The sequence below is a fragment of the Mesorhizobium sp. M0491 genome, assembly GCF_040321265.1.
GTDB lineage: Bacteria > Pseudomonadota > Alphaproteobacteria > Rhizobiales > Rhizobiaceae > Mesorhizobium.
Map to the genome: position 1 here is coordinate 1 of NZ_JAMYRE010000002.1, position 55,542 is coordinate 55,542.

Below are 55,542 nucleotides of genomic sequence, written 5' to 3' on the forward strand. Positions count from 1 at the left end.
AAACCACACCCCACCCCCTCCCCCCGCGCCTGCGGGTCTGGGTGTGTGGTTTTTGTTTTTCACCCCCCGCCGGCCCCCCCCCCCCCCCCCCCCCCCCCCCCCCCGGGTGCGGTTACTTCTTGGGGAGGTATTGATCGGGCATCGGCGAGCCTGGGAACCACTTCTCATAAAGCGTCTTCCAGGTGCCGTCCTGCATGGCCGCATGCAGGGCGGTGTTCAGCGCATCGCGAAGCTTGTCGTTGCCCTTGCGCAAGACGAAGCCTGCCGGCGCGTCGAAGGACGGGATGTTAACCGCGATCTTCAAGTCCGGATAACGAACGCCATAGTCCTTGGCTGCCTCGTAATCGAGGAAATGAGCGTCGACCGTGCCATTGTTGAGCGCCGAGACGGCCGAATTGTTGTCAGGAAATTTGACGAGATCAGTCCCGACAAAATTCTTCGCCGCATAGATTTCCTGCAGCGTACCCTGCACGACGCCAAGACGCTTGCCCTTGAGCCCGTCGGCCGACGTGATCGCCTTGTCTGACGTAAGCACGGAGAGATAGCCTGCAAGATACCCGTCGGAAAAGTCGACGGTCTTCTTACGCGCTTCCGTCGTGCCGATTGCCGCGACCGCGACATCGAAGCGCTCGTTGGCAACCGAAGGCATCAGCGCCGAGAATTCCTGACCGGTGAAGATCACCTGGTCCGGCTTGAAGCCAAGGCGGCTCGCGACGTTGCGGAACAATTCGATGTCGAACCCGGTGAATGTGCCGTCCGCCTGGGTGAAAGCGTAGGGCTTGGCATCACCCATGGTACCAACGCTGATGACTTTCGCATCAATAAGACCATAGGGATTGTCATCCGCGGCGGCTGCTCCGGAAACAAAACCCGCGCCGATGCACACAGCCATAAGAGCCATTGCGCCGGCCCGGACCGGTGACATCAACGACTTGAGAATTCCTATCCTGCTCATGTCTTCTCTCCACTCTGAAGGTCTGTTCTTCTTGGTATTGACGTCGAGCCGGCAATCCCACGCTTGACATCGCCCGCCGCCGCGACCGCGGCATGCGCCTCTCGGCCCGCAATCTTCTAAAAGAGACCGGTCTCTTATTGATTGAGACCGGTCTCTTTGATAATCGTTATCGCCAGATTGACCTTCCGTCAACAACTCTTGTAGTCGTTCATCCAATGAAAAGAACCGCACCCAAGACCCAGTCGATAACGGTCAGCGATGTCGCCCGAGTGGCCAATGTGTCCAAAGCGACGGCCGCGCGCGTGCTCGGCGGATACGGTGTCGTCAGCGACACGATCCGCGCCAATGTCATGGCCGCCGCCAAGGCCCTTGACTACCGTCCGAACGAACTGGCCCGAAGCATGACGACCGGCAGGTCCGGCATCATCGGCGTGGTGGTCGGAGACATCGAAAACCCGTTCTTCAGCCTGGCGGTGCGTGGAATCAGCGACGCGGCAAGGGCGGCTGGCTTCAACGTCATCTTGGCCAACTCCGGCGAGCGGATCGACGCGGAAAGGGCAGCTGTGCGGCTGTTGATCGGCAAGCGCGTCGACGGACTGATCGTCACGCCGTCGGAATCGCGTGACATCTCACACCTGCGCGACATCCACCGTTCAGGCCGGCCGCTTGCCCTGCTTGACCGGGCGCTGCCTGATCTCGATGTCGACACGGTTACGGTTGACGATCGAGACATCGCCATGCGGGCGACCCGTATCCTTGTCGACGCCGGCCACAGCAAAATCGCCTATGTGACCGCGGTTGACGCCGAAGGCAATGAGTATCGCGACCTAGGACAAATCTACACCTCATCGGTCCGTGAGCGCATCGACGGCTTTCTCAAGGTGTGCCGGGACGCCGGAATTGATCGACCGGAACGTCATATTCGCCTTGGCGCGACAAGCCCCGACGAGACGCGAAAGCTCGCCGACAAACTGCTGTCGGGGCCAGATCGACCGACCGCAATCCTTGCCTCCGACAGTCTCATAGCCCTGGAGATCTTCAAGGTCATGCGCCAGCGCGGGCTGCGCATTCCACAAGACATCTCGCTCATCACTTTCCATGACGCGGACTGGACGAGCGTCACGACCCCGCCCATCACCGTCGTCGACCAGCCCGTCTATGCGCTGGGCAAAAGCGTCGCGGAACTGCTCATCCGCCGCTTGAAGGGCGAAGCACGGCCAGCTGAAAGGCTCATTCTGCCGACCACAATCATCGAACGCGGATCCGTTGGTCCGCCTGCTGCCTACAAGCTGTAGATTCTCAAAGCCGAGCGGTCCAAAGCATAGCATGGAAGCCTATGCCCGAGCGTCGGATGGTTTGTATTCTGCGCCCGCATCCTTCGGACCAAAGGAGCAAATCTCGACTCGAGCCAAGCCAGCTTCCTTGGTGCCAACCCGCCAATTTTTACCTTTGTGGAACCTCGAGCAGCGCCAAACCAGGCTGTCGTTACGGTGAAGTTGCCCACCAGAATCGTGTGATTTTACGCCACCGTCGGACGCTGCCCGCGGACGTGCATGTCCGTGCAATAGATGTGCAGCAGTCGTTTTGGCTTCTCAACCGAGTAGCGCTATTTCTAAGTGCCTGATTTCCCTTTGGAAATGGCACGGGCAGCAGGGCTCGAACCTACGACCTGCGGTTTTGGAGACCGCCGCTCTACCAACTGAGCTATGCCCGTACGTGCGCATGTCGGCGCAGCAGGCGCTTCCTAAAAGCTTCCGCACGCTCTGTAAAGGGTGGTTTGCAAGCAAACGTACCTTCACCCCCCCTGCGCCAGAAATCGGGACAGCTGACGACCAGCTCGTTCGGCGAGAGGTTACTTTGTTTTCAGCGGCCGATAGGGTCCGCCCGGCACGCCCCAGCCCCAGGCCGGCATCGGTTCCGTCTCGGGATCGCACGTCTCGCCGAGATTGGAGTTCATCTTGGCCAGACGCGATCCCCATTCGACATAGCCCATGAAGGCCGAACGGAATTCCGGATCGTCAGGCAGGCCGACCGCGTCGGCTGCATCGGCCAGGAGGCTAATCCAGCGGCGGCGCTGCTCCTCGCTCAGATGCTTGCCCAGATGGTGCATGACCATCTCGCGGTGGCCACCGAACTGCTCGCTGTAGGTTTTTGACCCGCCGAAAACCTCGCCGATGAAGGCCGCGACATGGGCGGGATGATCCGGCGACATGGTCTTGAACACCGGCCCGACGATCGGGTCCTGCGCCACCTTGTCGTAGAAAGTCTGGGTCAGCCGGTTCAGGGCCTCGCCGCCGCCGGCCCATTCGTAGAGGGTCGGGATATCCTGGCTCATTCTCGATCCTCCGCCTGCCTGGCGCCGCCAGCAGCGACGATAGCGGAACAATCGGAAGTGTCTCAACCTGCCTCGATGGCCAGTTCCGGCTTCGCCGCGGTCTACAATTTGGCCGGCGCGTCAGCCTCGGCATTGGCGGAGGGCCGGATCCGGCAATTCTCGGGTCTTGGCACCGCCTCGCAAATGGTGGCGCCGGTCAGCGCGTCGACCGATTGCAGGCTCGTCGTCAGTCCGACCTTCAGCATCATGCCGGGTTCCAGCCGGCGCTCGACCGAGCGACGCTCGATCGCCGCGAACAGGGCGGGAGCGATCGCCATCTCGTCGAGATAGGCCTTGACCATCTGCTTTTGCCCCATCAGGTAGAGGCTAAGTCGCGCCTGGGGACCGACAAGCCGCTTGATGCCGCCGGCAAGCATCAGCGCGCAGGCCGAATCGCACTCCACGCCCGCATCGATGCTCAGCCCGGCATAGGCGCCCTCTTTGGCCAGGCAATTCCACGCTCCCGGGTCACAGCCGACGAAATCGGTGCGGCCAACCGCGACGTCGAGCTTCCTTTCATGGATAAGCCGTCCCGCCGCCAGGGCGCTGAACAGGTCGCCTCCCCTCGAACTGACCACGACAGGCAGTTGCCGTTTGCCGAGCGTGGCGAGCAATTGGCGCAGCTTCTGCGGGGTCTGGGGAGTGATCGCGCCTTCCGCCGAGATCCATTCCGGGCAGTCTGGATTGCAGAGCGGATTGGTGCCGCGAACGACGACGAAGCGCATGTCTTCATCGCGCCGCTCTTCATCGTGTCGCGCCGGCTCGGGTTCGATCGCCGGCGGAGCAGGCTTGGCCGCGGTCGCCGTCAGGCCATCAGGCTTGTCCCCCGGCATTTCCCGGCAATTCGTGGCCAGGCGGCCGGGCTCGCACAGGCTTGCCGCGGTCAACAGGCCTACAGCGTCCGTGCTGGTGACCAGCTTCATCGCCAGCATGTCGTCGAGGGCGATCTGGTGAATTTCGCTGGCCGGCGTGCCCTTCATCGTTTCGAGCATGCCTTGTTCGATGCCCATCTGGTTGAGATAGGCCGCCAGCTTTTTCTCCACCGACTTGCTCATCTCGTAGGTCTTGTAGCTGCCGGCGTTCTTGCGGCTGACGATCTTTGTGTTGAGGATCTTCTTCTTGCCCCCCACGATGCGGTAGGTGGTGCGGTATTGCAATTTCGTGCGGATGTAGGTCGTGGTGATCTGATGGACGCCGAGATAGGCCCATTCGCCGGCCACCCGCCTGATACCGCCGGCAAACATCAGAGGACAGGCGGAATTGCACATGGCGCCATAGTCGATGACATCGCCGAAGTAGCGGGCGTCACGGTCCTGGCATCCCTTCGCACCGGGCTGGCAGCTGGAAAACACCGTCTTGCCGATGGCGATATCGAGCTTGTTCTTGCGGATCAGCCGGCCAAGCGTCAGCGCCGCCTCGACATTGCCGCCGGGAGAATCCACGACAACAGGCAGTTTCCGCCCGCCAAGCGTCTTCAGCATGCGTTTGAAGAGTGCCGGCGTGCCGGCTTCTATGGAGCCCTCGGCCGATATCCATTCCGGGCAGATCGGCTCGCACCCCGGTGCGTTGCTGCGGACAATGCCGAACCGCATCGTCGGCCCAAGATCCGGCGCCGCATCCGCCGCAAAGGCTACCGGGCCCGCGGCAAGCAATGCCAGCAGGCAGATCAAGGCCAGCGACCACAATGCCCGACAACGGTGAAGGCGCCCTGAAACCATTCTGCAAAAAGCCCCTTGATGCAACCTATACTAGACGAGGTCCAAGGGCTTGCAACAGGGTCGAGCGACAGGGCGGTAGCCGATAGCCCGGCAAACAAAAAAGGGCGGCCCGAAGACCGCCCTTTTCTTGTCGATCCGGCAAATGCCGGGCTCGATTATTCCTTGATGGTGACGACGATGCCGGCACCGACGGTGCGGCCGCCTTCACGGATAGCGAAGCGCAGCTTCTCTTCCATGGCGATCGGCACGATCAGCTCGACATCGACCGTGATGTTGTCGCCCGGCATCACCATCTCGGTGCCTTCCGGCAGCGACACGATGCCGGTCACGTCCGTCGTGCGGAAGTAGAACTGCGGACGGTAGTTGGTGAAGAACGGCGTGTGACGGCCACCTTCGTCCTTGGTCAGGATGTAGGCTTCGGCCACGAACTTCTTGTGCGGCTTCACCGTGCCCGGCTTGGCCAGAACCTGACCGCGCTCGACACCTTCACGATCAACGCCGCGCAGCAGCGCGCCGATGTTGTCGCCAGCCTGGCCCTGATCGAGCAGCTTGCGGAACATTTCCACGCCCGTGCAGGTCGTCTTGGTCGTCGGACGGATGCCGATGATCTCCAGCTCCTCGCCGACCTTGACCACGCCGCGCTCGACGCGGCCGGTCACGACCGTGCCGCGGCCCGAGATCGAGAACACGTCTTCGATCGGCATCAGGAACGGCTTGTCGAGCGGACGAACCGGCGTCGGGATGTAGGCATCGACCGCAGCCATCAGCTCGCGGATCGCGTCTTCACCGATCTTCTTGTCGCTGTCTTCCAGAGCAGCCAGAGCCGAACCCTTGACGATCGGAATGTCGTCGCCGGGGAATTCGTTCTTGGTCAGAAGCTCGCGAACCTCGAGCTCGACCAGTTCGAGCAGCTCGGCGTCGTCGACCTGGTCGACCTTGTTCAAGAACACCACGATCGACGGCACGCCGACCTGACGGGCCAGCAGGATGTGCTCGCGGGTCTGCGGCATCGGACCGTCGGCAGCCGACACGACCAGGATCGCGCCGTCCATCTGCGCGGCACCGGTGATCATGTTCTTCACATAGTCGGCGTGGCCGGGGCAGTCGACGTGGGCGTAGTGGCGGGCAGCCGTCTCGTATTCGACGTGAGCCGTCGAGATCGTGATGCCGCGCGCCTTTTCTTCAGGGGCAGCGTCGATCTGGTCGTAGCGCTTGTATTCGCCAAAATACTTGGTGATCGCCGCCGTCAGCGACGTCTTGCCATGGTCGACGTGGCCAATCGTGCCGATGTTCACGTGAGGCTTGTTACGCTCGAATTTACCTTTTGCCATTGTCTCTTTCCTTGGACGGCCCGGATCTTCAGTTCGGTCGAAGACCTTCAGTTCAGTCGAATGCGGGGCGATTAGCGACAAAGGCCAAAAAACACAAGCGTCTTTTGGCCGGGTGCCGTCTCACTCAGTCCGAACCATCGATCCGATTGCGGGGATATGACGAAGATATAGGAAGGCTCTGGGCAAAATGAAGGGGTAGCGGGCCGACCGATCGAGGCCGCGAAAGCGCTGGCTTGCTTGCCCGGCCCTGTCTGATTCATGGCCAGGCCATGGACCATTGCCGCCACCACCCGCCTCTGATCTTGTGGCCAGATGCATTTCATCCCTGCCTCTATCCGCGGCCCGCTGTTCATGATCGTCTCGACGGGATCGTATCTCGTCAACGACACGATGATGAAACTCGCGACGGCAGGCCTGCCGTCCTACGAAGTGCTGTTTCTGCGGGGTGCCGCGGCTGCGCTCTGGGGCTTCCCGCTGTTGTTCGCGCTGGGCTACGGCAAGCAGATCCCGCTGATCTTCGACAAGCGCGTACTGAGCCGGAACGTGCTCGAGCTGGCGGCGATCCTTTGCTATGTGGTCGCGCTCGCCAATATGCAGATTGCCGATTCCACCGCGCTCGGACAGATCACGCCGCTCTTGATGCTGGTCGGCTCCTCGATCCTGTTTGGCGAACGGATCGGCAGCCGTCGCATGGCGCTCATCGGGCTCGGTTTCGTCGGCGCGCTGATGGTGGCGCAGCCGACCATGCAAGGCATTTCGATCTACGCCCTGCTGGCGCTCGGCAACGCAGCCCTTGCGGCGGCGCGCGACCTTGCCGGCCGGCGGGTCGCGGCCGTGGTGCGGGGGATGATCGTGGCGATTTCCGCCGTCGTCGTGGTGCTGATCGGCGCCGGCGCCGCGCATCTGGTTTTCGAGCGCTGGGTCATGCCCGGGGCACATCACCTGCTGCTGATGGCCGGCGCCGGATTTTTCCTGATCTTCGGCCATTTCTTCATCTTCATGGCCTACCGTGTCGGACCGACAAGCGCCGTGGCGCCGTTCTACTATTGCTTCACCGTCTGGGCGGTCATTTCTGGCCTGCTGGTGTTCGGGCAGTTCCCCAACACACTGGCGATCTGTGGCATCCTGCTGGTCGTCGGCAGCGGGCTGACCATCGTGTCGCTGGATCAGCGCCGGCTGGCCGTCGTCGCCTGACGCATGTCGCCCAAAAGGGGCCCCGGTTTTGGGAGAACGACGTGCATAAACAAAACCTGGAGCCTCCGCATCCAAGCACCCGCGCATGAGCAGTTGCCGGGCCGAAAAAGATCGTCTACTCGGCGAAGCATCGTTCGTTCGACGACGACATGATCAATCAGCCAACGGAGTTCCCCGTGACCGATTTTGACCAGAACAAGAGTTCCGACGCCGAGCACAAGGCCGCCATCCGCAAGTCGCTTGTCGGCTGGGCGGTGTTCATCGCCGGAACGCTGATCTTTTTCGTCGCCGCCGATGCAGTGCTGATGCCATAGACGAGCCGCTGCACGTACCGGCCCGAAGCCGGTCTTGCCTTCGGAAACTCGAAACCTCAGACGATCCGCAGGCGCCTAAAGCGTCCGCCTTGCGCTGAACTGATGGTAGGCCCACAGAACGACTACCGCTCCAATGACGGCAACGATCAGGCTGTAGATGTTGAGGCCCGTGACGCCTGACGCGCCGAAGGCACTGAAGATCAGACCGCCGACAATGGCGCCAACGATGCCCAGCACGATATCCATGATGACACCCTGGCCGGTCTTGTTGACGATCTTGCTGCCTATGAAACCGGCGATCACGCCGAGAATGATCCAGCTGATGATACCCATTTTTTCCTCTCCATCCCCTCGCCAGCCGAACATTTTCATAGGATTGTCCAAACCTCAAGCCAGCTTGAAATTCCGCCCGAATGCTTCATTGTTGAGGAGGGGTCGGGCCTTGGTCGCTATGGAGGATCCACGATGGGACTTTTTGACAATGCCGTTCCCGGCGGCAACATCACCAAACCCCTGATGATCGCGCTCGGCGCATTGCTGGTCGGCAAAATGCTGAGCGGCAGAAATGCCGAAGAGCCAGAGCAGTCTCCCGCGCCCGCTCCGACCGCCCCCGTGCCGACGGAAACCACATCGGCCGACGGCGGCCTGCTCGGCGGCCTTGGCGGACTGCTCGAAAAGCTCCGGGATGCCGGACATGGCAACACCGCGGACTCCTGGGTCGGCACCGGCCAGAACCAGTCGATCAACGCCAACGATCTTGGCGCCGCGATCGGACCGCAGATCATTCGCGAGATCGCGCAACGGACTGGGCTGGACGAGCAGGAACTGCTCAAGCAACTGTCCACCGCCCTGCCCGGTATCGTCGACAGACTGACGCCGAACGGCCAGGTGCCGCAGCAGCACCAGGTCGCCACCGCGTTCAACAGCTGACGCGGCACAGCCACGACAATTGGAGCACTGCGCGCCTCGTGCGCAGTGTTTCGGCTTGCCGGTGATGGGATAAGTGTCTGGAGCGGGTAGCGGGAATCGAACCCGCATATTCAGCTTGGAAAGCCATAATGCGCACTCAAAAGGTTCAACCAGCATAGTACCCAACAGACTCAGGGTGCTTGAACATTATGTAGCGTTCAAGCCCGATCTGGCTTAGCCTCCCAGAAATCGCTCTCTTCTAAGCAGGATGATGTCCAAAAAGGGCCACGCAGGTGGCCAATAAGCTACGATCATGACTTGACCGAGCCAGGCCCGTTCATTACCGATGGCACCGCCGCGGGCATGGTGAAATGGTATCACACGAGCCTTCCAAGCTCTTAGCGCGGGTTCGATTCCCGCTGCCCGCTCCAGCCGGCTCAGACGTTCGCAAATCTGGATGATAGACATTTCGGCGATGCCGGGATCGGTGCCGGAGGAAAACTATCGTCGAGACGGAGACTGTCTTTGACGCCTGTCACGAGCGGCGCCTGGGAGATTCGCCTGACCAACCGCCGCTGGAAAAGACTCCTTTTCAAGTCTCATGAGGCGAAAGTTCAGTGCGGCAATTGTCTGAGCCAAAGCATCGACGCGCGGGACCCCGTGTTCTGCCGTTTCATTTTCGCTGCTGATGCGACGCGGCGCCTTTCCGGTCTTTAACTTCAAGTCTCTAATCAGGTCATCAATCCTGCCGCGCAAGCCTTCATGATGGTCGGCATGCAATGTGCTGCGCGACCGCACCCCAGCGAGCTCAAGGATCGCCTTGATCGTGACCCGTTCGCCATAGACATAGAGGCCGGTCCTCTCGTCGAACCTCAGCGGATCGAGAACTTGAGCTTCGTATTTTGCCATGGCCGCTTCAATCGCTTGCACCGTGTCGTGCGACGTCGGATGTTGCCTCATGCGATCAACTCCCGGAACAGGTTGTCATCTTCGAACTGGGCTACGATGTCTGGAAATTTCTCAAGCCAGCCAAGGATTACACTTCGATAATGCTCTCTGGACAATGAACTGCGCCCGTCCCTGCGAATGTGCCTCAACGCGTTTTCCACGTTCTCGACGGCTTGTTGGCGGAACGTCCCGAGCATGGCGTGCCATATGCAGTCGGCATCACAGTTGGCGACGTTCGGAAGGCCGGCGGCAGAACAGCAGGCGCCTGGTTCTCCCAGCGGGCGGAAGCAGGAGACGAGACCCGGCACGAGCTGCTGGACAACGAGCCCGTCTGGACGGTCCGCAAGGTAGTCGATGACCTTCGCTGTGGTGACTTCGGCCTGACTCCGCCTGCCCTCTGGCACGAACAGGCTCAGGTTCTCCTTCGCAGCAGCAACGGCCTTGCGGAGAGTTTCCCCGCCCTTTCCCATCACCTCCGAGCTTCGCTCGATGAATTCCGCGGCGCGCCGGCGCCGATCTTCATCGGACAGCTCCCTCAACTCCTGAATGATCGTCGGATCGGAAAGGATGTAAATTAGCGTCATGGCGAGGTCCCGGTGCCCCAGCAGGCGCCTCACAACCATTGGTCCGCCATTCAGCGCGAGGACAACTAGCCGGACCGTCGATTTGCGGAAACGGTGGTGATGGATTGTGGGCGCATCGAGCAATGCCTTTAGCCCGCGGCGATTTACGAGATTGTTCAGTTGGTTCCAGATGCCTCGAGCGGGCATTCCTGCCCGCAGCAGCGTCCTGTGGCTCCTCCAGAGGTAAGGAAACTCCAGTCCCTCTATGATCTCCACGTATTCCCGCTGGCTGGCAATGGCTCTCCCGAGGAGAGTATGAAGCGGCCAGTCGCGATCTCCGCCCGGGAACAGCGGGGTAAGTTTGTACGTATGACCGACCAGGATTCCACCTGTGTCGTCAGGCCCGTCAAGTCTCACGCAACTCCCGGGCAGAGAGAGCAGTTCCTCGGCACGAGGTCCCAGCAGCAGGCTCACGAGCGCTTGAGTGGCGGTTTGGCAGTCGTTGCACAGGGCCCGAAATCCCCGGACGCTTGTTACGGCGAAGGCCTTTGGCCACCTAAAACTTCGTATGATCTCCACAGATACTTTTGAAAACGATGCCGGGGACAACGTGTCGCTTGCTGAAACCAGATCAGCTGAGGCTGCGTTTATTACTGGTCTGACCTCGTCAATGAGGCATACCGCGAGTTCTCCTAGTGCGCCAATGAACCTGTCGGGCAACGGTTTAGGACGGCTCGTGCTCGCTGGTGATTCATCGTCATCCCGGATTCTGTTGGGGTCGAACCCTGTGCCTCTTGCCCCTGGCGCCCGGATGGATTCGACTGACGGCGGAGGCGTGAAGAACCCGTAAGACTTGCCTGGCTGCTCCTGCCACCATCTGAGTTCATCATAAACAAGCCTGACGCTTCCAGCGCATTTCCCTTTCAATCCGTTCACGACCTCTGCCAGATCAGGAAAATCCAGGTCCGCCAGCCGCTTTTCCGACGCAATGGCATGCCTGATAAACGCGGCCAAGATTTCCAGCCGCAGCCTATAAGTCCTTATGGACAGCGGTCTCCGGGACCGGAAGATGCATAGGTAGACCGCCCGCCGCAAAGCAATGTCTAAAGCTTTTCCCGCAGGGGCATAATGCAATCTCTTTCCATTGAACTGAACATCGAAATTGAGCCTAAGACTACTTGGCACTCTAGTCTCAAGCTGCCGCCTCCACGGCCTCGGAAATTCCCAGTGTTTATCCTTAACGCAAACAACAATTCCCTCCGGCGTCAAAAATATTGGCAGATTTAGGAATGTTTCGTCATCGTCGAAATCCTGATCTCCCGGCATTGGATACAGCGTTCTGAATGCTTCAGGCTGATTTTCCCAGCCGACGTTCGAGACCTCCGCCCAAGCCGCCGCAAGAGATTCGGGGCGCGCAATCGAGAGCCCGCTGGCAGACGCGAGCGCGGTCATCGGCGCCCCCTGTTCAGGTTCAGGAATCGGGCCAGCGTAACGATGGGCGGCAATTCCGCCGCAGCGGTCCGCGCCGCCTTCACGTGTGAAACATGGAACTTACTGACGATGTGTTCGTAGACCGCCAACATGATCGGGTAGTCGCTCGTCTCCCACAAAGTCCAGCCCACTTCCGTTCGAATAGCCTCCAAATCTGCGATCATTCGCAACAGGTACGGAAGGCTTTCGACGGTCGCATACCAGTCGAAACACGCCCAACAACGTTGAGCCCGGCAAGGCCTGCCGCCGGGATTCCCTGGATCGGCCTCCTGCGACGGATGCTCGAAGTTGGTACACTCGACCCCCTTCGAAGATCGGACTGCTGAGGCGCCTTCGCGGTAGCTCTTTGGGTCATATCGGCCATGCCGGAGGTCCGCGAGGACCATGCCCTGGAGGTCAATCAGGCGCTTGCGATCGCTGATCTGCATCTCGCGTTTCTCCAGATAGTGGAGAAGGGACTTCAGGTTGGAGTGACCGAGGGCCTGTGCCGTTATCAGGTGGCTGAACCCACTGCGCCGATATACGAAAGCCGCCCATAGATCCCGTCCCATGGTAAACAGGAATTCGAATGCCGCGCCGTTTTCTTTCCTGGCTCCCCTGTCAGCCAGCAGCTGATTGAGAAACGCCTGCATCTTCTGCCGCATCCCGCTGCTGCCAGGAAGCAGCGTGCCAAGGCCGTTTTTCGGAGAAGGGTAGATCCAGATCAGCTCGGCAGCCTTCGCCAGTTTCCTGTCTCCCGTCGACTTGGCTATCTCAGATGCCCGCGCGCGCAGCGGCTCCGTTTCCTTTATAACCCGGAGTATGATCTGATACGCGTGCGTCAGCCGATGAGTGGAAGACGACGCTTTCAGGAGCTTTCCCGGGTTTCCCGGCGTCCTCTTAGGCCCATACAGGACGACTCGCGTATTGGGATGCATCGGGTCAGGTCCATACCAGTCCTCGACGGTCATTCGAGCGATCGCATCGGGGCTAATTCCCGTCTTGATGCACACCATTGCGAAGGCCACCGCGATCTCCCTCCAGCTCAGCAAGACAGACGGGACGTGGCTCCACATGCCCGGCCTGAGCACGGCAAGCGGCGTCGCCACCTCCGCGTCCGGCAACCGATCTCCAAAGCAGTCTGCCAACCGTCTCCCCGGGCGTCTGCTGAGCGGGCCAAAAGGCAGGTCGTTCAAGATTGTCCAAAGACGGTTTTCGCAGCGCCGCCACAGGCCTCCGCCCCAACGGCAAAGTCCGGAACGGCCTCCGCATGGGTCCCGCCCGTTTCTCGCCATCGATTGTCCAGCGCTGATTGCCTTGAGCGCGTCGCGCCAGGCAGCCGCCAAAGCCTTGAAGAGCCTGATCCCCTCTTCGAAGCCGGGGACATCGCCGCCATAGGATGACCGGACGCTGTCCCGGAAGTAAATATAGATGTCGAGCGTGCCCTTCGAGGTCTCGCCACGCCGGTACGCAAGTTCGTGAGCCGCCTTGAAGACGGAGTGCACCACCCAGTTCACCTTGTAGTGGGACTTGCCAGGCCGCGACTTCAGCCAGTTTATGAATTGGCGCCAGATGGCCTCCAGCTCGGACCAATCAAGGTCATCGATCAGGACTGGCTCGACGCCGAGAAGCACGTTCGAAAGCGCCTCCTGCTCGTCCAGGAAAAGGAAAAACGAGCTGAAATACGACCTGCTGATGCTTGCAGTGGACTTGGAAGCTTTCCTGTACAGTAGCTGGAAAGCATCGGCGACGCGGCTTGCAAGGGCCGGCCTGCCCCGAAACCGTTTTCCCTGCCTGTTCTCTCCGGTCGCCAGGACCGACAGGTCCAGCTCCCATTTCTCGGTCCTTCGCGTAATCCGGTCTACGTAGCGCCCTCGAATGATATAGCTCATCGGACGGACTCCAATTTCGCGGCGTATTCCTCTTGCAAGTCTGCGCCAACGAGAGCCGTTACTGCCTTCAGGTATCCCTGTGTTGTCTCGATCCACGCGTGACCGAGCGAGTCCTTCAGGATCAGGAGGTCCGCCGAGAGCAACGAAACGGGTTCAACGTCAATGAGATCGGCCCTGGAATGCCTGGCCCGGGACCTTTCTGTCCACGCCCTCAGGAGGTAATGGGCTGCATAGTGGTGGCGGAGGATGTGCGGGCTGATCCCCGACTTTCCGGACGCGACGCGGGCGATCGCGAATTGTTCCTGGAGATAGCGGGCGGTCATCGGCCCGTATTCGCCGCCCTTCTTGGGCCCGAGGATAAGGCTCTCGGTCAGCTCCGCAGCGCCCCCGGCGTACAGGCGCCGCCCCGACATGATGTGCCTCGCAACCCTTTCGCAGATCGCATAGGTCAGAGGCACGTTCCGCCTCTTCCCGCCCTTCCCGTCCACCTTGAGAAAGCGTCTGGCCCGATCCGAGAGCCACGCGGCTGGACTGGGAAACGAATGGATCGTCAGGGCGAGCATCTCCGAGATGCGCAAGCCAAGTTCGTACAGGATTTCGGCCGCCAACATCGCTGACCCGAGTTCGAAATGGGAGATGAAGTCGCGAATGTCCTTTTCGGGATACCAAGTCGCGATCTCACGGACGTCCTCCACTCTAAGCAGGAGGGGAGCGCCAGCGCCTGATGCCGTAGGCTTTCTGTCCAGACGGACTACGTCGCGCCAACCACGCCAGGAGCAGAAAAACAGGAAGTCCAGGATCGATGTAAGGTATTGATTGACAGCCTGCGGTCTTACTCCAGCCACTTCCTCCACTTCATCGGCGTATTCCTCCAAGAGGGGCTCAGTGGCCGACACGTGGGAGACCCCGCTGCGCCGGCACCATCTCCGGAATGCATCCAGTTGGTATGCTCGGTTGCGAAGGAAATTCAGAGAAGCTCTTTTCTTTTTGATGCCGCTCGCCTCGGCCACGATGCCTCCAGGCATCCCCGATCCAAGCCAGTCGGCATTCCTGCGAGCCCAGAGATACTCGCTGATCTCGAGTTCGAATCCAGATTCTTCGTTGACGATGAAGGGAACCCCGATCAGTTTTTTGGGAAACCCCTCTGCGACAGCGCGTGCATCGATAAAGAAGACGGTCCGGTTGTTTGACCCGCGGTGCGCTCCGGGGTGACTGTCTCCAGCCTTGCTTTTGAACTCACTCTGGGTGGTCATCATGATATTCAGGAGAATGTCGGTTTCCGCTGGACCTGCTCGCCGGGACCTGCACTAGGGCCCCGCGGATCCGCCAGACCCAGGCCACAATTCCAGAAGCTCCGGATGGCGCCTTTTAGACAGCTGACCGGCCAGTTCAACTGCGCGGCACCACACGATGAAGTCCGCCCAAGCAAGCATGATTTTTCGTAGATCATCGAGCGCGGGATCGCGACCCATGGAAGCCAGCTCTCCTCGACTTGCAGGCGACACACAAAAAAAGTGGCGATCCCTCTGGCATTGCCATCCTTGAGGTCGCGCCGCTAAATTCCCGGCGATTTCGCTATCCGGCCGTTCCCGTTTTCCGCTGCTTGCCGTCATCTTGAGACCTCCGAGACCGCCTAATTCGGTTGATTAAATGAGGCAATTCTGTGTCACTGCAAATCATTTACATTTCATTTGAAAAACCCGCGCTCGTATTGACAATTAAAATCTCAAGGACTGCTTCGATACAAACTTCTAATTAGGTTTTCACGAGCACAATAACTCTCAACTCTGCCTTCCAAAGAATTGTATCCTTCTCTATGGCTCATGAATCCCTTTCACGAAGGATTCATGGCCTAGTTTAATTTGATGCACGCCGTCGCTTAGAGGCCGGCAAGAGGGTACGCTTCTAGGATTGGACGACCGTCGTGATGGGCAATTCTTCCTACCTAAATGCCCAAAAAAAGTGCGGTTTTGACTGTGGAGCCACGAGAATCTACACCTCGTCTCCGGATTATCGATCGCGGTTTTTCCGCAGATCGCAATCTTCGCGCCAGCAAACCCGGAGTGATGTCGCTCGATGCTGCTGCGCCTGGCCGCCTGCCATTAGCACGAGATAGATCAACTCGCCGGACTCTTTTGGGTAGAGAGGCTTTCGCGCCTAATGCGGGACCGCCTGATCAAACGGCACGAGAAGCGGACCGCGTACGTAGTCGCGGCATGTACGGTGTCTGCCTGATCCTGCCCCATCCGTAGACATCCAGAATATGACCCATAGGAACGGGAGTGCCGCTTGAGCGTAGATTGCTGAAGACGCGCTCAAGCTGGCATCAGTAGGCCAAAAGCTGATTGTGCGTGCGCTTAGTGGCGGGAACGCGGCCGTCCGATGGAAACCGGGACGTGGCCTTCAGAATTTCTGTAAAATCATTTTACCGATTGCACGCCGACATCAGGCTTCGGGCCTAGTTGAATCCGGTTTGCCGTTGTCGATCGACCAGGCAAGAAGCGGAAGTACGCTTCCGGAGAGCCAAGGGGCTAGTTCCACGCGCGGCCAGCTGTCGCGACCGCCCAGTACCCACAGCACCTCAACCACTTCCCGCCATTTGCTGCGTTCCGGGAAACGAACCACCTGGGAGGCTGCCGCATTGTTCGGGTTCAACTCGACGAACAGCGCCACGTTCTCGAGTTGGAGGCGAGCAATCCTCGCCAGGCGTTCGATCCTGTCAGCTAACCGCCCCTTCAACACGCGCTTGCCGTCTATTGCGGGGGCGAGCGCGGTTTCGATATGGCCAATGATCTCGGCTATATTTCGGGCGATTTCCGAGATGCCAAGCTTTAGCTTCGCCTGCGCATTCGCCCTAAGACCAGCGATGCCGCCAACGTTCGGCAGGTCGATAGGCTCTTCATTCTCACCTCCGCCGATCATTGCCTCGACCTGTTTGACTGTTAGTTGCCGTCCGGCTTCGAATTCGGCAAGCACCCGATGCACATGGTTGGGAGAATTGGCCAGCTTGCCCATGACGCTGGCAGGTACCCTTGCTTGAACCAACCGCGCTCTATGAGCCTTAAGGACGGCCGATATCTTGATGAAACTGTAGGCATGCTGGCGAGTGTAGCCGGACACCGAGGCGACCCATTTGCCGAACGTTCTCTTTGGGATCAGTTTCGCCGCTATGGCTAATTGCTCGCCAGCGTCGAATGTCTGTTCGGCCGTCCGCCGACCCAGTTTTGCAAGTTCAGACTCGCACCTTTTTACGATCTCAAGCTCGGCGGGCTGTAAGCCGAGTTCGGAATGGTCGAATGCCTGCACCCTCGTTCGTGACGCTTTGGTCATCCGTCATCCTCAATGGCCAGCAGGACAAGGCCTGGGCGAGCCGCCAATTGTGGGTATCATTCGACTAATATGGCTGTGCGCCGACAATGGACTATGGCGCCGCAACGGCGGCGTCAACCGGGGGGAATCGCGAGATCACACTGCCCCTGCCCTGATGAATATTCGCAAGCTTTCGGTCTTCGCCGGTGCGTCTTCGTCCGAAGAGCCGAGAAAATCCATCTCACGTCACCTCCTGGCGCATCGCGCGAAACTTTGCTCTCGATCAATGAATGCCAAATCTCGCTTGAGTAGGCTGTCTGGACGTCAACTGAGAGGTTCGCTTCGGCAGAGATGTTGGAACATTCCCCCTGAGGACGACCATCGGTTCGGCCAGACAAAGCGATCAACGTTTGCCTCTCTAGTTCTTCCGACGAATTGACAGTGTGAGGATTGAAAGCGGAAAAGCAGACGCGATGACAGCGTTCCCCTGTCTTGAGACAGACTGGGTGCAGAAACCGAAAGGAAGAGCTGGGGTTCTGGGAGGATAAGCATGGGTGAGGATCTATCCGGTCATCATGCCGACCGTGTTCAGGCCGCGATCGCTTCGGACGCGGCGGCGAAGTCCGCGCTGGTCGCCTCCTGGCGGCGGTCTTCCAGTTTGCATCGGCTCGATCCGACCGATTGCAGCCCTCCACGCTATCTGACAGAGGCGGAATTGGGAGAGGCTCGGCAACGCATCGAGCCGCTTGTCCGGGCCGCTCAATCAAGCCTGGACCGGCTTTATCTTGCGGTAGGCGGCGTCGGGTGCTGCGTCCTTCTTGCCGATCGTGACGGCGTGCCGGTCGAACGGCGCGGCGCGCCTGTGGATGATGAGACGTTTCATTCCTGGGGTTTGTGGACCGGCTCCGTCTGGAACGAACAGAGCGAGGGCACCAATGGTATCGGCACCTGTCTGGTCGAACAGCGGGCGTTGACGATCCACCGCGATCAGCATTTTCATACGCGCAACACCGGGCTGAGCTGCACCACCGCGCCGATCTACGATCACAAGGGAGATCTTATCGCTGCGCTTGACGTTTCTTCCTGCCGGGCTGATCTGACCGAGGTCTTCTCCAATCTTATTTCGATGGCCGTGGTCGACGCGGCGCGCCGGATCGAGGCGGAGAACTTCAAGATGGCGTTCGCGAGGGCGCGAATTCTGCTGGCGCCAGTAGCGGACAAAGGTTCCGGCGCGCTGATCGCGGTTGATGCAGACGACCTTGTGGTCGGCGCGACCCGTTCGGCTCGCCTGGCCCTAGGACTTACACAGCAGTGTCTCGACAAGCCTATGCCTGCGGCCGATCTGCTCGGCTGGGCCAAGAGCGGCCTCGAAGTCCTCGCCGAGGCGGAACGCGGCGTTCTGCAGCGGGCGCTGGCGCGGGCAGACGGAAATGTCTCGGCCGCGGCTCACGCGCTTGGCATCAGTCGCGCCACCCTCCACCGCAAACTCAACCGTCTGGACGTCCACAGATCCCACTGACCTTCAAACCGTCGCATGACTGTCGCAATTCTGCGACACACCTCGCCCGCCCACTGTCCCCGGCGCATTGGCAACAGCAGTGGGAGGTCGCAAGTTTCTTTCCGAAGCGTCGCATCCCGCGACGTCAGTTTTGGGAGGAAGACGTATGAACAAGGTAGAATTCTCGCGCCCGGTCAAGGCGCCCTTCGACAAGCGCTACGGCAATTTCATCGGCGGCAAATGGGCCGAACCCCGCTCCGGCCGCTACTTCGAGAACTTCTCGCCGGTAAACGGTCAGCTGCTGTGCGAAGTCGCGCGCTCGGATGCCCAGGACATCGAAGCAGCCCTGGACGCAGCCCATGCCGCCAAGGACGCCTGGGGGCGCACCAGCGTTGCCGAGCGGTCGCTCATCCTCAACCGCATCGCCGACCGCATGGAGGAAAACCTCGATCTCCTTGCATGCGCCGAAACCTGGGACAACGGCAAGCCGATCCGCGAAACGACCGCCGCCGACCTGCCGCTCGCCATTGACCATTTCCGCTATTTCGCCGGCGCCGTGCGTGGTCAGGAAGGCAGCCTTTCGCAGATCGACGACGATACGGTCGCCTATCATTTCCATGAGCCGCTCGGCGTGGTTGGCCAGATTATCCCATGGAACTTCCCGCTGCTGATGGCCTGCTGGAAGCTTGCTCCAGCACTTGCAGCCGGAAACTGCGTGGTTCTGAAGCCTGCCGAGCAGACCCCGGCCGCCATCTTGCTGTGGGCCGATCTTATCGGTGATTTGCTGCCGCCAGGCGTTCTCAACATCGTCAACGGCTTCGGTCTTGAGGCCGGCAAGCCGCTGGCGTCGTCGCCGCGCATCGCCAAGATCGCCTTTACCGGCGAAACCACGACTGGCCGGCTGATCATGCAATATGCCAGCCAGAACCTGATCCCCGTCACCCTGGAACTGGGCGGCAAGTCACCCAATATCTTCTTCAAGGATGTTGTCGCCGAGGACGACGATTTCTTCGACAAAGCAATCGAAGGCTTCGTCATGTTCGCATTGAACCAGGGCGAGGTCTGCACCTGCCCTAGCCGTGCGCTCATCCATGAATCGATCTACGACAGGTTCATGGAACGTGCGCTGAAGCGCGTCGAGGCGATCGTGCAGGGCGATCCGCTAGACCCAGCGACGATGATCGGTGCCCAGGCCTCGTCCGAGCAGCTGGAAAAGATCCTGTCCTACATCGACATCGGCCGCCAGGAAGGCGCCGAGTTGCTGACCGGCGGCGCCCGCAATATCCTGCCCGGCGATCTCGCCGGTGGCTTTTACGTCAAACCGACTGTGTTCAGGGGCCACAACAAGATGCGCATCTTCCAGGAGGAGATCTTCGGGCCAGTGGTTTCGGTCACGACCTTCAAAGATGACGACGAAGCACTCAGTATAGCCAACGACACGCTCTACGGCCTCGGCGCTGGTGTCTGGACACGCGACAGCAACCGCGCCTACCGTTTCGGCCGCGCGATCCAGGCGGGCCGCGTCTGGACCAACTGCTACCACGCCTATCCCGCGCATGCGGCCTTCGGCGGCTACAAGCAGTCCGGCATCGGCCGCGAGACCCATAAGATGATGCTCGACCACTACCAGCAGACCAAGAACATGCTGGTCAGCTACAGCCCGAAGAAGCTCGGCTTCTTCTGATCGCATCTTCGACTCACAGGCGCGGCTCCACAAGGGGCCGCGTCCCCACATTGGAAATCGGAAGAGACCATGCAAGCGAAGGTGACAGCGACACCGGCGGCTCTTGAACTGATCGCCGAGATTGTCGCCGAGCACGGTCCGGTGCTGTTTCATCAATCCGGCGGCTGCTGCGACGGTTCTTCGCCCATGTGCTATCCGCGTGCCGACTTCATCGTCGGCGACCAGGATGTGCTGCTCGGCCACATCGGTGACGCGCCCTTCTACATCGGCGCGTCGCAATTCGAGGCCTGGAAGCATACCGATCTCATCATCGACGTGGTGCCGGGTCGCGGCGGCATGTTCTCGCTCGACAATGGACGGGAGAAGCGGTTCCTGACACGGTCGACAATCTGTGCCCTATAGGCGAAGCCTGCCGGTTTGATTTCGAGCAAGGAAGGCGCCGCGGCAACCTCTACCTTCCGACGATGATCCTCAATCTGCTCATCGGCACCGTCGTCATAAGCCTGACAGTCTTGATTCATACCTTTGGTCTGATCGCCGTCACACACGCGATGGGACACCTGGTCGCCCGGTTTCGCATGCACGGGCGCCGCAGCCGCATCGTCGCGATGATCAGCGTGGTGATGGGGCTCTTTGCCGTTATGACCGCGGAGGTCTGGCTCTGGGCCGGGCTATACCGGTTGCTCGATATCTTCGCCGATTTCGAAACGGCGCTCTATTTTTCGACCATTACCTTTTCGACCGTCGGCTACGGGGACATCGTGCCCGCTCATGCGTGGCGCATCCTGGCGGCGTTAGAGGGCGTGAACGGGTTTCTGCTCATCGGCTGGTCGACCGCCTACCTGATCGCAGCCGGCACCCGTATCGGGCCGTTCAAGGCCGGCGAGCATTTCTGACCGTGCCGGCGCTCATACCGCTACTGAATGCCTTGCTTTTCCGGTTTCGAGATATTTGTCGAACTTCGCGGCGACGCTTCTGACAAAGGGGCGGCTTTCCGTAGGCACGACGAAGTGGTCGCCATCCAGTTCAAGCATGCGCGCAGGATCAAGAAGGGCAGTGGAACTTGCTTTGCTGAGGAGCCTTTGGCCAGCTTCGCCAAAGCGCTCAACCAGATCTATTGCCGAGAAGGCGAAGTCACACATCAGCCTCTCGATGATCCAGCCTCGAACGCGGTCGTCGTCGGAAAACGCGATACCCCGCACAGCGGCCAGCCCGCCGTCAGCAACCATGCGTCCATATTCAGCGGTCGAAGGCATGTTCTGTACATAGCCTTGCCGAAATTGGCTGATGGACGATGGGCCAAGGCCGACCAAGGTTTCGCAGCGATCCTCCGTGTAGCCCTGAAAGTTGCGGTGCAGCGTCCCGGCGCGAGCGGCAAGCGCGAGCGTATCACCCGGCTTGGCGAAATGGTCGATGCCGATTGCTTCGTAGCCCTGGTCCACGATCGCCCGCGCCGCCAGTTGCGATTGAGCAAATCGCTCCGCGGGACCGGGCAGCCATGCCTCGTCGATCATCGTCTGATGTTTCTTGAGCCACGGCACATGGGCGTAACCAAAAAGCGCAATCCGGTCTGGTTCCAGGGTCAGCGCCTGCGCAACGGTGGAGGAGACGCTCTCCCTCGTCTGGTGCGGCAAGCCGTAGAGCAGGTCCAAATTGACGGATTCGGCACCTCGTGAACGAACGCCGTCGACAACCGCTTTGGTCTGCGAAAAACTCTGCTCGCGGTTGATCGCCTTCTGAACCTTCGGATCGAAATCCTGGACGCCGAGGCTGGCCCTTGTCATGCCGATTTCGGCGAGTGCATCGAGGCGGGCTTCGTCCATATCGTTGGGTTCGATTTCGACGCTGATCCTGGCGTCGGGAAGAAATGCGAAGCTGTTGCGCAGGACGGCTCCCAGCGCCACCAGGTCCTTGGGCTTGAGCATGGTGGGAGAACCACCGCCAAAGTGCACCGCACGCACGCGGCCCTTGCACCCGACAAGACTGGCGACCGTTGCGATCTCGGCATGCAATGAGCGGAGATAGGCGGTCACCGGTTCGTAATGCCGGGTCTGCTTGGTGTGGCAAGCACAAAACCAGCAGAGTTTGTCGCAGTAAGGGATGTGCAGATAGAGCGAAATCTCGTCGCCATCATCGAGTGCTTGCAGCCAGCCGCGACAAACGGCGGCATCAACGCCTGGATGGAAATGCGGGGCCGTTGGGTAGCTCGTGTAGCGCGGGACGTTTTCACCAAGCCTAGCAACGAACTCCGGCCGCAGGTCGCTGTCTGTTTCATTTTGCATGATGCGACATTGCCCACATCAAAGAATCGAGCCTTGATCTCTGTCAATGCCGCATGTGGTCAAACTGCCGCAAGAGTGCCTTAGATGCCGATGCCAGCTTGCCGGGACGTAGTATCTTTTGGACGATCATGATGACAGTGCGCCAGGATGTTCACAGCGACGACATTCCCGTGCTTTGCCAATCTTGCGAGGCAAGGCACCGCGGCGTCTGCGGGGCACTCGATCCGGACCAGCTTGTCGCACTTGCCAAGACCTCCTCGAAGCACGGAGTCGAGCCAGGGGTGGAACTGATCGGTGATGCCGAGACCATCGACAGCTACTCGAACGTGCTATCCGGCGTCGTGAAGCTGACCAAAAGCCTTTCGGACGGACGTCAGCAGATCGTCGGCCTGCAGTTCGCACCGGACTTCCTGGGGCGACCGTTCAAGACAGAAAGCGTCATCAGCGCGGAAGCGGCAACCGCAGTTTCGCTGTGCTCTTTTCCCAAGGCGACGATCGAACGGATGATGAAAGAGTCGTCAGGGTTCGAGCGCCGTCTGTTCAGCCAGGCGCTAAGCGAACTCGACGAAGCACGCGGATGGATGGTGACGTTGGGGCGCAAGACCGCTTCGGAGAAAGTGGCAAGCTTTCTTCTGATGATCGCCAGGAATATCGATCCCACGCTGGACCCGATTGTTAATTCCGCAGCCTTTGACCTGCCGCTGACACGCGCCGACATCGCCGATTTCCTCGGCCTGACGATCGAAACGGTAAGCCGCCAGCTGACCCGGCTGCGAACAGACGGTGTTATCCGGATTGAGAACAACCGGCATGTGACGGTGGAAAACCTAAGCCGATTGGAGCGGCGCTCCGGAACCTAATCAACATCGACGATTCCGATGACGGGCAACACATGCTCGCGTTCAAATGCGATATGCCTGCGCAGGCTTTCGAAGAAACCGCGCAGCATGAAGCCGATGGCCTCGGCATTCTCAATTTTCTTGCCGTGGCCGATCGCCAGCAGGATTTCAGTCACCTCGCCGGCAAAGCATTCGTCTTCGACGTGCTCGGCCCGCAAGCGCCGGGTTGAAGCTGGACTGGCGTTGCCTGTCGAGGCCGCCTCATAGGTGGGAAAGATCACCGTCTCTTCATACTGATGCGTGTTGCGCAGCAGCGGAACAATCACGTTTGCCGTGTTGAGGCATGTCAAACAGTCGACGTTGGGCAAGGTGTCAGCGATGTTTTCTAGAACATCGCAAAGCAGCAGTTTCTCAAGATGCGCGCTCTTCATGGCGGCTCCTGGGTCCTTCCCGCTGGCGGATTGGCCAGCCAGGACCAAATGTTCGCGAGCGACGTCGAAGACCGACAGTTCAAGCTCCCTCCTCCGATTCAATACCAGTCTCCTGATCCTGTGCGGATCGCACGCTGCCCAATTCAAAAGCAATTGGCTTTGACATGGATCAAGGCGGCGGATGGGCGACTGATGGATTGCTTCCGGCGCGGCATATCGGAATCCGCAATCGGGGACATGTCATGAAGTTTGGCACAGAGATTGTAGCTTTGGGGCTTTTCGCATTTGCGGCCTTTGTAGCCGCTGGCTTTGGCGTGGATGAGCCTTTCCGGCAGCATATGTGGGTGCTTTTCCTCGTGTTGCTGGGTTTTATCGCGGTCCTCATGCGCAACACGAGCTTCGAAGCAGCCGCTCCGATCGACCCGTCCGCCTATATGGATGGCCCAATCCGCTACGGCGCCATTGCCACCATGTTCTGGGGCGTCGTCGGCATGACCGTCGGCGTGGTCATCGCGCTGCAGCTTGCCTACCCCCAGCTCAACATCCAGCCCTGGTTCAACTTCGGCCGCCTGCGCCCGCTGCACACGTCGGGCGTCGTCTTCGCCTTCGGCGGCAATGCGCTGCTTTGCACCTCACTGTATGTCGTGCAACGAACCTGCCGCGCCCGGCTCTTTGGCGGCGATCTCGCCTGGTTCGTGTTCTGGGGCTACCAGCTCTTCATCGTCATGGCCGCGACCGGATATCTGCTCGGCATCACCGAGAGCCGCGAATACGCCGAGCCGGAATGGTATGTGGACATCTGGCTGACCATCGTCTGGGTCGCCTATCTCATCCTGTTCCTCGGCACGATCCTGAAGCGCAAGGAACCGCATATCTACGTCGCCAACTGGTTCTACCTGTCCTTCATCGTCACCATCGCGATGCTGCATGTGGTCAACAACCTGTCGATGCCGGCCTCATTCCTCGGTTCGAAGAGCTATTCGGCCTTCTCCGGCGTCCAGGATGCCCTGACACAATGGTGGTACGGCCACAACGCCGTCGGCTTCTTCCTCACCGCCGGCTTCCTCGGCATGATGTATTATTTCGTGCCCAAGCAAGCGAACCGGCCGGTCTATTCCTACCGCCTGTCGATCATCCATTTCTGGGCGATCATCTTTCTCTACATCTGGGCCGGGCCGCATCACCTGCACTACACCGCTTTGCCCGACTGGGCGCAGACGCTCGGCATGGTGTTTTCGATCATGCTGTGGATGCCGTCATGGGGCGGCATGATAAACGGCCTGATGACGCTGTCCGGCGCCTGGGACAAGCTCCGCACCGATCCCATCATCCGGATGATGGTGATGGCCATCGCCTTCTACGGCATGTCGACTTTCGAGGGCCCGATGATGTCGATCAAGACGGTCAACTCGCTGTCGCACTATACCGACTGGACCATCGGGCACGTCCATTCGGGCGCACTCGGCTGGGTTGGCATGATCTCGTTCGGCGCGCTCTACTACATGGTGCCGAAGCTCTGGAACCGCCAGCGGCTCTATTCGCTGCGGCTCGTCACCTGGCACTTCTGGCTGGCGACCCTCGGAATCGTCGTCTACGCCGCGGTGATGTGGGTATCGGGCATCATGCAGGGCCTGATGTGGCGCGAATACGACGAGCAGGGCTTCCTGGTCTACTCCTTCGCCGAAACCGTGGCCGCCATGCACCCCTACTACATCATGCGCGCCATCGGCGGAGCCATGTACCTGTCCGGCGCCCTGATCATGGCCTGGAACATCGCCATGACCATCCTCGGCTATCAGCGCGAGGAACAACCCATGCCGGGCTCCCTGCCCGTCCTGCAGCCTGCCGAATAAGGAGCCAGACAATGGGCTTGATGGACAAACACGCGCTGATCGAGAAGAACGCAACGCTTCTGCTCGTTGGATCGCTTCTCGTGGTCACGGTGGGTGGCATCGTCGAGATCGCGCCGCTCTTCTACCTCGACAACACGATCGAGAAGGTGGAAGGCATGCGCCCCTACTCGCCGCTCGAACTGGTCGGGCGCAACATCTATGTGCGCGAGGGATGCTATCTCTGCCACAGCCAGATGATCCGCCCGTTCCGTGACGAGGTCGAGCGCTATGGGCATTACAGCCTGGCGGCCGAGTCGATGTATGACCACCCCTTCCAGTGGGGATCTAAGCGCACCGGACCGGACCTCGCCCGGGTTGGCGACCGCTATTCCAATCTATGGCATGTCGAGCACCTCACGGATCCGCGTTCGGTGGTGCCGGAATCGATCATGCCGAGCTATGCGTTCCTGAAGGACACGCCGATCGAGGTGAAGGACTTCTCGACGCATCTGGTCGCCAACAGGCGTGTCGGCGTCCCCTACTCCGATGACATGATCGCACACGCCAATGCCGATCTGATGGCGCAGGCCGACCCCAACGCTGACACGTCCGGCCTCGAGGCCCGCTACCCGAAAGCCAAGATCGACGACTTCGACGGCAACCCGCAACAGGTGACCGAAATGGATGCGCTGGTCGCCTACCTGCAAATGCTCGGCACACTGGTCGATTTCAAGAATTACGACGAAGCCGCCGGCTACCGCTGAGGAGTTTTATCGATGGATTACAATTTGATGCGGGAGTTCGCCGACAGCTGGGGTCTGGTCGCCATGGCGCTTTTCTTCGTCGGCGCGATCGCGTTTTCACTTCGCCCCGGCAGCCGCAAGCTGGCCGACGAAGCTGCCCGGATTCCCCTTGAGGACGAGTGATCATGAGCGACGAGCACATCGATGAAGTCTCTGGCGTTTCGACCACTGGCCATGAATGGGATGGTATCCGCGAGTTGAACAACCCGCTCCCGCGCTGGTGGGTCATCACGTTCTACATCACCATTGTCTGGGCGATCGGATACACCATCGCCTATCCGGCATGGCCCTTGCTGCATTCCGCAACAAAGGGTCTGCTCGGCTATTCGAGCCGCAACGAGGTCGGGAACGAGTTGATTGCCGCCGAGGTTGCCAAGGGCAAATACGTCACGGCAATAGAATCGAAAACCGTCTCGGAGATTGCCGCCGACGATACGTTGCGCGAATTCGCCGTCGCCGCCGGCGGCGCCGCGTTCAAGCTCAATTGCGTGCAGTGCCATGGTTCCGGCGCCCAGGGCTCCAAGGGCTTCCCGAACCTCAATGACGACGACTGGCTGTGGGGCGGCAAGGCGGACCAGATCCAGCAGACGATCACGCATGGCATCCGCTTCGCCTCCGATCCGGATACGCGACTGTCGGAAATGCCGGCCTTTGGCGACATCATCACCGCCGACCAGATCAAACAGGTCAGCGCCTATGTTGCCAGCCTGTCCGGAACCGTCGGCGATCAATCGTTGGTCGGGCCCGGGGCCAAGGTCTTTGCGGAAAACTGCGTGGCCTGTCACGGCGACAATGCAAAGGGCAACAAGGAGCTCGGCGCTCCTGATCTGACCGATGCCATCTGGCTCTACGGATCGAGCGAAGCGGCCATCGCCGCTCAGGTCACCGCGCCGAAACAGGGCGTGATGCCGGCCTGGGGCGCTCGCCTTGGCGAAACCAGGGTCAAGGAGCTGGCGGTCTACGTGCATTCGCTAGGCGGTGGAGAATAAGAACGGGGGTCTGTTCTCCGGCCCTCACCGCCCAAGCGACGAGGCCCGGCTCTGCCGGGCCTCGATCTGTTTGCGTGCAGCCGGCGATTGACCTGCATCAACGCGGCACAATCCAGTCGGCGTCACAATCCGCTCGACGCTGTATTTCGCTGACCTGCCTGTACCCAGTCAGGACATTTGCCCGGCGAAATCACAAGCTCCGCGACGGGAGAAACCAGTGCTGGACAATACGCAGGTAGAACGGCTCGAGGCCGAGGCGGTCAACTCCGCCAAAGTGCGACAGCCAATGTATGCCGCGCGCAAGAAGATTTTCCCAAAGCGGGCAACGGGAAGCTTTCGCCAGTTCAAATGGCTGGTGATGGCGATCACGCTCGGTATCTACTACCTGACGCCGTGGCTGCGCTGGGACCGTGGACCGTTTGCCCCGGACCAGGCGGTGCTGCTCGATGTCGCTAATCGGCGTTTCTACTTTTTCTTCATCGAGATATGGCCGCAGGAATTCTACTATGTGGCCGGCCTTCTGGTCATGGCCGGTGTCGGCCTTTTCCTGATCACGTCGACGGTTGGCCGTGCCTGGTGCGGCTATACATGCCCGCAGACCGTATGGGTCGATTTGTTCCTGGTCGTCGAGCGGGCCATCGAGGGCGATCGGAATGCGCGCATCAAGCTCGATGCCGGGCCCTGGACAGCCCACAAGCTCGCGCTGAGAATATCGAAACATACCATCTGGCTGGTCATAGGTGCGCTGACGGGCGGCGCCTGGATCTTCTATTTCGCCGACGCGCCGACGCTGGTTGGTGAACTCTTCACCGGCACCGCAGCGCCCGTCGCCTACATCACCGTTGCCGTTCTGACAGCGACGACCTATACGTTCGGCGGGCTGATGCGCGAACAGGTCTGCACCTATATGTGCCCTTGGCCGCGCATCCAGGCAGCCATGCTCGACGAAAGTTCGCTGACCGTCACCTACAATGACTGGCGCGGCGAACCGCGCACTCGTCATGCCAAGAAGGTCCAGGCCGCAGGGCAGCCCGTCGGCGATTGCGTCGACTGCAATGCCTGCGTCGCCGTCTGCCCGATGGGGATCGACATTCGCGACGGCCAGCAGCTCGAATGCATCACCTGCGCGCTTTGCATCGACGCCTGCGACGGCGTCATGGACAAGCTCGGCAAGGAGCGCGGGCTGATTTCCTACGCGACGCTCTCCGACTACAACGCCAACATGATGCTGGCGACCGCGGGCGGCGCCTGTTCGGTCAATCCGTCGCTGGTCAGGACGGCTGATGGCCAGTTCTCCGAAAAGGTGGCGCATTTCCATGTCCGCAAGATCTTTCGGCCGCGCACCTACGTCTACATGGCTATGTGGTCACTGATCGGCCTGGGCCTGCTCTATTCGTTGCTGACGCGCGACCGGCTCGAGATCAATGTCCTGCACGACCGCAATCCGCAATTCGTCAAGCTGTCCGACGGCTCCATCCGCAATGGCTACACCGTCAAGCTGCTGAACATGATCCCCGAACCAAGAACGATCGTCGTTACCATTGGGGGGTTGCCTGGCGCAGAGATGAGCATCGTTGGCGTCGACCTCCCCGCCGATCGCTCTTTTGCGATCCAGGTCGAACCCGACCGGTTGAAGATGTTGAAGGTTTTCGTGCGCCTGCCTGCTGACCAGATCCATGGCGAAGCGCAGACCTTCACACTCCGGGTCGAGGACAAGGCGAGTTTCGAGTCGAACGAATACACCGCCACCTTCAACGCGCCGGAGATCGCCAGATGAGCACCACCACGCGAAAACCCCGCGAATTCACGGGCAGGCACATGTTGGCCATCATCCTCGCCTTTTTCGGCGTGGTCATCGCGGTCAATCTGACGATGGCGACGCTTGCCAACACAAGCTGGACCGGTCTTGTCGTCGAAAACACCTATGTGGCGAGCCAGCAATTCAACAGAAAGGCCGAGGAAGGGCGCGCGCAGGCAGCCCTCGGCTGGACCGGCAAGCTGACCGTCGCATGGGGTGAAGTCCGGTATGGCCTCACCGACGCCGCCGGCAAGCCGGTTCCCCTGCATGGCGTGAAGGCGCTGTTTCGCCATCCCGCTTACGAGAAAGAGGATGAGGCCGTCACGCTCGCCCCCGCCTCGGGCCAGGAATTTGCAGCGCAGCACATGCCAAGGGACGGTGTGTGGATTGTCGAAATCGACGCCGATGCCGGCCTGGCCAGACCTTATCGCGATGTACGCAGGATCATGATCTCCCATGGAGCGCTGCAATGAGCTGTTGTGCACCCGGTGCTGAAATGGCGTTGGATCTGGCCAGTCCCACTTCAGTCCTGCCGTCAAGCCAGGAAGTCAGGCTGGCGAGCCGATCGCTTGGCGATGATCTTCATCAGACCGACCTTTCGGTCCCGACGGTTCACTGCGGTGCCTGCATCCAGAGCATCGAGGCTGCGTTGGGGAAACTCGCTCACGTCGAGGCCGCTCGCGTCAACCTGTCGACAAAGCGGGTCTCGGTCCGGTGGCGCGGCGACATTGTCCCACCGTTCGTAGCCGTGCTGGGGCGGCTCGGCTACCAGGCGCATCTGTTCGAAGCCGAGATCGACGCAAAGGACAAGACGCTTTCGGAGCTTATCCGCGCCGTCGCTGTTGCCGGGTTTGCGGCAGGCAACATCATGCTGCTCTCCGTTTCGGTCTGGTCCGGCGCTGAGGGCGCGACCCGCGACCTGTTCCACTGGGTCTCGGCGCTGATCGCCATCCCCGCCCTCGCCTTCGCCGGCGGCATCTTCTTCAAGTCAGCCTGGAATGCGCTGCGTCACGGCCGCATGAACATGGATGTGCCGATCGCCGTCGGCGTGTCGCTGGCCTACGCCATGAGCCTCTATGAGACGATCACCCATGGCGACCACGCCTATTTCGACGCGTCGGTGTCGCTGTTGTTCTTCCTCCTGATCGGCCGCACGCTCGATCACGTGATGCGCGAACGCGCCCGCACCGCCGTCAAAGGCCTGTCACAGCTCGCGGCGCGTGGCGCCATGGTGCTGCGCGGCGATGGCGCACGCGACTATCTGCCGGTAGGCGAGATCGAACCAGGCATGCTTTTGCTGATCGCGGCCGGCGAAAGAATCCCCGTCGACGGCAAGATCACGCGTGGGACATCGGACGTCGACTGCTCGCTGGTCTCGGGCGAGAGCACGCCCAGAAGCGTGGCGCCAGATGATGCCGTCCAGGCCGGCGTGCTCAACCTCACCGGCCCGCTGACCATCAAGGCGACAGCCGCCGCTAAGGATTCGTTCCTGGCGGAAATGGTTCGGCTGATGGAAGCCGCCGAGGGTGGCCGCGCGCATTACCGCCGGATCGCCGACCGCGTTTCGGCGCTCTATGCGCCAGTGGTGCATCTCACCGCCTTCGCGACATTCCTCGGCTGGATGGCGGCGACCGGCGACTGGCACCGGGCCATAACCATCGCCATCGCCGTTCTCATCATCACATGCCCATGCGCACTAGGCCTCGCCGTGCCGATCGTCCAGGTGGTCGCCGCTCGGCGTCTGTTCGAGCACGGCATCATGGTCAAGGATGGTTCGGCCATGGAGCGCCTGGCAACAATTGATACAGCGGTGTTCGACAAGACCGGAACGCTCACGCTCGGCCAACCCCGGCTGGTCAATGCGAGCTCGATCGATCCCGCCATGCTGACGATTGCGGCCGACATGGCCGCGCATTCGCGTCATCCCTTTTCAAAGGCCATAGCCGATTTTGCCACGGCTGGCGGGCAACACGAATTCGATGCCGTCAGCGAGCATCCCGGGTTCGGAATCGAAGCCGTTGAAACCGGAACCACCTGGCGACTGGGTCGGCGCGGATGGGCTGGATGGAAGGCCCGGACCGGTGGCGAAGGCAAGCATGGCTATGGCGGAACGGTTCTGACAAGGAATGGATTGATTGTTGCAACCTTCGCTTTCGATGATGCACTGCGTGCCGATGCGAGGGCGGCTGTCCAGCAATTGAACGACGCTGGGATTTCGGTGGAAATGCTATCAGGCGACACCGCCCACGCCTGCCAAGAGGTCGCGAAAACGCTGGGTGTTGGCGACTTCATTCCGTGCCTGCTGCCGCCCGGCAAGGTCGAACGCATCGAGACCATGGCGAAAGACGGACATAGAGTTCTGATGGTTGGCGACGGTCTTAACGACACGCCAGCACTCAGCGCGGCGCATGTCTCGATCGCTCCGGCCACCGCAGCCGACATTGGCCGCAACGCAGCCGATTTCGTGTTCCTGCGCGAAAGCCTTCTGGCTGTGCCTCTGGCGATAGACGTTTCGCGCAAGGCGGGAAGCCTGATCCGGCAGAACATCGCGATCGCCATCGTCTACAATGCTGTCGCGGTTCCGATCGCGATCCTCGGGCACGTCACGCCCTTGATCGCGGCGGTCGCCATGTCGGCCTCATCGCTGCTTGTCATTGGCAATGCACTGCGTCTGCAGGGTTCCATGCCAAGTTCGCTGGCGAAAGAAGTGCGGCCCGCCAGACGGTCCAACACCAACGAGTTGGCCCGATCCTCATGACAACCCTTGCCTACCTCATCCCTGTCGCCCTCTTCCTTGGCGCGCTTGGCCTGGGCGGCTTCCTGTGGGCGTTGAGGAGTGGCCAGTACGAAGATCTTGATGGAGCCGCCGAGCGGATCCTCATCGATCGGGAAGACCGACGGGAGCGCTGATCCAGTCCCCTGGCTGACCCCAGGTCTGGCGAGTCGTACCAACACCTCTTCCCTCCTGCTGGACCCGCAACTGCGCTTTTCGCGCCCGCTTTCCTCGACACTGAACTCCAGCAATTTGCGCCAGCGCAAAGAGACGCTGCGTCAGGTCAGATACCTTCTGCTCATCCGCAACGGTTGAGAGATAGGAGACTGACATGTTTACGCGACGCGAAGCCCTGTTTGGAGCAGCGATTGGCGCTGCCGCCGTGGCGGCACTGCCGGCATTTTCGGCAACGGTAACAAAGGCCGAGATTGGCGGGCTCGCCCGCGAAAAGATCAAGCTCGTGGCACCGCCTTTTGTGCATCCGCACGACCAGGTCGCCAAGGGCGGACCGAAGATCGTCGAATTCACCATGACGATCGAGGAGAAGCCGATGGTCATCGACGCGGACGGGACGCAGCTCAACGCAATGACCTACAACGGTTCGATCCCGGGCCCGCTGATGGTCGTCCACCAGGACGACTATGTCGAACTGACGCTCATCAATCCTGATACCAACACGCTCGCCCACAACATCGATTTTCACGCAGCCACGGGTGCGCTGGGCGGCGGCGGCCTCACCTTGATCAATCCAGGCGAACAGGTGACGCTGCGCTTCAAGGCGACGCGAACCGGAACATTTGTCTATCACTGCGCGCCTGGCGGTCCGATGATCCCGTGGCATGTCGTCTCCGGCATGAACGGCGCCATCATGGTGCTGCCGCGCGACGGCCTCAGGAACGACAAGGGCAAGCCGGTCAAATACGACAAGATCTTCTACATCGGCGAAAGCGACTTCTACATTCCGCGCGACGAGAAGGGCAATTACAAGAGCTACGAGTCGGCGGGCGATGGTTACGACGACATCGTCAAGGTCATGCGCGGGCTGATTCCGACGCATGTGGTGTTCAACGGCAAGGTCGGTTCGCTGACCGGCGACAACGCCATGAAGGCGAAGGTCGGCGAGACCGTGCTGATCGTCCATTCGCAGGCCAACCGCGATACGCGGCCGCATCTGATCGGCGGACATGGCGACTATGTCTGGGAACAGGGCAAATTCGCCAATCCGCCGGCCAAGGATCTTGAAACCTGGTTCATCCGTGGCGGCTCTGCGGGCTCGGCCCTCTACACGTTCCTGCAGCCCGGCGTCTACGCCTATGTCAACCACAATCTGATCGAGGCCGTGGAACTCGGGGCGACCGCTCACTTCATGGTCGAGGGCGAGTGGAATGATGATTTGATGACCCAGGTCGAGGCGCCTAAACCCATCGCCACCAACTGACGGCACTCCAAATTGCCCGGACAGCGTCGCTGTCCGGGCACGGACAACAGCCATGTCTCGTTACATCCTGAAGATTCTCGCGGTCGCCATGGCGGCCACTTCTGTGCCGGTGGGTCTGTCGATAAAGGCGGCCAGCTGGGACCGGCAGCCTCACTCCCCAGCTGCCACGACGACCTTGCAGTCCGGCTCCATAATCTATCCGACGCCTGGCGAGTTCCTGAAGGACGGCCATCCGCAAGGGAATCCCCGCCTCAAGCGCCAGCTCGACAAACCGCTCGAAATCATGACCTATCAGGTCAGCGCTGATGACTATGCTGACTGTGTAACAGCTGGCAGTTGCCAGCCGGCGCAGGAGACGCGCACGATCCCAAGCAGCGCTCCCGTGACCGGCGTCAGCTACCTCGATGCCAACGCCTACGCCCAATGGTATTCGGGGGTTACAGGCGACCAATGGCGGCTGCCATCCGACGAGGAATGGGCGTTTGCCGCGGCGGAGCGGTTCGCAGGCGAATTCGAGGGTGTCGAAAACGACGCCAGCAACCCCGCCAGACGTTGGCTCACCAGCTACAAGGCCGAGGTGGACCTCAATCGCAAACCGGACCCGCTGCCCAAGACCCGTGGCTCTTTTGGTTTCAATTCCCTGGGCCTCGCCGACTTTTCCGGCAACGTCTGGGAGTGGACTTCGACCTGCTATGTCCGCACCACCTTGGCTGAGGATGGAAGCGGTGTTGCGAGTTCGGTCGACAATTGCGGCGTCCACGTCCTTGAAGGCCTTCACCGGGCATACATGTCGAACTTCGTCAGCGATGGAAAAAGCGGCGGCTGTGCCGTTGGCACGCCTCCCGACAATCTGGGATTCAGGCTGGTCCGGGACCATCGGGGGTGGGCGAACCGTTTCCTCGGCTACCTCGGCATTGCCTGACAAATCAGAAGCGGCTTTTCCATCCGCGTTTGGACGGTCGCCTGCTCTCCTGCCGCCTCACCGCGCCTTTGGCCTCATCAACGCAGTTCCATAGATCAGACTGAAGCCGGCAAATGCCGCCACCCATGCGGTGCCGGCCATGTCGATCGCCACGTCAAAGGGGACGAAGGCAGCCAGGATCCTCAATGATCCCGCGAGGAGGACGCTCACGAAGATGAACGAGGCGCCTTTCCCGGCCTTCAGCGACCGCCCGGTGTGCCCGAGCGTCGCGCGGGTCATCACGGCAAGCGTCATCGCGCCGACCGCACCAGTTCCGAGCGCGTGGAGCCCTGCAGCAGCCGGCACGATGGCAGGATAGAAGATCGACGCCGAAACCAAGGCAAGACCGACAGGCACAAAGGCATATGCAAGATGGAGGATGAGCACCAGCGGATCCCGCAGCGTACGTTCGCCAGCCCAGCGCGACAGACGCCATGCCTGGCAGATTGCGGCGACAGCCATGAGCATTCCTGAGGCGCTGTCGCCGGGGGCGAACGTCCATGCTCCCAGCGCAATGGCTGAGATCGCTACCGATGCGATGTCAAAACGGTCGAACGGCGCAGGCAGCCTGCCAGGATTTTCGCGGGCGAGCCAGTTGCGGGTGAAGCTCGGAATGATGCGCCCCCCGATCAGCGAGATGAGCATGATCGCCGCAGCCATGCCGAGCCTGCGGCTGATATCGGACGTTCCTTCAAGGTGCGCCTCGATGTGGAACGCGCCGTTGGCGCAAGCCAGGACGGCGAGCGGCAGCAGCACCTTGAGATTGCGCCAGTTCCGTCCCGCGACGATTTCGCGTGCCGCCGCGGCACTGACCGCAAGCAGAAAAGAACCATCGATCAACGCGGCTGCTTGCCAGCCAATATCGGCCGAGAAGAAGACAGCGGCACGACCGGCGAGCCACAGGACAACCAGCGCCAGCAGCGGCAGGCCTTGCACCGGCAGCCGGCCGGTCCAGTTCGGGATGGCGGTCAGCAAGAACCCGGTAACGATCGCCGGCAGATAGCCGAACAACATTTCATGGATGTGCCAGTCGACCGGGACAAACGCACTGTGGGCATCGAGTTCGCCGGCGTAGATCGGCAGCCAAAGCAGAACGGAGAGCGCGGCATACAGCGACCCGAGCAAGAAGAAGGGCCTGAACCCATAGGAAAGAAGTGCAGGCCCGGCGTAGGCCCGCAGGCGTGGAATTCCCATGATTTGTGTCTCCAAATGAACAGGGCCGGATGAACCGCCGCCCTCGGTCCGTCCGGCCCGTGCCCGCCCTTTGTGCGGCAGGCATGCCTGTATCGATTGCTGTCAGTTGGCAGGAACCTGGGTGAACAGGTCGGCGAACACCGTTTTTGCCTTCCCGGGATGCTTGACCGCCTTGGCGGTATCGAGATTGACCGGCTTGCCGACAACGATCAGCGCGACCATCCCCATGCCGTAGTGGGGCGCGCATTTGACACCGTAGACACCCTCCTTTGTCAGCGTGACGATGATTTCCTCGCTGGGCTTTCCCTTGAAAGGCTCAGCGCCATCCGGAAGCATGCCCTTGATCGACTCGGCGTCATGGGTCTTGTCGGTCGGCACGAACTTGACTGTGTCGCCAGGCGCCGCCTTGACGAAGGCCGGCTGGAAAACCATAGCGCCTTTTTCGCCCTTGTTGAGCATTTGCACCACGTGCTCTTCCGCGCTTGCACCGCCGGCGAGCGCGAGGATGGAAATTGCGGCGGCGAGGATGGAGAGTTTCATCGGTTTGTCCTTTGTTTCGTCTTCGCGGCGTTGCGCCGTTCCATGCCATTTAGCTTGATGCGGCCCGAGACAATTTGCGCTGGCGCAAACTCGGGATAAGAAAGGTTTGCCGCGCGATTGGCGCGGAACCGTAGGGCCGTGGGGAAATCCGCTTGGTTGCGCTGGACCGATCACTGATATCGCAGCTGCCGCTCTTCCAGGGGATGGCGCCCCAGGAGCAAAGCGAGATTCTCAAAGGCGCTCGATCGTCACGCTACGCCAAGGACTCCGCGATCTTCGAGCAGGAAACCGAGGCCCACTCGTTTTTCGTGCTGATCTCTGGCCACATACGGGTCGTCCGCACCACACCGGATGGGCAGCAGATCATCGCCAGATACATCAGCGAAGGCGAAATTTTTGGGGTTGCCGCGGCACTTGGCCGGACGACCTATCCCGCTAGCGCTGTCGCAGCGGTCGACTGCGTGGTGCTGGCCTGGCCCAACGCTCTTTGGCCGGAGCTGGCGCGACGCTTCCCCGTTTTTGGGGCAGCCACCTACAGGACGGTTGGAAGCAGGCTGCAGGAAACGCAGACGCGGGTGGTGGAGATGTCGACGGAACAGGTGGAGCAGCGGGTTGCGCATGCGTTGTTGCGATTGGCAAACCAGACTGGCCGAAAGACCGACAGTGGCATTGAAATCGACTTCCCGATTTCGAGGCAGGACATTGCCGAGATGACGGGAACGACGCTGCACACCGTCAGCCGGCTGCTCAGCAAATGGGAAGAGAACGGAATAATTGTCAGCGGGCGCCAGAGGGTCACGGTCAAAGATGCGCATCGCCTTGTGGTTCTCGCCGAGAACCGGGAAAAGGACTGACCGTCATCGTTCTCCTCGAATGGCCAATTCGAGTTCGACAAGAAAGTCGCCCTCATCGACTTGATGTTCCCGGCATGCCTCAGTCACCGTATGGAAAGTGCCTATCGGACAGCCGACGCAGAGCATCTTGTGTCTCAACACCACAGCGACCGTTGCAGGCCATTTCCTCATGATTTCGTCGACGACCATATCGGGGTTGATCGAACTGCGCTGTTTCATGATGACGTCTCCGCGATTTGCGAAGCCCTCTTCATAAATCCGGCTCGGACTGCCTTCGTTGCGCTTACGCAACTTCACAGCAAATGCGCTGAACCGCTCTCTGAGTAGGATTATTTTGCGCGAGGAAGGGTGTTGCTCATCGACAGAGATCAACGCCGGACAACCGGATCAGATGGCGGTACCAACCGCAGCGCCAATGCCGGCGGTCAGCGCCATAGCCAATGCCCCCCAGAAAGTGACGCGAACAGTCGCCCTCAGCACATGGGCGCCGCCAGCTTTGGCGCCAATGGCGCCCAGCACGCCTAGGAACAGGAGCGAGGCAACAGATACGGTTGTGGCAAGCCACGCGGCTGGTGAAACGAGCACCATTGCCAACGGCATGGCCGCGCCAACAGAAAATGCCGCCGCCGAAGCTAGCGCCGCCTGGATTGGTCGCGCAGTCGTCACTTCCGAAATGCCGAGTTCGTCGCGCGCGTGGGCGCCAAGCGCATCCTTCGCCATCAATTGGTCGGCGACCTGCAAGGCCAGCGTCGGCTCCACACCACGCTTGACATAGATGTCCGCAAGTTCCTGTCGCTCGAAGTCTGGCTGTGTTGCCAACTCGCCTCGCTCACGGTCGAGGTCGGCTCGCTCAGTATCGGACTGTGAACTAACCGAGACATATTCGCCGGCCGCCATCGACATCGCACCGGCGACCAACCCGGCGACGCCGGCCACCAGAATGTTGGGCGCCGCTGCATTGGCCGCCGCCACGCCAACGATCAGGCTGGCCGTCGACACGATGCCGTCATTGGCGCCAAGCACGGCGGCGCGCAGCCAGCCGATGCGCGATACAAGATGGTTTTCACTGTGCAGGCGGCTCATCGCATCACGGCACGCGCCGTCCAGCGGGTCGCAGCATTCTGACGAGCACGTCCGATTTCACATAGAAATGCTGCCACAGCGCCGCCGCGGCATGAAGGCCGACAATGATGATGATCACCGGCTTGGCGAGTTCGTGTATCTCACCCATCGCTCGAAAGCTGAAGTACCATGCCAGCGCTCCGGTAATCGGCATCCCGAAAATGAACAGGTAGAGCAGGAAATGAGCGGCAGCGGCGATCCGCTTTAACAGCGCGCTTTCTTCGGACGGTGCGGCCGGCACACCAACCTTGAGACGGACCGCAAACCGCCAGATCGCCAGAACCAGAACCGCCAAACCGACATAGACATGAATATTCGCGTTAAAGACGTCGGCAGCTGCTGGCTTGGTGCCGCGTGAGAACGCCCGGTAAGCCGGCTTGATGTCCTCACCGATTACGAGCTGCACGACAATCAGCGCGGCGATCACCCAATGCAGCAGAATTTGCGTCGCGGTGTATCCGGCCGGCTCATTGGCGACAATCATGGCAGCTACCTCGCTTGAGAGAGCCTCTTAGCTCGGGCTTTATCCGAATATCTTGATCTATGACAAATCGACTTGATGTCGTCCATGAGCTTGGACGGGTCCTCGCAGCTTGAACTCGGCTGACAGCCAGTTGTCAGCTTGATTGGGATATTGCCTCCGAAACGGACCAGATGGCCCGCCCTGCGAGATTCAACGTGGAAACACATTCCGATGAAACAGATTGCCTTGTCACTTTTCGTGATCGCCGCCTCGGGCGCTTATGTCTGGGATCAGGCCGGCAAGGATCCGGCAAACGATATGCTCGGCGAAGCGCTGCCGGCCGACGCAGCCGAAGCGCCTTCAGCGCAACCAAAACAGCCCGCATCCGCTGCGGCTTTGCCGGTGCCTCCCACCTCCCCGGTGCCCCTCGATCCCCGGTTCAAAACAAGGTTCCCTATTGCCCGGGAAACGACAGCGGGCATAGCAGTTCCCGCCGAACGACCAAATGATCCAGTCAAGCAGACAGCGGATCCTGTGGCACCCCAACCATCACCAACGCCACTCGTCCAGCCAGTGGCTCCGGCTGTCTCCGATCCTGCGCCATCGGTACCTTCATTCGCCGTAACGCCCGCCGTTTACATACCAGTCCCACAGCCGAGGCCGGCATATCCGGATGCACCAGCACGTGTCTTCCGGGTGGGCATGAAGCTCGCCGCACATGGCTATGCCGATGGCGTCTACACCGGCCCCACTGCCGATGCTTACTACGGCATCATCCAGATTCAGGCCCTAGTACAGGGCGGGCAGCTTACGGCGCTGAAAGTGCTGAAATACCCATCCGACCGCCGCACCTCCATCAGCATCAACAGGCAGGCGCTGCCCATGCTGCGCGACGAAGCGATCGGCGCCCAGAGCGCCAATGTCGATATTATTTCGGGCGCGACGCTAACCAGCAGGGCTTTCATCCAGTCGCTGCGTGGCGCACTGAAGAAAGCGTCGTCGTAGCATCATGCGCGACACGCGAATTTTGATGGGCATGCCCATCACGGTCGACATCGGCGGTGCATCGACCGATGAACTGATCGACACGGTCTTCGGCTATTTCGAACATATCGACCGGCGCTTCAGCACGTACCGGGCCGACAGCGAGATCGCGGCCATCAACCGCGGCGACGTTCCGGTCGTCGACTGGAGCGGCGAGATGATGGAAGTGCTGGCCATTGCCAAGCAGACGAAAAATGAGACGGACGGATACTTCGATATTCGCAAGCCCGACGGTTCGCTCGATCCTTCCGGCATCGTCAAGGGCTGGGCCATTCGCAATGCGGCCGGGATTGTTCAACGGGCTGGCATCAGTGATTTCTTCATCGAGGCGGGCGGCGATATCCAGTCCTGCGGCAAGAATGCATCGGGTCATGACTGGAGCGTCGGCATCCGCAATCCCTTTAATGCGGACGAGATCGTAAAGATCGTCTATCCCCGCGGTTGCGGCGTCGCAACCTCCGGCACCTATGTCCGCGGACAACACATTTACAATCCGCATGGAATTGGCAGTCCGATCCAGGACATCGTCAGCCTGACCGTCGTCGGTGCGGATGTGCTCGAAGCCGATCGTTTCGCCACCGCGGCCTTCGCCATGGGGCGGGACGGCATTCTCTTCATCGAGCAGACGCCTGGCCTCGAAGGGTATGTCATCGACACCAATGGCCGCGCCACACCGACAACCGGGTTCGGAGCCCTTTGCCTGCCATGATCAAGACCATCGACCGATTCCTCGATCATATGACGATGTACAGGCTGGTCCTCTACTATCTGATGGCACTGGTCGGCGCGGCGTTCGTGCTCGGCTTCGTCAAGCTCGTGCCACATGATCCGATTGCACTCGCCTTCACGACTGCTTTGGCGATGGCGGCCTGCTGGCTCACCAACAGGCTCTTTGCGCATGTGTTCGCAGTCCCGGCCAACAACGAGTCCGTCTACATTACCGCACTCATCTTGGCGCTTATCCTCGATCCGGTAGCGGTCACGGACATAAAGGGGATTACGGCGGTGGCATTCGCGTCAGTCTGGGCGATTTCATCCAAATTCATTCTCGCCATCGGTAGGAAGCATCTTTTCAATCCGGCTGCGCTGGGCGTGGCGCTGTCCGCGCTGCTGCTTGACCAACCTGCTACCTGGTGGGTCGGCGGCAATCTGCCGTTGCTTCCTCTCGTGCTCGTCGGTGGCATGCTCATTGTCCGGAAACTGCGCCGGCTTGATCTTGTCTCGGCCTTCGTTGTCGTGGCGCTGGCGACCATTCTGGCAACCACGGACCCGTCGCAGTACCGGACCGCGCTAGCGGAGACACTGGGTTCGTCGCCTCTGCTGTTCTTTGCCTTTGTGATGCTGACCGAGCCGCTGACCGCACCAACGATGCGTTGGTCGCGTATCGCCTTTGCCGCCATCGTCGGCTTTCTGTTCGCGCCCAACATCCATATCGGCTCGTTCTATTTCACGCCGGAACTGGCGCTGCTTGCCGGCAACCTGTTTGCCTATGCGGCAGGCCCCAAGGGACGTTTCGTGCTGACTCTAGAACGCATTGAGCAATCGGCCGTCGACAGCTTTGACTTCGTCTTCCGGTCGCCGCGCAAACTCGCCTTTGAGGCCGGCCAGTATCTCGAATGGACGCTTGGCCTCGATCGTGCCGACAATCGCGGCAACCGCCGCTATTTCACAGTTGCATCGGCGCCGACGGAGGAAACAGTCCGCCTCGGCGTCAAGTTCTATCCGCAATCAAGTGCCTTCAAGCGCGAGCTGATGACCATGAAGCCAGGCAGCACGATCCATGCCGCGCAACTGGCCGGCAACTTCACGCTGCCCGCCCGGCGTGAAACCAAGATCGCGTTCCTGGCCGGAGGCATCGGCATCACGCCGTTCCGCTCGATGCTGCAATATCTCCTCGACCGCAAGGAGCGGCGGCCGATCGTCGTCCTCTACGGAACCGAAGGCCAGCAGGACATCGCCTATCGCGACGTGCTCGGCGCGGCCAGGCAGGAACTTGGTGTCAAGACGATCCACGCTGTGGCGCGCGGTGGCGAGCGCGGGCAATATCCCGGATACATCGACGAGCGCCTGATACGTCTGGCCATACCCGACTACCTCGAGCGCACCTTCTACATTTCCGGCCCGCAGGCGATGGTCAAGGCGCTGCGCCAGAAACTGCTGGCCATGGGCGTCCGCCGCTCGAAGATAAAGGTCGACTATTTCCCGGGTTTTGCCTGAAGCAGGCTCAACTGTGTCGCGGCAACGAGATGGTCACGACCAGACCCGGATCGGCGTTAGCCACGGCAAGGCGTCCGCCATAGGCTTCGACGATATCGGATACGATGGCCAGGCCAAGACCGCTGCTGCCGCCCTTGCTGTCGAGCTGGACTCCGCGTGATAAGGCGGACTCCCGATCGGCATCCGGTATACCTGGGCCATCATCGGCGACGGTGACAACCACCTCGCCTGCGGCGGCGGATGCACCGACACGGACTGACGATTTTGCGTAGCGGGCGGCGTTCTCGACCAGATTGCCGAGGATCTCGGACAGATCGCCTTCGTCGATTGGCGCCGTCGCATCTTCCGCAACGTCTATCTTGAATGAAAGCCGCTTGCTGCTTGGCGTCCGCTTGACGACGGCAATGACGCCAGCCGCGACGTCCGACACAAGGCAGGATGCCTTGCCGGAGACGCCGGGCGCGAGGCGGGCGCGGGCGAGCTCCCGCTCGACATGGCGCCGGATCGCAGCGGCGCTCTTCTCGATCTCATCGGCCAACTCCGTTTCGCCTTTTTTTCTCAACGCACGGATATCGGCCGACAGGACTTGCAGCGGTGTCTTGAGACCATGCGCCAGATCGGTGGCGCGCGATCGGGCTCGCGCAAGTGCCTTCACCTGGGCATCAAGAAGGCGATTGATTTCGTCCGCGAGCGGTTGGACTTCGCTTGGTGCCGCCACCTCAAGCCGTGCCGTTCGTTGTGCAATCACGTTTCTGACCGAGACCCGCAAGGTTTCCAGAGGCGCGAGACCGACGGTGATCTGGATGAAGAAGGCCGCCATGAGAGCAATGGCAAGCAGAATGAGGGCTGGCGCAAGGTCGCGGACATACCCGTCGACGGATTCCTTCACCGTTTGATGGTCTTCCGCCACGACGGCGCGAAACGATCGGCCGCTGGCGTCGATGATCGTGCGCTCGACGGCGATGGTGAGCTCGCCTTGTGGCCCCTTGAATTCCTTGATCTCCTGGAGCTCGCCATTGGTTGCGCGATCAGGCAAGGCAAGCGTCGCGTCCCACAATGAACGCGAGCGGACAAGATTGCCGGAACCAGCATCCTGCACCTGCCAGTAGTGGCCGGAAAAGGGAATGGAGAAACGTGGGTCGGCCAGGGTCGCCTGGACCGAAAGACGGCCATCGGCGGCGAAATTGGTCGCGCCGATAAGGTCGTTCAGGTCGACTGTCAGCTCGCTGACAACGCGCCGTTCGACATTCAACTCGAACAGATAGCGCAGTCCGACACCGGCGACGGCAAGAGCAACAAGGATCGAGATCGTTGCCGCCAACCAGAGCCTGAAACGGATCGAGTTGCCCATCAGCGGGAATCGTCGGGCATCAGATACCCGAATCCGCGCCGCGTCTCGATGACGCCACTCCCGAGCTTGCGACGCAGGCGCGCGACGATCACCTCGATCGTGTTCGGATCGCGGTCGTTCCCTGAATCGTACAAATGCTCGGCAAGCTCGGTCGGCGCCACCACCCGGCCGGCGTGGTGCATCAGAAAAGCCAGTAACCGGTATTCCAGCGGCGAAAGCGCAATGGGAATGCCGCGCAGCGAAATGCGCATCTGGCGCGTGTCCAAGAGCAACGGTCCGGACCTCAACACGGGTGCGGCCTGCCCGGCCGAGCGACGCAGGATTGCTCGCAACCGAGCGAGCAGTTCCTCCATTTCAAATGGTTTGGGAAGATAGTCGTCAGCACCGGAATTGATCCCGTCCACGCGTTCGGTCCACATGCCTCTCGCGGTCAGGATGAGAACCGGAAACTTGCGCTCATTGGCCCGCCAGCGCTTCAAGACCGTAAGACCATCGAGCTTGGGCAATCCGAGATCCAGAATGGCGGCATCATAATTCTCGACATCGCCTGCGAACCAGGCAGCTTCACCATCCTTTACGATATCGACGGCCATTCCGGATGCCTTGAGGGCGGTCGCGATATCGGCAGCGATACGGGGCTCGTCTTCGGCGAGGAGGATCTTCATCAGTCACCCCCTCCGTCGCGCATGATGACACCGGCGCCGGCGTCGACGTCGACGGTCTTTCGCCGCCCATCGGTACCGACGACCTGAAACCGATAGACCCATCTGTCGGCCTTGCGGATAAGATCGACCGCAACAACATCGCCGGGAGCCTTGGCGCGGACAACGTCAAGTATGTTGGCAAGGCCCTTGATTTCGCCGTGCTCATAGAGATCCCGCGCCCGGTCATGGTCGCCGTCATCGTCCTCGTCGGCACGGCCAGTGACGGGCGTGGCCAGGACAAGTCCAGCTAGACCCAGCATCGCCACACGCTTCCATCGGCTCTTCATCAGCAAGGCATGTCGCACGTCGAAGCTTTCAATCCGCTGTCAGTCATCCTCAGCCCACAGCAAGCAAAGGATCCCTATCAAGGCAATATCGCGTCCAATCATGGCCGCGCCGAGAAGGATACGAGACCATGCGCAATTCCATGCTTGTCCTTGCAGCACTTGCAAGCCTCACGATCTTTGCCCTCCCGGCGGCCGCTGAATCGGACGAAGGATCATGTGGGGCGTCATCGTCTGTTGTCCCGTCCGGCCCGATCGATCTGCAGGCCATCCCCATGCAGGACGCCTCCACTGCCCCAAAAACCATCAAGGGTGATGACGATCGGTGCGGCGGCGGCCATGACGATGAGATCGACGAAGACGACTAGATTTTTCGTCCGCAGTTCAGGGCGAGTCATTAAACCAGACTCGCAAATATCGTCAGCAAAGCCTTACTTTCAAATTCTTTTTTCCAATCCCAGGAGATTTTCGTGATTGCGGTTCAGCATATCCATCCCATCCTTGTCCATTTTCCCATTGTTTTGATCTACACGCTTGTTGTCATCGACCTTGTGGCACTGGCCGGCGGCAGCGCCGTGACGCGAAAAACGGGCGCAGGAACCATCTCCACATTCGTGGCGCTCGCAGCTGGTTTGTTCGCCATTGGGACCTGGTTCTTCGGCGGTCTCGCTTTGGATCACGCCGAAGCGGCCGGCTTCAGCAGCGGTATAGCGGAGATCCACGAGAGCCTGGGAGGTGTCACCGCTTTCGCCTTCTTGCTGTGGGGACTGGTGAGGGTTGCGTTCTGGATTCGGAATCAGGCGTTTCGGGGACTGACAATTGCCATTCCCTTGGTTGAAGTCGGCGGGGCGATGCTGGTGACTGCGACGGCCTACTATGGTGGACTGCTGGTCTATGAACTCGGCGTGAATGTTGCCAAGACCGCGATCACTGGTTAACCGGCACGCGCCTGTCATTCGCGGTACCAGCTTTGGACCATTCGCCTCGATGGCGAAATGATTCAGATCAAGGTATTTCATGCACGTGACGTCTAGAAGAGACCGGAGATTGGAGTAACTCCGGAGAACGAACATGCAAGCCGACGCGATAATGACCATGCCGGTCGTTGGCATCGACCCATCCGCATCGATCGCCGAGGCGGCCGAGCTGATGCTCTCCAAAAAGATCAGCGGCTTGCCTGTCATTCGCAGCGACGGCATGCTGGTGGGAATCGTCAGCGAAGGTGATTTCCTGCGCCGGGGAGAACTTGGCACGCAGCGCAGACGCCCGCGTTGGCTGGAATTTCTCGTCAGCCCCGGAAAGGCTGCCGATGAATATGTCCATGCCTATGGCCGACGGATTGAGGAGGTGATGTCGCAAGATGTCGTCACGGCATCCCCTTCCGCATCGCTCGGCGAGGTCGTCGAGCTCATGACACGTCACCACGTCAAACGCATGCCAGTCCTCGACGGCGGGAAACTCGTCGGCATCATCACACGCTCCGATCTTCTGCGGGCATTGCTCAGCGTCCTTCCGGACCGGGTCCCTGCAGTCATCGATGACGAGCAGATACGTCAGAACATCATTGCCGACCTTGCTACGCAGAAGTGGGCCGGCAATGACTTGATCAATGTCACCGTTGAAGACGGGGCGGTGGAACTGAGCGGCGCCATATTCGACGAACGCGAACGCCAGGCAGCCATTGTCGTCGCGGAAAACGTACCCGGCGTCAAAGCCGTGAAGGACAATCTTTTTTGCGCCGACCCAGTATCCGTGCTTCTTGTTTCCTGAGCCTTTGACCAGAGCGTCCAGAACGCACGGCGCTATCGGTGCAAAACCGGGTCGTCGTCCGAACCCCTAACCGCGATCGATTGGGGGTCGCTCGCATGCCGCGCAGTGGTTTCAGCAAACGCGAAACTTGCTACTTACCCTTGCTCTCCTGCCAGACACCCTTGGCCTTGAGCCCATCGGCCACATCCTTGGGCATATAGCGCTCGTCGTGCTTCGCCAGCACACTGTCTGCGACGAAGACGCTGTCCGGACCGAAAGTGCCCTCGGTGATGACGCCCTGCTCCTCGCGGAACAGGTCAGGCAGGATGCCGACATAGGTGACCTTGACCGACTTCTGCGTATCGGTCACCGAGAAGGCGACAGTAGCGCCCTCCCCGCGCGTGACGGTGCCCTTCTCGACCAGTCCGCCCAACCTGATGCGCTGGCCGGGCTGTGTGCTGGCGAGGGTCAGGTCCGCCGGCATGTAGAAATAGGACGCCTTCTGGCCAAGCGCGTAGAAGGTCAACCTGGTGGCGGCGGCCATGAAAGCCAGCCCGCCAGCGATCACCGACAATCGCTTCTGCTTGCGCGTCATGACAGGTTCTACTCCGGCACCGTCACGCCGAGTGAGGCGGCAAAGGCGGTGAATTTCCTGGCTTCGTCACTATCGACCCCGAAAACAGCAATGCTGCGGTTGAGCGCGTCCCTTGCCTGACCGGTTTTGCCCAGCACGACATAGGAGCGAACAAGCTTCATCCAGCCTTCGCCATCACGCGGGTTTTGTCTGAGCTTCTCGTCAAGGCCAACGACCATGGTTTCGATCATCGCCTGCCTGTCCTGCGGCGGCATCGACTGCGCCGCGTCGATCGCAGCCGTCGTGGACCCTGGCACTGGTGGCATGGCCTCCTTCTCGGCGAGTGCCCGCGCGACGGCGATGCTCCAGGGCGAGCCGGCCGGCAATGTGGCCTGCATGCCTTGCAGGGCCGTCGCCGCCTCAGCCGTACGGCCTTCCTGCGCCAGAGCCATCGCCAGATAGAACCGCGCCTTCGGGTCTTCAGGGTCCATTTTCAACGCGGCCTCGAAAGCTTCTTGCGCCTCGGCCGAAACCACTCCGCCGGCGGCACCCGCCACCGCTTCGCCGAGACCGGTTTCCCGGCTGGCACTTTCGCCATCGAGTCGAATGGCATTGCGATAGGCGATCACCGCGTCAGGGAAGCGCTGCATGCGCACATAGACTGGCGCCAGGACGTCCCAACCCTTGCCGTCAAGGGGCTTGGCGGCGAGATGCGCCTCGGCGCGGGCAACCAACTCGTCGACCGAGGTGGCCGCAGGGTTCTTGCCAAGCCTCTCGGCAAGCGGCTGCGAGGGCAGGTCCGGTGACCCCAACGCGCCGTAGAGACCCCAACTGACCAGCGGCACCGCCAGCACGGCGACCGTGGCGATCAGTTTTGCCGCCAGCGACAGCTGCGCATTGTCAGCCCCCGGCTGAGCGGCTGGGCCGAGGCGCAGGATGCGGCGGCCGATCTCGGCACGCGCCTCGCCGGCATCGATGGCACGGATCAGGCCGCGCCCGACGTCGCGGTCGAGTTCGGCAAGCTGGTCGCGATAGACTTCAAGGTCGTGATCGCCTGCGGGCGCAATCCCTTTCATGCCGCCGGCCAGAGGCAAGAGAACCGCCATGCTGGAACCTAGCGTAAGGATTGCAGCCATGACCCAGAACATTGTGGTTCTTCCCATGTGGGTGGAGCGCTGCCCTTGCGCACCCGGACGCACTGTGGCGCTCAAACGGCAGGCAAGTCACGCTTGGTCGCTACGACCGGCGACGTCAACCGCGATCAAGACCATGATGAGGATCCGCGAAGTCGAGCAGCCGCGTGCCGATGTTGGAGCTACTATCCTTCGCCAGATACGTGTTGCAGCCGTGCAATCAGGTCTCGGTTGCGGCAGTAGTCCGGCGGCTCGCTGGCATGCTCGTGTTCATCGAGCCAGGTCATGCATTCGTCCTGATGGCCGCAGGAGCGGCAGCGGTCCACCGCTCGATTGATCACGGCTCCATGATCCGCCACGACCTTCAGTTGCCTGTCGACGCCGAGCCTTTGCATCATGCGGCCCATCAAGGCCGTCCTGGCGTCGCTTGAAATGAGGTAGTCGAGAAAACTCATGGCATGTGCTCCTGGCTTGGCGATCATTGCGCGGCCAGCAGCCCGTGACATTGATCTCGATCAACAGGCAGCTTCAGAGACTGCCCTCGAGAATCGGTTCGACCTGGATTGTGTCTTCGCCCCTGTTGAATGCGACAGCAAGGCGAAAGCTGTGCGCGATGCGCAAGGCGCGTGCGATGAAAATCGCCGCCACTTCGGGCGGGCAAACGCGCTTCACAACGGCGCGAAACAGGGAAAGCCAACGCCGGAAGTGCATCTCGCCAAGGCCCGCAATAGCCAGGTGCGGCGGCAATGGCCGACCAGCGTAGCGGGAGGTCCGCAGCAGTGTGGCGGACCAGAAATCACACATCTTCGCCAGATGAGTAGGCCACGCATCCTCGGCTATCGCGGTGTTGAATATGGGGCCCAGCAGGATATCGTGACGGATTTCTTCGTAGAAGCCGTGGACGACCCTCTGGATCATCTCCTCGTCAAGAACCGTTGGCAGCTGGACGCCGTCGACGATGGCTGTTGATTTACCGTGTTGTGTCCCGTCCATGCATACATCCTGTTGCGACCAATCCAGATCGACGCCTGGCGCCGGCGGTCGTGGAGGTTGGATAGTGTTTGAATGCCGAACTGTAAGCTTGCCCTTTCTACACAAACGCCATCACGACGATCCCGCCGACGACAATCAGCGCGAGCCCGGCAATGAGCATGGGCAGCAGGGAATTGCCTTCCTTTGCGCCACTTGCTGCTTCCGAACTGAAAACAAGGTTCGGCCACTCTTCGATCACGTCGTGCCTCCGAGACTCTCGTTTCATGTCTGTATTCCTTCCCTTTGCAGGCACGCTCGCCATCAGTCAGTGCCGATCGATTTTTCCACGACCTGCCCCCCAACACAGCGCCAAATGCTGCACCGAAGCGGCCCAATACCAAGGCTCGACCGTTCGCCCGTTGCCAGGAAACTACCGATTCCAAGACGGAGGTTCTTTGCGTTAGCGCAAATTGGCGGGTGCCTCCGTCGCCAGACTTTTTTGCCTCGAAGGTCGTTGCTGCTGCTCGATCAACGGACGCGGCGGACAAATCGACAAGGTGCCATTGCTGGACATTGCCCCCAATGTCCCAGCATCATTGCTGGAACGCGTGGCGCGACATGCTCTTGCCGCCCATGCCCTGCCTAGGCTTCTGCTCGCTTGAAACGCGGCTCTCATGCGCGAAAAACCAGCGTTTGGTTGCTTCCGAAACGACGAGGTAGAGTCCAGTGATCGCGACGAGGCCGGCAAGTACGGGCCATGGCAGCGGCACGAAGCCGAACCAGGCCGCAAGGGGAACATAGGGCAAGACGATTGAGACGATCGCTACCACGAACGTCAACACCGCAAGCAATACGCTTGGGCGGCTCGCCCACACCGCCTGGTGGGTCCGCACGATGAGCACAATGGCGAGTTCCGTGAGCAGGGACTCGACAAACCATCCAGTCTGGAACGTCGCCGCGCTTGCGTGCGCAAAGAACAGCAGGAAAGCAAAGGTCGCAAAATCGAACAGCGAACTGACCAGGCCAAAGCTGACCATGAATCGCCGCACGAAACGAATATCCCAGTGGCGCGGTCGGCGCAGCTGGTCCGCGTCGACATTGTCACTTGCAATGGCAAGCGAAGGAATGTCCGAAAGAAAATTGTTGAGCAGGATCTGGGTCGCGAGGAGCGGCAGGAAAGGCAGAAACAGTGAGGCGACGGCCATGCTGATCATATTGCCGAAGTTGGCACTTGTGGTGATGGAGATGTACTTCATCGTGTTGGCGAAGGTTTTGCGGCCATCATCAACGCCGCGCACGAGCACGCCAAGATCCTGTTTGAGAAGGATGATGTCGGCCGCCTCGCGCGCGACATCGACTGCGCTGTCGACGGAAATGCCGATGTCGGCCTCATGCAGGGCCGGCGCGTCGTTGATGCCGTCACCCAGGTAACCGACGACGTGGCCGCGGGTCCGCAATGCCTCAACGATGCGCTCCTTTTGATTTGGGTCGATTTCGACGAACAGGTCGGTTTGCTGGACGCCGGCGAACAGAGCGCTCTTCGTCAGCTTTGAAAGATCGTCGCCAGTCATGATCCTGTCAGCGCGCAAGCCGACAGCCTGAGCCAGATGGGCGGCAACATACCGGTTATCGCCAGAGATGACCTTGACCGCGATACCGCGGCGGGCGAGCTGTGCCAGCGTCTCCTTTACGCCAGCCTTTGGCGGATCGAGAAAAATCAGGAAGCCCACGAAGGTGAGACCGACTTCATCTTCCCTGCTGAAAGCATTCTGGTTTTCAAATCGACGGATTGCCACACCCAGGACACGGTAGCCATCCGCACTCCAGCGCCGGAATTTTTCCTCAATCGCCGCCCGGCTCGCCGCATCGAGGGGCTCCAGGCGCTTGCCGATTCGGACCGAACCGCAGGTTTCGAGGACATTTTGAACGGCACCCTTGGTGATCAGGGTCTCTTCGGCTTGCTCGGTCCGCACAACGACGGATAGCCGCTTCCGGATGAAATCGTAGGGGATCTCGTCAACCTTCGCGAAGCCGGCCAACGACGCGCCCTCGCCCTGGACGCCGCTGGCAATCGCTTCGTCTAGCGGGTTCTTCAGTCCGGTCTGCAAGGTCGCGTTGAGACGCGCCCAACGCAGCACGTCGGGGCATGGACTGCCATCGACATCGAGCCATCCGTCGAGATGGATGACGCCTTCTGTCAACGTCCCGGTTTTGTCGGTACAGAGCAGGTCCATACTGCCCAGGTTCTCGATCGCGTCGAGACGGCGCACGATGACACCATTGGCCGCCATGGCGCGTGCACCCCTGGCCAGGGTCACACTGATGATGGCCGGGAGCAGCTCTGGGGTGAGACCGACCGCGAGCGCCAACGAGAACAGCAGCGATTCAACCAGCGGTCGATGCAGCATCAGATTGGCGAAGAACACGATGATCACAATTGCCAGCATGATCTCGGTCATCAGATACCCGAACAGTCGAATGCCCCGAGCAAACCCGGTCTCGGGAATTTTCCGCTCCAGGGATGTGGCGATGGCTGCGAATTCGGTGTGGACGCCGGTCGCCGCCGCCAGCACCGTTGCGGTGCCGCTCCGGACCGATGTGCCCATGAAGACTGCATTGATGCGCTGTGCCAGGGACGCCTCGCGAGACGACAGCCCTGGTGCTTTCACAACGGGGAAGGTTTCGCCGGTCAGCACGGCCTCGCTGACATTGAAATCGCGTGCCTCCAGAATGATCCCGTCCGCGGGAATAAGGTTTCCGGCCGAGAGCCGGATGACATCGCCGGGAACGATATCTTCGGCGGCGACGGCTGTTTCGACGCCGTCACGCTGCACGACAGCCATTCGCGAAATGCGTTGTTTCAGCGCTTCTGTCGCGCGCGACGCGCCGTATTCCTGGGTGAAGCTCAGCGCGCAACTTGCCAGTACGATCGCGCCGATAATCGCAGCCTCCTGACCCTCACCGACGAATGCCGACACGCTGGCGGCGAAAATGAGGATAAGGACAAGCGGGCTACGGAACTGGCGGACAAACACGCTCAAGGCCGATGTGCCAGATTTCAAAGCCGGCGTGTTGCGGCCGAACTTGGCAAGCCGCGACACGGCCTCGGACGCCGCAAGCCCCGAGGCCGAGGACTGTAAGCGCCGCAGAAGCTCAGTGCTCTCGATCGACCAATAGGGTTCCTCGTCGGCAGCGCCAGTCGTTGCGGAAACAGGCTTCACTGCGGTTCCTTTCGGCCAGACCGGTCAATTCCGCTTTCGGCGACGCGCGAGACGGTCAATACGACATGAAGCGATTGATCTCGCTTTCTTCGAGCAGCGTGCGGGTGACGCCGCCAAACGCCCATTCCCGCAAACGGCTATGGCCGTAGGCGCCAGAAACGATCAGATCCGCATGGATGGAACGAGCGAAAATCAGCAACTTGTCGCCATCACCTTGGCTGGTGATGAGCTCGGTTCGCGGCAAAATGCCATGATGCTCGAGAAAGACAGCGACATCGGCGAGACTGTCGCGGATGCTGTCGTCGCGCTCCGGATCGATGGTGACGACCACCACTTCACTGGCCTTGGCCAGGATGGGCAATGCGTCGGAAATTGCACGCCGTGCTTCTCTGGTATCCTTCCAGGCAACGAGTACCGTTTGTGCCCGGACGTGCTCGACATTGCTTCCTGTGACAAGGATCGGCCGGCCAGCCCCAAGTGCGAGGCTGCCGAGATCCACAGCACGAAACACATTGTCTCCTGTATCGCCCGCGGTAACGATGAGATCGGCGGCTCTGGCCGACACTCCGAGGAAGCGGGTTGGACTGCAGACAGCCTGCCCCCACTCGCTGGTGATGGAATCCGGAACCAGCCTTTCGAATTCGGCACGCAGCTCCGCGAGCCGCTTTTCGATTTCCGTTCGCTGGATCTGCATGATCTCGCCTTCGTAGACCATGCCATCGCCCGTCGCGACAAGCGGCGGAACATCCGCCGCCGCCAGGCCGATCAAGCGGGCTCCAAACCGTTCCGCGAGTTCGATCCCCACCTTCACGATCGGCGAAGGGGATGAATCGACGGCGAGGTTCACGATGATCGACTTGTAGGACATTGCGGGCGCCTTTCGCTGAGACAATGGAATGCGCGATCAATCGCATTCGCGAGCGCCTCATGCCTTGATGCGTGTCAAAGGCCGTTAAAAGCATCTGGATGGGAAAACATTCGCCTCGATCCGTTTTGCGAGCGCGAACAGAAGTGATAGTTAAAACCGAACAATAGCCGTGTCGAACCCAAGGATTTCAGGTGAGCCAAGACGAAGCTCCTATATTGTCGGCCGGCGAGACGACCCTGAAATCACTGCTGTCCCAAATGTTCGACCAGGCTCCGGGCTTCATGGCTCTTATGCGTGAGCCAGGCCACATTTTCGAACTGACAAACGCCGCATACCAAAGGCTGATCGGAGACCGCCAGGTGTTGGGAAAGCCCGTGCGGGAAGCCTTTCCCGAACTGGAAGGACACGATTTTTTCGAACCCCTGGACCAGGTTTACAGCACAGGCGAGCCTTATAGAGGCTTGGGCGTGAAAGTCGGACTGCGCAACGGCGGCGACGGGGAGGTACAGGAGCGCATCCTGGATTTCGTCTACCAGCCAATCAAAGGTGACGATGGCCGCATCACCGCCATCTTCATCGAAGGCGCCGATGTTAGCGAGCTTTCTTTCGCCAACGCCGCGCTTCGCTTGCGCGAGGATCATCTGCGCTCGATCCTGGCCACGGTACCGGATGCGATGGTCGTTATCGACGAGCGGGGCAGCATCCAGTCATTCAGCACCGCCGCCGAAATGCTGTTTGGCTATCAGTCAGCCGAAGTCATAGGCCAGAACGTCAATATCTTGATGCCCTCGCCCTACCGCGACGAGCATGATGCCTATCTGCTTCGCTACCTGACGACTGGAGAGCGCCGGATTATCGGTCTCGGCCGCACCGTCACTGGGACGCGTAAGGATGGCTCGACCTTCCCGATGGAGCTTTCCGTCGGCGAGATGCATCCCGGAACCGGGCGCTTCTTTACTGGTTTTTGCCGCGACCTGACCGAACGCCACCGGGCAGAAGCAAGAATCCAGGAGCAGCAGCAGGAACTGCTGCACATGGCGCGGTTCACCGCACTCGGCGAAATGGCCTCAACGCTTGCACATGAGATTAACCAGCCCCTGACAGCCATTACGAACTACCTGAAGGGCAGTCGTCGGCTGCTCGAGAAGAGCAAGGAAGAGAACGCGCCCATGCTGCGGGATGCCGTGGAAAAGGCCGCTGAGCAGGCGCTGCGGGCAGGCGACGTCATTCGTCATCTGAGGGATTTTGTTGCAAGGGGCGAAAGCGAGCGTCAGATCGAACGACTGCCCGCGCTGATCGAGGAAGCTTCGTCCCTGGCCCTGGTTGGCGCCAGGGAGATAAATGTCCTCGTCAGCTACAAGCTTGACCCTGCCGCCGAACTGGTCTTGACCGACCGCATCCAGATTCAGCAGGTTCTTCTCAATCTGATGCGCAACGCGGTTGAGGCCATGCAGGACGCGCCGCGCCGCGAATTGAAAGTCACGACCGTTGCCCGGAACGACGGTATGGCAGAGGTAAGCGTCATCGACACCGGCGCCGGTCTGGCACCGGAGGTTTCCGCACAACTTTTCCAGCCATTCGTAACCACGAAAAAGCAGGGCATGGGCGTCGGCCTTTCTATTTGCCGCACCATCGTCGAGTCACATGGCGGTCACATATGGGCCGAGGCAATGCCGACCGGCGGGACCGCCTTTCGGTTTACGTTGCGCATCGTCGAGAAAGATGAGGTCACCAATGGCCGCTAGTGATCTGGTGCACGTGGTCGACGATGACGTGGACGTCCGCAAGTCGCTGGGTTTTCTTTTGGGCACTGCGGACTTTGCCGTACGCCTGCATGAATCGGCCACGGCTTTTCTATCGACGGCGTCGGGCAATCTCGAGGGCTGTATCGTCACCGACGTGCGCATGCCCGGGATCGACGGCATAGAGTTCCTGCGGCAGCTCAGAGCCCGTGGACACACGCTCCCGGTCATTGTCATGACGGGCCATGCCGATGTGGCGCTCGCTGTTCAGGCCATGAAAGAGGGAGCGGCCGATTTTATCGAAAAGCCGTTCGACGACGAGATGCTGATCGATGCTATACGGTCCGCGCTGGCCAACCGCCATCAGGTGCACGCGACGCATCCGCAATCTGCGGAAATCAATGGGCGTCTGTCGACTTTGTCGGAACGGGAGCGGCAGGTGCTGGATGGGCTAGTGTCAGGTCTGCCAAACAAGACGATCGCGTATGATCTGGGAATAAGCCCGCGCACTGTCGAGATTCATCGCGCCAATGTGATGAGCAAGATGCGTGCAGGCAGTCTCTCCCATCTCGTACGCATGGCGCTGATCGTCGAATCCAAATCCTAAGAACCGTCGCTTACAGCGTCGCCGGTCCCTGCCGGCATCTGCCCCTGCTCCCAGGCGCGCCAGTGCGTTGGGCGGATGTCGACACGCACTCCGGTGATAGCGTTCTTCCAACCCTGCCCCCCCTTTATGCAAGGAAATACAAGCGCATGCTCGCCCTCCTCGTCGAAGACGGCGAGTTCGAGGTTGCGAGCAAACGGAGCGCTCTGGATTGGCTTCCACATCGCGAGATGATCAACGCAAAAAACGCGTTCCACCTTGATCTGAATCATTTTTTAGAATTGTCGAGCAAGGAGCTTGGGAAATTCTCCGGGCGGTCGAGGGACGCAGAGCCCCAACAACGTTGATGACATCAACATCGCAACAGGCAGTTGCTTGGCCTTGATCGGGATCAATGCCCGCGCCGGCGAGGAGGATACACTGCAGCTGCACAAGGAGAATTGCGATGCAGTATATCAAGGTCGACGAAACGCTATGGGCGTCGAGCATGCTGCCCGAAGGCATTCTGGAGCAGTGGTTCATTGCCAGCGGCGACACGATCAAGGCGGGTGACCGAATAGCCGAAATTCGAGTTGAAGGCGCGCTGCACGAGATCGTTGCG

The 55,542-nt window shown here is 60.5% G+C and carries 57 protein-coding genes and 2 tRNA genes (1 of these 59 only partly in view); 30 read left to right on the forward strand and 29 right to left on the reverse strand.

Features of this window, described 5'->3' with window-relative positions:
• Window positions 1-112: 112 nt before the first annotated feature.
• Window positions 113-955: an ABC transporter substrate-binding protein gene (locus NKI69_RS01890; RefSeq protein WP_023814285.1), complete on the reverse strand. Its 843-nt coding sequence runs from the start codon at window positions 953-955 to the stop codon at window positions 113-115.
• A gap of 215 nt (window positions 956-1,170) precedes the next feature.
• Here NKI69_RS01890 and NKI69_RS01895 point away from each other — a divergent pair, with 215 nt between their 5' ends.
• A complete protein-coding gene (locus NKI69_RS01895; RefSeq protein ID WP_023814284.1) occupies window positions 1,171-2,250 on the forward strand; it encodes a LacI family DNA-binding transcriptional regulator in 1,080 nt (359 codons plus the stop codon).
• A 343-nt stretch (window positions 2,251-2,593) separates the two neighbouring features.
• Here the strand turns inward: NKI69_RS01895 and NKI69_RS01900 are convergent.
• The 4 genes from NKI69_RS01900 to tuf all read right to left on the reverse strand — a co-directional run bounded on the left by NKI69_RS01900 (window position 2,594) and on the right by tuf (window position 6,378).
• Window positions 2,594-2,669, reverse strand: a tRNA-Trp gene (locus NKI69_RS01900).
• Window positions 2,670-2,807: 138 nt separating this feature from the next.
• Entirely contained in the window at window positions 2,808-3,290 is a 483-nt protein-coding gene (locus NKI69_RS01905; RefSeq protein ID WP_023814283.1) for a group II truncated hemoglobin, read from the reverse strand.
• Window positions 3,291-3,391: 101 nt separating this feature from the next.
• Entirely contained in the window at window positions 3,392-5,047 is a 1,656-nt protein-coding gene (locus tag NKI69_RS01910; RefSeq protein ID WP_023814282.1) for a COG3904 family protein, read from the reverse strand.
• Between the two features lie 155 nt (window positions 5,048-5,202).
• Window positions 5,203-6,378, reverse strand: coding sequence for an elongation factor Tu (tuf, locus tag NKI69_RS01915; RefSeq protein WP_095090666.1), 1,176 nt, complete (start codon window positions 6,376-6,378; stop codon window positions 5,203-5,205).
• A gap of 312 nt (window positions 6,379-6,690) precedes the next feature.
• Here tuf and NKI69_RS01920 point away from each other — a divergent pair, with 312 nt between their 5' ends.
• Both NKI69_RS01920 and NKI69_RS01925 read left to right on the forward strand, forming a co-directional pair.
• Complete coding sequence (locus NKI69_RS01920; RefSeq protein ID WP_352719745.1) at window positions 6,691-7,572, forward strand: DMT family transporter; 882 nt, start codon at window positions 6,691-6,693, stop codon at window positions 7,570-7,572.
• A gap of 176 nt (window positions 7,573-7,748) precedes the next feature.
• The gene (locus tag NKI69_RS01925) at window positions 7,749-7,886 is read left to right on the forward strand and encodes a hypothetical protein (protein ID WP_164778452.1); all 138 of its coding nucleotides are present in this window, start codon (window positions 7,749-7,751) and stop codon (window positions 7,884-7,886) included.
• Between the two features lie 75 nt (window positions 7,887-7,961).
• On the opposite strand, the gene NKI69_RS01930 is transcribed toward NKI69_RS01925, so the two are convergent.
• Window positions 7,962-8,219 (reverse strand): GlsB/YeaQ/YmgE family stress response membrane protein, encoded by a 258-nt coding sequence (locus NKI69_RS01930; protein WP_352719748.1) that lies wholly within the window; start codon window positions 8,217-8,219, stop codon window positions 7,962-7,964.
• A gap of 132 nt (window positions 8,220-8,351) precedes the next feature.
• Here NKI69_RS01930 and NKI69_RS01935 point away from each other — a divergent pair, with 132 nt between their 5' ends.
• Both NKI69_RS01935 and NKI69_RS01940 read left to right on the forward strand, forming a co-directional pair.
• Window positions 8,352-8,816: a YidB family protein gene (locus NKI69_RS01935; RefSeq protein ID WP_352719750.1), complete on the forward strand. Its 465-nt coding sequence runs from the start codon at window positions 8,352-8,354 to the stop codon at window positions 8,814-8,816.
• Between the two features lie 336 nt (window positions 8,817-9,152).
• A tRNA-Gly gene (locus NKI69_RS01940) sits at window positions 9,153-9,226 on the forward strand.
• 70 nt (window positions 9,227-9,296) lie between these two features.
• Here the strand turns inward: NKI69_RS01940 and NKI69_RS01945 are convergent.
• From NKI69_RS01945 to NKI69_RS01965, 5 genes are all read right to left on the reverse strand, one after another.
• A complete protein-coding gene (locus tag NKI69_RS01945; protein ID WP_352719752.1) occupies window positions 9,297-9,755 on the reverse strand; it encodes a hypothetical protein in 459 nt (152 codons plus the stop codon).
• Complete coding sequence (locus NKI69_RS01950; RefSeq protein WP_352719754.1) at window positions 9,752-11,758, reverse strand: site-specific integrase; 2,007 nt, start codon at window positions 11,756-11,758, stop codon at window positions 9,752-9,754. Before NKI69_RS01950 ends, NKI69_RS01945 begins: the two co-directional genes overlap by 4 nt.
• A complete protein-coding gene (locus NKI69_RS01955; RefSeq protein ID WP_352719756.1) occupies window positions 11,755-13,668 on the reverse strand; it encodes a hypothetical protein in 1,914 nt (637 codons plus the stop codon). The genes NKI69_RS01950 and NKI69_RS01955 overlap by 4 nt, the downstream gene beginning before the upstream one ends.
• Window positions 13,665-14,924, reverse strand: a complete 1,260-nt coding sequence (locus NKI69_RS01960) for a tyrosine-type recombinase/integrase (RefSeq protein ID WP_352719757.1) — start codon at window positions 14,922-14,924, stop codon at window positions 13,665-13,667. Before NKI69_RS01960 ends, NKI69_RS01955 begins: the two co-directional genes overlap by 4 nt.
• A 1,189-nt stretch (window positions 14,925-16,113) precedes the next feature.
• A complete protein-coding gene (locus NKI69_RS01965; RefSeq protein ID WP_352719759.1) occupies window positions 16,114-16,998 on the reverse strand; it encodes a hypothetical protein in 885 nt (294 codons plus the stop codon).
• A 529-nt stretch (window positions 16,999-17,527) separates the two neighbouring features.
• Between NKI69_RS01965 and NKI69_RS01970 the strand changes: the two genes are divergently transcribed.
• From NKI69_RS01970 to NKI69_RS01985, 4 genes are all read left to right on the forward strand, one after another.
• Window positions 17,528-18,496, forward strand: coding sequence for a helix-turn-helix domain-containing protein (locus tag NKI69_RS01970; protein WP_352719761.1), 969 nt, complete (start codon window positions 17,528-17,530; stop codon window positions 18,494-18,496).
• A gap of 145 nt (window positions 18,497-18,641) precedes the next feature.
• On the forward strand, window positions 18,642-20,159 hold the full coding sequence (gene adh, locus NKI69_RS01975; RefSeq protein ID WP_352719763.1) for an aldehyde dehydrogenase: 1,518 nt from the start codon (window positions 18,642-18,644) through the stop codon (window positions 20,157-20,159).
• A gap of 69 nt (window positions 20,160-20,228) precedes the next feature.
• A complete protein-coding gene (locus NKI69_RS01980; protein WP_352719765.1) occupies window positions 20,229-20,561 on the forward strand; it encodes a DUF779 domain-containing protein in 333 nt (110 codons plus the stop codon).
• Between the two features lie 62 nt (window positions 20,562-20,623).
• Window positions 20,624-21,055 (forward strand): potassium channel family protein, encoded by a 432-nt coding sequence (locus NKI69_RS01985; RefSeq protein WP_352719767.1) that lies wholly within the window; start codon window positions 20,624-20,626, stop codon window positions 21,053-21,055.
• Between the two features lie 12 nt (window positions 21,056-21,067).
• Here NKI69_RS01985 and hemN read toward each other — a convergent pair whose 3' ends face one another.
• Window positions 21,068-22,417, reverse strand: coding sequence for an oxygen-independent coproporphyrinogen III oxidase (gene hemN / locus NKI69_RS01990; protein ID WP_352720099.1), 1,350 nt, complete (start codon window positions 22,415-22,417; stop codon window positions 21,068-21,070).
• Between the two features lie 155 nt (window positions 22,418-22,572).
• Between hemN and NKI69_RS01995 the strand changes: the two genes are divergently transcribed.
• Entirely contained in the window at window positions 22,573-23,301 is a 729-nt protein-coding gene (locus NKI69_RS01995; protein WP_352720101.1) for a Crp/Fnr family transcriptional regulator, read from the forward strand.
• Here NKI69_RS01995 and NKI69_RS02000 read toward each other — a convergent pair.
• Complete coding sequence (locus tag NKI69_RS02000; protein WP_352719769.1) at window positions 23,298-23,711, reverse strand: hemerythrin domain-containing protein; 414 nt, start codon at window positions 23,709-23,711, stop codon at window positions 23,298-23,300. The two genes, NKI69_RS01995 and NKI69_RS02000, sit on opposite strands and share 4 nt — an antisense overlap.
• Before the next feature lie 242 nt (window positions 23,712-23,953).
• On the opposite strand from NKI69_RS02000, the gene ccoN reads away from it, so the two are divergent.
• The 10 genes from ccoN (at window position 23,954) to NKI69_RS02050 (ending at window position 34,266) form a co-directional block, all read left to right on the forward strand.
• Window positions 23,954-25,564: a cytochrome-c oxidase, cbb3-type subunit I gene (gene ccoN / locus NKI69_RS02005; protein ID WP_352719771.1), complete on the forward strand. Its 1,611-nt coding sequence runs from the start codon at window positions 23,954-23,956 to the stop codon at window positions 25,562-25,564.
• Window positions 25,565-25,575: 11 nt separating this feature from the next.
• A complete protein-coding gene (gene ccoO, locus NKI69_RS02010; protein ID WP_352719773.1) occupies window positions 25,576-26,307 on the forward strand; it encodes a cytochrome-c oxidase, cbb3-type subunit II in 732 nt (243 codons plus the stop codon).
• Window positions 26,308-26,319: 12 nt separating this feature from the next.
• The gene (locus tag NKI69_RS02015) at window positions 26,320-26,469 is read left to right on the forward strand and encodes a cbb3-type cytochrome c oxidase subunit 3 (RefSeq protein WP_127297376.1); all 150 of its coding nucleotides are present in this window, start codon (window positions 26,320-26,322) and stop codon (window positions 26,467-26,469) included.
• Between the two features lie 2 nt (window positions 26,470-26,471).
• Window positions 26,472-27,335 (forward strand): cytochrome-c oxidase, cbb3-type subunit III, encoded by an 864-nt coding sequence (ccoP, locus tag NKI69_RS02020; protein ID WP_352719775.1) that lies wholly within the window; start codon window positions 26,472-26,474, stop codon window positions 27,333-27,335.
• Between the two features lie 217 nt (window positions 27,336-27,552).
• Window positions 27,553-29,112 carry a cytochrome c oxidase accessory protein CcoG gene (gene ccoG, locus NKI69_RS02025; protein ID WP_352719777.1) on the forward strand — a complete coding sequence of 520 codons (1,560 nt, stop codon included), beginning with the start codon at window positions 27,553-27,555 and terminating at the stop codon, window positions 29,110-29,112.
• Entirely contained in the window at window positions 29,109-29,606 is a 498-nt protein-coding gene (locus NKI69_RS02030) for a FixH family protein (RefSeq protein WP_352719779.1), read from the forward strand. The genes ccoG and NKI69_RS02030 overlap by 4 nt, the downstream gene beginning before the upstream one ends.
• Window positions 29,603-31,891, forward strand: coding sequence for a cation-translocating P-type ATPase (locus NKI69_RS02035; RefSeq protein ID WP_352719782.1), 2,289 nt, complete (start codon window positions 29,603-29,605; stop codon window positions 31,889-31,891). The genes NKI69_RS02030 and NKI69_RS02035 overlap by 4 nt, the downstream gene beginning before the upstream one ends.
• Entirely contained in the window at window positions 31,888-32,043 is a 156-nt protein-coding gene (gene ccoS / locus NKI69_RS02040; RefSeq protein ID WP_352719784.1) for a cbb3-type cytochrome oxidase assembly protein CcoS, read from the forward strand. The genes NKI69_RS02035 and ccoS overlap by 4 nt, the downstream gene beginning before the upstream one ends.
• Before the next feature lie 194 nt (window positions 32,044-32,237).
• A complete protein-coding gene (gene nirK / locus NKI69_RS02045; protein ID WP_352719787.1) occupies window positions 32,238-33,344 on the forward strand; it encodes a copper-containing nitrite reductase in 1,107 nt (368 codons plus the stop codon).
• 52 nt (window positions 33,345-33,396) lie between these two features.
• Entirely contained in the window at window positions 33,397-34,266 is an 870-nt protein-coding gene (locus NKI69_RS02050; protein WP_352719789.1) for an SUMF1/EgtB/PvdO family nonheme iron enzyme, read from the forward strand.
• 57 nt (window positions 34,267-34,323) lie between these two features.
• On the opposite strand, the gene NKI69_RS02055 is transcribed toward NKI69_RS02050, so the two are convergent.
• Together NKI69_RS02055 and NKI69_RS02060 are read right to left on the reverse strand one after the other, a co-directional pair.
• Complete coding sequence (locus NKI69_RS02055; protein ID WP_352719791.1) at window positions 34,324-35,499, reverse strand: NnrS family protein; 1,176 nt, start codon at window positions 35,497-35,499, stop codon at window positions 34,324-34,326.
• 102 nt (window positions 35,500-35,601) lie between these two features.
• Window positions 35,602-36,039 (reverse strand): pseudoazurin, encoded by a 438-nt coding sequence (locus tag NKI69_RS02060; RefSeq protein WP_352719793.1) that lies wholly within the window; start codon window positions 36,037-36,039, stop codon window positions 35,602-35,604.
• Between the two features lie 152 nt (window positions 36,040-36,191).
• On the opposite strand from NKI69_RS02060, the gene NKI69_RS02065 reads away from it, so the two are divergent.
• On the forward strand, window positions 36,192-36,893 hold the full coding sequence (locus tag NKI69_RS02065; RefSeq protein ID WP_352719795.1) for a Crp/Fnr family transcriptional regulator: 702 nt from the start codon (window positions 36,192-36,194) through the stop codon (window positions 36,891-36,893).
• Window positions 36,894-36,896: 3 nt separating this feature from the next.
• On the opposite strand, the gene NKI69_RS02070 is transcribed toward NKI69_RS02065, so the two are convergent.
• The 3 genes from NKI69_RS02070 to NKI69_RS02080 form a co-directional block, all read right to left on the reverse strand.
• Complete coding sequence (locus tag NKI69_RS02070; RefSeq protein WP_352719797.1) at window positions 36,897-37,112, reverse strand: DUF1858 domain-containing protein; 216 nt, start codon at window positions 37,110-37,112, stop codon at window positions 36,897-36,899.
• A gap of 168 nt (window positions 37,113-37,280) precedes the next feature.
• The gene (locus NKI69_RS02075) at window positions 37,281-37,976 is read right to left on the reverse strand and encodes a VIT1/CCC1 transporter family protein (protein ID WP_352719799.1); all 696 of its coding nucleotides are present in this window, start codon (window positions 37,974-37,976) and stop codon (window positions 37,281-37,283) included.
• Between the two features lie 4 nt (window positions 37,977-37,980).
• Complete coding sequence (locus NKI69_RS02080; RefSeq protein WP_352719800.1) at window positions 37,981-38,499, reverse strand: cytochrome b; 519 nt, start codon at window positions 38,497-38,499, stop codon at window positions 37,981-37,983.
• 210 nt (window positions 38,500-38,709) lie between these two features.
• On the opposite strand from NKI69_RS02080, the gene NKI69_RS02085 reads away from it, so the two are divergent.
• Genes NKI69_RS02085 through NKI69_RS02095 form a run of 3 tightly spaced genes read left to right on the forward strand, consistent with a single transcriptional unit; the run spans window position 38,710 to window position 41,739 of the window.
• The gene (locus NKI69_RS02085) at window positions 38,710-39,483 is read left to right on the forward strand and encodes an FMN-binding protein (RefSeq protein WP_352719802.1); all 774 of its coding nucleotides are present in this window, start codon (window positions 38,710-38,712) and stop codon (window positions 39,481-39,483) included.
• A gap of 25 nt (window positions 39,484-39,508) precedes the next feature.
• Complete coding sequence (locus tag NKI69_RS02090; RefSeq protein ID WP_352719804.1) at window positions 39,509-40,231, forward strand: FAD:protein FMN transferase; 723 nt, start codon at window positions 39,509-39,511, stop codon at window positions 40,229-40,231.
• Window positions 40,228-41,739, forward strand: coding sequence for an RnfABCDGE type electron transport complex subunit D (locus NKI69_RS02095; protein WP_352719806.1), 1,512 nt, complete (start codon window positions 40,228-40,230; stop codon window positions 41,737-41,739). Before NKI69_RS02090 ends, NKI69_RS02095 begins: the two co-directional genes overlap by 4 nt.
• Window positions 41,740-41,746: 7 nt before the next feature.
• Here the strand turns inward: NKI69_RS02095 and NKI69_RS02100 are convergent, their stop codons facing one another.
• The 3 genes from NKI69_RS02100 to NKI69_RS02110 are packed head-to-tail and all read right to left on the reverse strand — an operon-like array spanning window position 41,747 to window position 44,054.
• Entirely contained in the window at window positions 41,747-43,090 is a 1,344-nt protein-coding gene (locus NKI69_RS02100) for a sensor histidine kinase (RefSeq protein WP_352719808.1), read from the reverse strand.
• Complete coding sequence (locus NKI69_RS02105) at window positions 43,090-43,755, reverse strand: response regulator transcription factor (protein WP_352719810.1); 666 nt, start codon at window positions 43,753-43,755, stop codon at window positions 43,090-43,092. Before NKI69_RS02105 ends, NKI69_RS02100 begins: the two co-directional genes overlap by 1 nt.
• The gene (locus tag NKI69_RS02110) at window positions 43,755-44,054 is read right to left on the reverse strand and encodes a PepSY domain-containing protein (RefSeq protein WP_352719812.1); all 300 of its coding nucleotides are present in this window, start codon (window positions 44,052-44,054) and stop codon (window positions 43,755-43,757) included. The genes NKI69_RS02105 and NKI69_RS02110 overlap by 1 nt, the downstream gene beginning before the upstream one ends.
• 155 nt (window positions 44,055-44,209) lie before the next feature.
• Here NKI69_RS02110 and NKI69_RS02115 point away from each other — a divergent pair, with 155 nt between their 5' ends.
• From NKI69_RS02115 to NKI69_RS02125, 3 genes are all read left to right on the forward strand, one after another.
• Window positions 44,210-44,446, forward strand: a complete 237-nt coding sequence (locus NKI69_RS02115) for a hypothetical protein (protein ID WP_352719814.1) — start codon at window positions 44,210-44,212, stop codon at window positions 44,444-44,446.
• 102 nt (window positions 44,447-44,548) lie between these two features.
• On the forward strand, window positions 44,549-45,016 hold the full coding sequence (locus NKI69_RS02120) for a DUF2231 domain-containing protein (RefSeq protein ID WP_352719816.1): 468 nt from the start codon (window positions 44,549-44,551) through the stop codon (window positions 45,014-45,016).
• A gap of 133 nt (window positions 45,017-45,149) precedes the next feature.
• Window positions 45,150-45,848, forward strand: coding sequence for a CBS domain-containing protein (locus NKI69_RS02125; RefSeq protein ID WP_352719818.1), 699 nt, complete (start codon window positions 45,150-45,152; stop codon window positions 45,846-45,848).
• 130 nt (window positions 45,849-45,978) lie between these two features.
• On the opposite strand, the gene ccmE is transcribed toward NKI69_RS02125, so the two are convergent.
• The 7 genes from ccmE to NKI69_RS02160 all read right to left on the reverse strand — a co-directional run bounded on the left by ccmE (window position 45,979) and on the right by NKI69_RS02160 (window position 52,595).
• Window positions 45,979-46,422, reverse strand: coding sequence for a cytochrome c maturation protein CcmE (gene ccmE, locus NKI69_RS02130; RefSeq protein ID WP_352719820.1), 444 nt, complete (start codon window positions 46,420-46,422; stop codon window positions 45,979-45,981).
• Between the two features lie 8 nt (window positions 46,423-46,430).
• Window positions 46,431-47,564 (reverse strand): c-type cytochrome biogenesis protein CcmI, encoded by a 1,134-nt coding sequence (gene ccmI / locus NKI69_RS02135; RefSeq protein ID WP_502900143.1) that lies wholly within the window; start codon window positions 47,562-47,564, stop codon window positions 46,431-46,433.
• Window positions 47,565-47,719: 155 nt separating this feature from the next.
• Window positions 47,720-47,989: a DUF6455 family protein gene (locus NKI69_RS02140; RefSeq protein WP_352719824.1), complete on the reverse strand. Its 270-nt coding sequence runs from the start codon at window positions 47,987-47,989 to the stop codon at window positions 47,720-47,722.
• A gap of 73 nt (window positions 47,990-48,062) precedes the next feature.
• The gene (locus tag NKI69_RS02145) at window positions 48,063-48,527 is read right to left on the reverse strand and encodes a group III truncated hemoglobin (RefSeq protein ID WP_352719826.1); all 465 of its coding nucleotides are present in this window, start codon (window positions 48,525-48,527) and stop codon (window positions 48,063-48,065) included.
• Window positions 48,528-48,624: 97 nt separating this feature from the next.
• Window positions 48,625-48,765, reverse strand: coding sequence for a hypothetical protein (locus tag NKI69_RS02150; protein WP_352719828.1), 141 nt, complete (start codon window positions 48,763-48,765; stop codon window positions 48,625-48,627).
• Between the two features lie 334 nt (window positions 48,766-49,099).
• Window positions 49,100-51,727, reverse strand: coding sequence for a magnesium-translocating P-type ATPase (mgtA, locus tag NKI69_RS02155; protein WP_352719830.1), 2,628 nt, complete (start codon window positions 51,725-51,727; stop codon window positions 49,100-49,102).
• 55 nt (window positions 51,728-51,782) lie between these two features.
• Window positions 51,783-52,595, reverse strand: coding sequence for a universal stress protein (locus NKI69_RS02160; protein ID WP_352719832.1), 813 nt, complete (start codon window positions 52,593-52,595; stop codon window positions 51,783-51,785).
• 191 nt (window positions 52,596-52,786) lie between these two features.
• On the opposite strand from NKI69_RS02160, the gene NKI69_RS02165 reads away from it, so the two are divergent.
• Window positions 52,787-54,340, forward strand: a complete 1,554-nt coding sequence (locus tag NKI69_RS02165; RefSeq protein ID WP_352719834.1) for a PAS domain S-box protein — start codon at window positions 52,787-52,789, stop codon at window positions 54,338-54,340.
• Window positions 54,330-54,944, forward strand: a complete 615-nt coding sequence (fixJ, locus tag NKI69_RS02170) for a response regulator FixJ (RefSeq protein ID WP_352719836.1) — start codon at window positions 54,330-54,332, stop codon at window positions 54,942-54,944. Before NKI69_RS02165 ends, fixJ begins: the two co-directional genes overlap by 11 nt.
• Here fixJ and NKI69_RS02175 read toward each other — a convergent pair.
• Entirely contained in the window at window positions 54,941-55,213 is a 273-nt protein-coding gene (locus NKI69_RS02175; RefSeq protein ID WP_352719839.1) for a hypothetical protein, read from the reverse strand. The genes fixJ and NKI69_RS02175 overlap by 4 nt on opposite strands.
• Window positions 55,214-55,386: 173 nt before the next feature.
• On the opposite strand from NKI69_RS02175, the gene NKI69_RS02180 reads away from it, so the two are divergent.
• Window positions 55,387-55,542, forward strand: the 5' portion of a protein-coding gene (locus tag NKI69_RS02180) for a biotin/lipoyl-containing protein (protein WP_352719841.1). It continues 102 nt past the right edge of the window; the window shows 156 of its 258 coding nt (coding positions 1-156); its start codon is at window positions 55,387-55,389; its stop codon lies off the right edge, out of view.

Coding starts and splice junctions, on each gene's coding strand:
- NKI69_RS01910 (WP_023814282.1), bottom strand. CDS start 5,047: ATGGTTTCAGGGCGCCTTCACCGTTGTCGGGCATTGTGGTCGCTGGCC.
- NKI69_RS01980 (WP_352719765.1), top strand. CDS start 20,229: ATGCAAGCGAAGGTGACAGCGACACCGGCGGCTCTTGAACTGATCGCC.
- adh (WP_352719763.1), top strand. CDS start 18,642: ATGAACAAGGTAGAATTCTCGCGCCCGGTCAAGGCGCCCTTCGACAAG.
- NKI69_RS01930 (WP_352719748.1), bottom strand. CDS start 8,219: ATGGGTATCATCAGCTGGATCATTCTCGGCGTGATCGCCGGTTTCATA.
- NKI69_RS01890 (WP_023814285.1), bottom strand. CDS start 955: ATGAGCAGGATAGGAATTCTCAAGTCGTTGATGTCACCGGTCCGGGCC.
- NKI69_RS02050 (WP_352719789.1), top strand. CDS start 33,397: ATGTCTCGTTACATCCTGAAGATTCTCGCGGTCGCCATGGCGGCCACT.
- NKI69_RS01955 (WP_352719756.1), bottom strand. CDS start 13,668: ATGAGCTATATCATTCGAGGGCGCTACGTAGACCGGATTACGCGAAGG.
- NKI69_RS01895 (WP_023814284.1), top strand. CDS start 1,171: ATGAAAAGAACCGCACCCAAGACCCAGTCGATAACGGTCAGCGATGTC.
- NKI69_RS01965 (WP_352719759.1), bottom strand. CDS start 16,998: ATGACCAAAGCGTCACGAACGAGGGTGCAGGCATTCGACCATTCCGAA.
- NKI69_RS02125 (WP_352719818.1), top strand. CDS start 45,150: ATGCAAGCCGACGCGATAATGACCATGCCGGTCGTTGGCATCGACCCA.
- NKI69_RS02030 (WP_352719779.1), top strand. CDS start 29,109: ATGAGCACCACCACGCGAAAACCCCGCGAATTCACGGGCAGGCACATG.
- NKI69_RS02105 (WP_352719810.1), bottom strand. CDS start 43,755: ATGAAGATCCTCCTCGCCGAAGACGAGCCCCGTATCGCTGCCGATATC.
- NKI69_RS01905 (WP_023814283.1), bottom strand. CDS start 3,290: ATGAGCCAGGATATCCCGACCCTCTACGAATGGGCCGGCGGCGGCGAG.
- NKI69_RS02000 (WP_352719769.1), bottom strand. CDS start 23,711: ATGAAGAGCGCGCATCTTGAGAAACTGCTGCTTTGCGATGTTCTAGAA.
- ccoP (WP_352719775.1), top strand. CDS start 26,472: ATGAGCGACGAGCACATCGATGAAGTCTCTGGCGTTTCGACCACTGGC.
- ccoS (WP_352719784.1), top strand. CDS start 31,888: ATGACAACCCTTGCCTACCTCATCCCTGTCGCCCTCTTCCTTGGCGCG.
- NKI69_RS02175 (WP_352719839.1), bottom strand. CDS start 55,213: ATGATTCAGATCAAGGTGGAACGCGTTTTTTGCGTTGATCATCTCGCG.
- NKI69_RS02095 (WP_352719806.1), top strand. CDS start 40,228: ATGATCAAGACCATCGACCGATTCCTCGATCATATGACGATGTACAGG.
- NKI69_RS02060 (WP_352719793.1), bottom strand. CDS start 36,039: ATGAAACTCTCCATCCTCGCCGCCGCAATTTCCATCCTCGCGCTCGCC.
- NKI69_RS02080 (WP_352719800.1), bottom strand. CDS start 38,499: ATGATTGTCGCCAATGAGCCGGCCGGATACACCGCGACGCAAATTCTG.
- NKI69_RS02100 (WP_352719808.1), bottom strand. CDS start 43,090: ATGGGCAACTCGATCCGTTTCAGGCTCTGGTTGGCGGCAACGATCTCG.
- NKI69_RS02035 (WP_352719782.1), top strand. CDS start 29,603: ATGAGCTGTTGTGCACCCGGTGCTGAAATGGCGTTGGATCTGGCCAGT.
- NKI69_RS01985 (WP_352719767.1), top strand. CDS start 20,624: ATGATCCTCAATCTGCTCATCGGCACCGTCGTCATAAGCCTGACAGTC.
- NKI69_RS02070 (WP_352719797.1), bottom strand. CDS start 37,112: ATGAAACAGCGCAGTTCGATCAACCCCGATATGGTCGTCGACGAAATC.
- ccoN (WP_352719771.1), top strand. CDS start 23,954: ATGAAGTTTGGCACAGAGATTGTAGCTTTGGGGCTTTTCGCATTTGCG.
- tuf (WP_095090666.1), bottom strand. CDS start 6,378: ATGGCAAAAGGTAAATTCGAGCGTAACAAGCCTCACGTGAACATCGGC.
- NKI69_RS01945 (WP_352719752.1), bottom strand. CDS start 9,755: ATGAGGCAACATCCGACGTCGCACGACACGGTGCAAGCGATTGAAGCG.
- NKI69_RS02115 (WP_352719814.1), top strand. CDS start 44,210: ATGCGCAATTCCATGCTTGTCCTTGCAGCACTTGCAAGCCTCACGATC.
- NKI69_RS02140 (WP_352719824.1), bottom strand. CDS start 47,989: ATGAGTTTTCTCGACTACCTCATTTCAAGCGACGCCAGGACGGCCTTG.
- NKI69_RS02110 (WP_352719812.1), bottom strand. CDS start 44,054: ATGCTGGGTCTAGCTGGACTTGTCCTGGCCACGCCCGTCACTGGCCGT.
- NKI69_RS01960 (WP_352719757.1), bottom strand. CDS start 14,924: ATGATGACCACCCAGAGTGAGTTCAAAAGCAAGGCTGGAGACAGTCAC.
- ccoO (WP_352719773.1), top strand. CDS start 25,576: ATGGGCTTGATGGACAAACACGCGCTGATCGAGAAGAACGCAACGCTT.
- NKI69_RS02090 (WP_352719804.1), top strand. CDS start 39,509: ATGGGCATGCCCATCACGGTCGACATCGGCGGTGCATCGACCGATGAA.
- NKI69_RS02015 (WP_127297376.1), top strand. CDS start 26,320: ATGGATTACAATTTGATGCGGGAGTTCGCCGACAGCTGGGGTCTGGTC.
- NKI69_RS01950 (WP_352719754.1), bottom strand. CDS start 11,758: ATGACCGCGCTCGCGTCTGCCAGCGGGCTCTCGATTGCGCGCCCCGAA.
- NKI69_RS02075 (WP_352719799.1), bottom strand. CDS start 37,976: ATGAGCCGCCTGCACAGTGAAAACCATCTTGTATCGCGCATCGGCTGG.
- NKI69_RS02055 (WP_352719791.1), bottom strand. CDS start 35,499: ATGGGAATTCCACGCCTGCGGGCCTACGCCGGGCCTGCACTTCTTTCC.
- NKI69_RS01970 (WP_352719761.1), top strand. CDS start 17,528: ATGGGTGAGGATCTATCCGGTCATCATGCCGACCGTGTTCAGGCCGCG.
- NKI69_RS01935 (WP_352719750.1), top strand. CDS start 8,352: ATGGGACTTTTTGACAATGCCGTTCCCGGCGGCAACATCACCAAACCC.
- NKI69_RS02145 (WP_352719826.1), bottom strand. CDS start 48,527: ATGGACGGGACACAACACGGTAAATCAACAGCCATCGTCGACGGCGTC.
- fixJ (WP_352719836.1), top strand. CDS start 54,330: ATGGCCGCTAGTGATCTGGTGCACGTGGTCGACGATGACGTGGACGTC.
- ccmI (WP_502900143.1), bottom strand. CDS start 47,564: ATGGGAAGAACCACAATGTTCTGGGTCATGGCTGCAATCCTTACGCTA.
- NKI69_RS02085 (WP_352719802.1), top strand. CDS start 38,710: ATGAAACAGATTGCCTTGTCACTTTTCGTGATCGCCGCCTCGGGCGCT.
- ccmE (WP_352719820.1), bottom strand. CDS start 46,422: ATGACGCGCAAGCAGAAGCGATTGTCGGTGATCGCTGGCGGGCTGGCT.
- NKI69_RS01920 (WP_352719745.1), top strand. CDS start 6,691: ATGCATTTCATCCCTGCCTCTATCCGCGGCCCGCTGTTCATGATCGTC.
- NKI69_RS01995 (WP_352720101.1), top strand. CDS start 22,573: ATGACAGTGCGCCAGGATGTTCACAGCGACGACATTCCCGTGCTTTGC.
- NKI69_RS02160 (WP_352719832.1), bottom strand. CDS start 52,595: ATGTCCTACAAGTCGATCATCGTGAACCTCGCCGTCGATTCATCCCCT.
- nirK (WP_352719787.1), top strand. CDS start 32,238: ATGTTTACGCGACGCGAAGCCCTGTTTGGAGCAGCGATTGGCGCTGCC.